We start from the raw sequence: 56,947 nt of genomic DNA, 5'->3' as shown, positions 1-56,947 counted from the left end.
GTGTGACGACGGCGCCGATGAAGAACGCGGTCAGCCCGACGGCCGCGGCGAGACCGATCGGTGGGAACGCCACCACGCCGATGAGCAATCCGGCCGCGCCCGCGCCTTTGAGCAGGCCCAGTGGCGACACCCAGGTCCGCGGCACGCCGACCTCCGCCGAGTTGGCCAGCACGAAACGGGCCCCGGCAAGGTCGGCGAGCGCCATTGCCGCATTGGCCGCGATGGTGATCGCAACGATCACGGTGGCGATCGGGCCGAGTTGTAGGGTCATTGTCGTCTCCTGTGTTCGGTGGTTGCGCGGTGGTGGTTCACCTTGATGACGCTTGCCGAGCCCGAAAGGTGACGCGATGAATGAGGGACATGCCCTGGAAGCCTTGGCCGACCGATTCCAAGCAGACCGCAGGCATCTGCGCGCGGTCGCCTTCCGCCTGCTCGGTTCGGTGCACGACGCTGACGACGCGGTGCAGGCCGCCTGGCTGAAGGTGAGCCGGCGCGGCATCGACGGGGTCGACAATCCGACCGCATGGTTCACCACGGTGACCGCGCGTGAGTGCCTCGATCGGCTCCGCGAGGGCAAGCGGCGTGCCGAGGTGCTCGGCGGCGATGCCCTGCTTGCGGAGGACACCGTGCCGGCGGCTGACGATCAGGTGGCGATGGCCGAGTCGGTGGGTCGGGCCATGCTCGTGGTGCTCGACCGACTCTCCCCCGCCCAGCGCGTGGCATTCGTCTTGCACGATGCCTTCGCCGTGCCTTTCGACGACATCGCCGTACTACTGGACCGCACTCCGGCCGCCGCCAAGAAGCTGGCGAGCCGGGCCCGGGAGCGCGTTCACGGTGCGCCGTCGTCCGCGCGGCCGACGGCGCAGCATCTCGAGATGGCGCGGGCATTCTTGGCCGCGTCACAACACGGTGACTTGGACACGCTGCTGAGAATCCTCGACCCCGACGTGGTGCGTCGCGTCGACCGCATTCTGGTCGGCGAGCACATTCCCACCGAACTGCGCGGCGCGCGCGCGTTCGTCGACGAGTCCAAGATGTTCGCCGCGGTCGCCCGTGGCGGCGAGGTCGCCGTGCTCGACGGGGCCGCCGGCATCGTGATCGCCCCGGCGGGCGAGCTGAAAACTCTACTGCGCCTTGGCATTACCGACGACCGGATACAGGTCATCGACATCATCGGCGATCCGGACCGATTGGCGGACGTCGAGGTGATGCTGGCCGGTGATCCGCACGCACCGTAGGCCAGAACAGATCGAACAACCGCTCTTCCCACCCCGCTTCGACAGCCCCGGTGCGGGCGTATTCGGCGATATAGGCGCCAACCACGGCGTCGATCAGCGTCGCGGCGTCGATGTCCTCGCGCATCGAACCGTCGGCCTTCGCGGCGTCGATCACGCCGGCCAGCGCCGCCCGTTGATCGACGAGGATCCGGCGAAACAACGTGGTGAATTCGGGGTCGTCGGCGGTGAGCAGCGCCGCCAGGCCCCCGAGACCGATCCCGTTTTCGATGGTCCCGACAGCCTGTGCGATGAGCCACCGGAGCCGGTCGGGCGCTGCCGCGTCGGCGTCCAGCGGGCTTGGTGCGGCCAGTCGCGACAGCGCCCCGGCCAACATGTCGCGCCGGTTGGGATGCCGGCGGTAGATCGTTGTCTTGGCGATCCCCGAGTGGGCGGCGACCGCCTCGACTGTCACCGCACGGGGACCGGCGGCCCGCAGTAAGTGCAACGTGGACTCAGCGATGCCGGCCTCCACCCGCCCTTGTGCCATTGCTCCCCTTCTCCTGCCTGACCTCGACCACCTTCAGGGAATATCCCAGCCGCGCCGTGCGCTACGCTATACGTAGCAGCGCTACGCTACGCGTATCGTTTCTCAATAGAAACCGTTTTTATTCACGAGGTGATGTCATGTTTCAGGTTTTCCGCCGCATTCCGGCCACATCCGTCGCGTACGTCCTACTGCTGTTCGCGTTTGCGTCACTCGGGACCTTCGTGGCGGCCCTGTCCCTCGGCAGCAGCCTGGCGACCGTCGCCGCCGCCGCGTTGATCGTGAGTGTCACCGGTGCCGTGGCCGGTTTCCGGGCCGGCGCCCGCCGCCTGGCTGACGGCCGTGAGCCTGGCGCCTCGGCCCATAACGTCAGCATCTTCTCCACCCCGTTGCGCCGCGACGAGGTGGACAGGTATCTGCAGAGCTACCGCGATGCCGCTACCGAGACGGCGCCCGCAGTTCGACAGATCACCGTGGTTCAGGGTGGACGCGCGGAGGATGTCGAGCATCGCGCCGCCTGATGTCGCATACCGGCGTCACGGCTCGATCAGCACCTTGAGTGCCTCGCGGTCGGCCATGGCGCGGTAGCCGGCCGGGGTCTCCTCGAGTCCGATCGTGTGGTCGAAGACGCGCCCCGGCTCGATGGTGCCGTCGAGGACGTCGGGCATGAGTTCCTCGATATAGGCGCGGGCGGGCGCGACACCGCCGGTGAGGGTGACGTTGCGGAAGAAGGTGCCGAAACCCATTGGCACCTGGGTGTATTGGGACACCCCCAACCGGCTGACCCGTCCGCCGTCCCGGACCACGTCCAGCGCGGTGGCGAGCGACGATTCGGTGCCGACGCATTCGATCACCGCCGGTGTGCCGTCGCCGCCGGTCAGTTCGCGGATCTTCGCGACGGCCTCGTCCCCGCGCTCGGCCACGACGTCGGTGGCACCGAACTCCCGCCCGAGATCGGTGCGGTCGGTGTGACGGCCGTTCAGGATGATCTGCTCGGCGCCCAGCCGCTTGGCGGCCAACACCGCACACAACCCCACCGCGCCGTCACCGATCACGGTGACCGCTGATCCGGGCCCGACATGAGCGGTCACCACGCCGTGGTGACCGGTGCAGAACACGTCGGACAAGGTCAGCAGTGACGGCATGAGCGCCGAATCCGCTGCCACGGGCAGCTTCACCAAAGTGCCCTGAGCCTGCGGGACACGCACGGCCTCCCCCTGCCCGGCGTCGACACCGGGGGCGCCCCATCCGCCGCCGTGCCGGCACGATGTCTGCAACCCCTCCTGGCAGAAGTCGCAAGTGTTGTCGGCCCAGACGAACGGTGCCACCACCAGGTCACCGCGGTTGAGGGACGACACGTCCGCACCGACATCTTCGACGATGCCGATGAACTCATGACCCATTCGTCGCCCGTGGTCGTTGTGGGGCATGGACTGATATGGCCACAGATCGCTGCCACAGATGCATGCACGCGTGACACGCACGACGGCGTCGGTGGGTTCCTTCAACGTCGGGTCGGGCACGTCCTCGACACGCACGTCGCCGGCCTCATACATCACGGTTGCTCGCATGCTGATCCTTCGCTAGTCCGTAGGCCCGGTAGACCTCTGCCGGATCTACGTCAAAAGTTTAGGCCTGAGAACATGATTCGCCCCGGATCGTATTTCTGCCGGGTGGCCGCCAACCGAGCAAGGTTGGCCCCGAAGTACCGTGACGCGGGCTGACCTGCTTCGAGATAGTTCACGTAGCCGCCGACGGAATACGGTGCCACGGCTTGGTGCGCGGTGTTCAGCCAGTTGGCAGCTGGTGCAGGCGAACCGGAAGTCTCCACATACCACTGCACCAGAGCGGATTGCCGCCGCCACGGAAAGGCGGAGTCCCCCGGCCCGATCGTGGCGAGCGCGCTGTCGAGCGTATGCATGATCACCAACGGCCGGCCGGCTCCCGCGGGAAAAGCGTTGAACGCCGCGGCGATTCCCTGTGCGACGGCCGGAGTGATCGAGCCGAACACGTCTGAGCCACCGACATAGCCGAGCGGTGACGGGTTGAGATTGTCGGCGGCCAGGAACTTCACCAGATCCAGGTAGTTGAACGTGCGGCGCTCGATCGAGGCCGGCTGCAGTCCCACCGATTTGACCACAGCGGCTGCGACGCTGTCACCGGCGCCCGCCGGGCAGGTGGCCAGGATGCGGCAGTGCGCGCCCTGCGGGTCAGTGACGGTGTCGGCCAGGGCCCAACTACTGCGGTCGGCGGTGCGCAGCCAGTTCTGCCACCCGACGAGCACCTGCGGAAAGTCCTGCAGCGGGAAATGCGCGCCGACGACGTCCACATCGCCGATCGGGAAGGTGGCGAAGGTCAACGCGGTCGTCACCCCGAAATTGCCACCTCCTCCCCCACGTAAGGCCCAGTACAGATCGGGGTTCTCGTGGGCCGAGGCCGTGAGGGCCCCGCCGCCGGGCAACACCACCGTCGCCGACACCAATTGGTCACACATCAAGCCCGCGTGCCGGGACTGAGCCCCCAACCCGCCGCCCAGCGCATGCCCGGCCGCGCCGACAGTCGGACAGGTCCCGGTCGGGATCCCCCGACCGGCGGCGGCCAGGGCCTGGTGGATGGCGTACAGATGCGTCGCCGGTGTCACCGTGACGTGGCCCGTCGACGCGTCGTACTGGATGTCACCGGGCAGTTGGCGCAGGTCCAGGACCATCGTGCCGTTCGCGGTCGAGGCACCCACATAGGAATGGCCGCCACCGCGCGGCGCGACCTTGAGGTTGTGGGCCGCAGCGAAGGCCATCGCCTTCTGGACGTCCACCGCGGACGTCGGGGTGACGACGGCCGCGGGCGCCAGTCCGTTGAAGTTGGTGTTGAAAACGCTCTTGGCCGAATCGAATTGGCCGCCGCTGTCCGGCAGGATCACCTGCCCGCTGATCGCGCGCGACAGCTCACCCCACCCGGACGTGGCGGGATCGGCGCGGGCGCGGCTGGTGCCGAAAACCATCCCGGCGGCCACCGCCCCGACCGCACCGCGCAGGAACGTCTGACGCGAGACCCCGCGCGGTTCCGTCATGTCCCAAATTGTGGGCGGCCGGGCGGGCCGAACCGCGGTGCCCGACGACGTGTCGCGGTATCGGTCGGGTATCGAATATGCACCGTGCAAGTGATCTTGACCCCTTTGACCAGGGAGAAAAACACTGCGCGGACTATTGACACGCTTCTGGCCCCGGCTCCAGAATTGAGCACCGCTGTTAGCTACATCACACTTGCTCTCCAGCTGTCAGTGGTCTACGTGAATGACGTCCACTGCGAGGAGACCGTGAGTTCCACACGTATTCACCTGATCGCGGGTGCGTGCCTGGTGTCAGCCGGACTCGTGGTGAGTACTGCGTGTGGTTCGGTGCCCATGGCGCGTGCGGACGGTGAATCGTCGTCGGAGTCCAGTCACAGCACCGGCAGTTCGAGCACTGAGAACGGCACCACGTCGAACACCGACAACACGGCCACGAACAGCTCCGCCACGAATTCCACCGCAACGACGTCGTCGGAGAGCTCTGCCACGGCCACCACCACGCAACACACGACGACGATGAGCACCTCCACCGGCGATGGGAACGTTCAGCCGCGCTCGACCGTGTCTGCTCAAACGAACACCGGGGTCAGCGGAGGCAACACCACTGGCACCACGTCGAGCACGTCCGGCGGATCGAACACGACTGAGATGTCGGGCAGCACGGCCGGCACGAGCGCCCCGCAGTCCCCGACCGCCTTGAATCTCGATACTCTCGCCGATCTCCCCACGCCCGTCACCACCAAGAGCACCTCGTCAGACACCGAGGGCAGCTCCAGCGGCTCGAACACCGTCGAATCCTCATCGTCGACCGCCACTCAGGAGACGACCGCACCAGCAACACACGTCGACGCGGGCACCACGTCGACCTCGGCGTCGACCTCCGCGTCGACCTCGGCGTCGAGCACTGCTGCCACCGGTACCGCGGCCGCCCCGGTTGCGGAAGCGACCACCGCCCCGGCGGCTGAAACCGAGCCGGCCGTGACGTCGGCCGCCGTCGAGGAGCCGGTTGCGCCGGCCGCAACACCAGAGATCCGGCTGGCCGTCGTCGAGTTCCTAAGGATGCTGGTGACGACGGCTGTCGACGTAGTCATTGAACTGGCGTCGCAGATCCACGCCATATTCAACTTCCCGTGGGCCACCGGCGCCGTGAGCGCCGTGCAATCGCTGACCGCGCTTCCGTACCACTCGATCGTCACTCTTCTGCAGAAGATCAAGTCGCATGCGCTGTTGCTGCCGGCGGTCGGATCACCGATCGCCGCCGCTGCCGCCGACGCCCTGAAATTCGATTTGAGCCTCGACGAGATCGTGTCGTTGAGCTCGGTGCTGCAACGCACCGCACCGGTGCTGGCCGACGTGAGTCACCCCGGCAACGCGAAGACCACGCCGCTCAAGAAGGCGGTCACCGCCCTGGTGGCGATCTCACTGTGGGCCTTGCTCTCGACGGCGCTGCCGGGGCTCGGTGGCGTGTTCGCCGCAGCGGTCACCGGTGTGCGGATCGGGTATCGCCAGGCGAAGTGGGGAGTCACGTTGCGCACAACGGAATTGGCTCGTTTTGCCCGGCAGGGTCCGATCGGGACGGTGCGGTCGGGCTCGCTGATCGCCGTTCATACCCGCACTGCGCGTCCGGGCCCAACAGCCCGACGCGAACAGCCGCAACTCGTCGCGTGAGACGGCCGGTAACTCCCGAGGCGAAAAACCCGAAATACATTTCGTGATCGACCGAATGCGTCCCCGCATCTGTGGAAGGGACGCCGCGACGCCGAATGACCGCCGTTGGGCAACGACAGTTGTCGGTGTCGCCGCGGTGCTACTTCCGGTTGCCGCCATGCTGAGCAGCGCGCCGGCCCGTTCGACTCCCCTGCCCACTTTCTGCGCTCAGCCCGAGGTCGTCGACAACGTCTGCACGGCGCGGCTGACATCGGTCACGGCCGATGTGGTGGACGGAACGATCACCGGGTCGCCGGTCGGTGGCGGGGCACCGATCACCCTTACCGGACAAGCGGATGCCTACCTGAAATCGCAAGGATTCGGCGACACTCCACCGGAACCGGTTCAGCAGTGGGACGAGTCGATCGAGACGGTCAGCGGCCTCGATACCTCGCCCTCCGACCCCAACTGGTACGGCAATGCCAAGGCCCGCGTGTTCCTGCCCAGAACGCTGAATGACCTGGCCACCAAGTTTCCTCCTGATGTTCTCCTCGTCCGCTTCACCTTTGACGCGGCCCGGCCCGACGCGTTCCGGTTGGTGTCGATTCAGCCGACGGCTACCCCTGATTCCCCGTAGCACTAGCGAGGCCGAAAACCCTTACCGCAGCTGACTTTCCTTTCAGCTCGTGAAAGCCCCGGTCGGTCAGTTCGGGCGGATGTGCGTCCAAGGTGTCGACGGTCGGCTGGGTCAGCAGGATCGAATCGCCGGTCCGCTTCGTGAGCTGCTCGACGCGGGCGGCCACGTTGACGGCGTCACCGATCAGCGTGAATTCCAGCTTGCCTCCGCCGCCGATGGTGCCGGCGATCACCACGCCGGTGTTGATGCCGATACCGATTCGCAGCGCACCCTCGAATCGCTCGACAACCAGGCGCTGCATCAGCATTGCCGCTCCGACGGCGGCATTGGCATGATTCGCAAGGTCATTGGGGGCGCCGAACACCGCCAGAGCTCCGTCGCCGAGGAACTTGTTGACGTGCCCACCGGCGTCGACCACGGCGGGCACCACGATCTCGAACAGCGCGTTGAGCCGGGCGACCGTGTCTTCGGCGGTGTTCGCCTCGGCGAAGGGCGTGAAGTCTCGGATGTCGACGAACATGACCGTCACTTCACGCCGTTCACCGGTGAACACGTCGTCGCCTTGCTCAAGGAGCCGCGCCGCCAAAGCCGGGTCCACGTATGTCCCAAACGCCGCCTGAAGTCGTTGGCGCTCAGCCAAACCCGATTGCATGCGGTTGAACGACGCCGACAGCGCACCCAGATCGTCGTCTTGGACCACCGGCAGGCGCCGGCCGTAGTCTCCGACGGCGACGCGTTCGGTTCCTTCGGCGAGGTCGCGGATCGGACGCAGGAAGGGGGCGATCGTCATGACGGCGATGGGTCCGGAGACCAGCGTCAGCGCGCACCCGATCGCCAACGAGACGATGGGATCCTCGCGGGCACGGTCGATTACCGAAGCCGTGATCGCGGCGCCGATGGAGAATCCAAACGCCAACGCCAGGATGGTGAGGTGTGACCAGGTGGCAAACGTGGGACGAGAGCGCGGCAGGGAGTCACCGATTCCCGTGTTGCCGGCGATGGCGGTCCGGGCCGGTCGCAGCGATCCCTCACTGAAGCTGTGCACGCCGAACACTCCGGTGGCCGCGCCGTATGCGGCGCCGACGATCCCGTACTGAACCAGTCGCCACCCGGTCGCGCCGTTGAGCGTGGCGACCGCCATCCCGACGCACGGCGTCCAGACGATGTCGGTTGCGAGCACGCGCGCAGTCGTCCTCCGCCCGTACACATAGGTGCCGCGCAGCGCCTCCATCGGATCGACGTCGCGGCCCGCTGCCCACTTCTCGATCAGACGCAACCGCTTCGAGCCGGGCAGGACCAGCAGGTAGGTCCGCACCAGCATGGCGACGCAGGTGATGACGGCCGCCTGCACGTAGCGATCGGATCTTTCGAAGGCGACGATGATCAACGGGTAGGCGAGATGGACCGAGAGCCCGGCCAGGTAGACGAGGGCACAGATGGCCCAGGAGTATCGCGGCCCGTGCCGGTCCCATACCCACTGGAAAATCCGGTCCATGTCGAAACAAAACACCCCCGGCCTGATGGCCGAGGGTGTTTCGGACTACTTCTAGCGCGCGTACTTCTAGTGCGCGTGCCCGTGGTGATGACCGGCGTGGTCATCTTCCTCGGCCGGCTTGTCCACGACGGCCGTCTCGGTCGTCAGGATCATCCGGGCCACCGAGGCGGCGTTGAGCACCGCGGACCGGGTCACCTTGGCCGGGTCCACGATGCCGTCGGCGACCAGGTCACCGTAGGCCAGCGTGGCGGCGTTGAAGCCCTGCCCGTTGGGAAGCTCGCTGACCTTGTTCACCACGACCGAGCCGTCCAGGCCGGCGTTGGTAGCGATCCAGTACAGCGGGGCCGACAGCGCGGAGGCGAACACGTTGACGCCGAGGGCCTCGTCGCCCTTGACCTCGCCGCGCAGCTTGTCCAGCGCCGCGCGGGCCTGCACGAGTGCAGCGCCACCACCGGTGACGATGCCCTCTTCGACGGCGGCCTTGGCGGCCGCGACGGCGTCCTCGACAGCTTCCTTGCGCTTCTTCAGGTCGGTCTCGGTGGCCGCGCCGACCTTGAGCACCGCGACGCCACCGGCCAGCTTGGCCAACCGTTCCTGCAGCTTCTCCCGATCCCAGTCGGAATCAGTGGTCTCGATCTCGGCCTTGAGCTGCTTCACCCGACCGTCGACAGCGTCCTTGGAGCCGCCGCCGTCGACGATCACGGTGCTGTCCTTGGACACCACGACGCGACGCGCCGAGCCCAGCACGTCCAGACCGACCTCGCGCAGGGCCAGGCCCACGTCGGGGTTGACCACCTGACCGCCGGTGACGATGGCCAGATCCTCCAGGAACGCCTTGCGGCGATCACCGAAGAATGGCGCCTTGACGGCAACGGCCTTGAGCGTCTTACGGATTGCGTTGACGACGAGCGTGGACAGCGCCTCGCCCTCGACGTCCTCGGCGATGATCAGCAGCGGCTTGCCGCTCTCGGCGACCTTCTCCAGCAGCGGCAGCAGATCGGGCAGCGAGCTGATCTTGTCGCGGTGCAGCAGCACCAGCGCGTCCTCGAGCACCGCTTCCTGGGTGTCGAAGTCGTTGACGAAGTAGGCCGAGATGAAGCCCTTGTCGAAGCCGACGCCCTCGGTGACCTCGAGCTCGGTGCTCAGCGTCGAGGACTCCTCGATGGTGACCACGCCGTCATGGCCCACCTTGGTCATGGCCTCACCGACGAGCGCACCGATCTGCTCGTCGCGCGAGGACACCGTGGCGACCTGGGCGATGGCGGTCTGGTCCGACACCGGGGTGGCCGCGGCCAGCAGCGCCTCGGACACCGCGTCGGCAGCCTTACCGATGCCCAGGCCCAGCGCGATCGGGTTGGCACCGGCGGCAACGTTGCGCAGGCCGGCCTTGACCAGGGCCTGCGCCAGCACGGTGGCGGTGGTGGTGCCGTCGCCGGCGACGTCGTTGGTCTTGGTGGCAACCGATTTGACCAGCTGGGCGCCGAGGTTCTCGAACGCGTCTTCCAGGTCGATCTCGCGGGCGATGGTGACACCGTCGTTGGTGACCTGCGGGCCACCGAAAGCCTTGGCCAGCACGACGTTGCGACCACGCGGGCCCAACGTCACCTTGACGGCGTCGGCGAGCTTGTCGACCCCGGCTTCCATGGCCCGGCGCGCAGTTTCGTTGAATTCAATCTGCTTGCTCATAAGTCTCTTTCTTGACTACCTGTCGAGCTTGACTACCTGTCGAGGCATCAACGCATACCGCCCCGGAAACCACCCGTGCGAACACGGGGATCTCCGGGGCGGGACACGGGTGCTTACTTAGCGACGACAGCCAGCACGTCGCGGGCCGACAGGATCAGGTACTCCTCGCCGTTGTACTTGATCTCGGTGCCGCCGTACTTGCTGTAGATGACGGTGTCGCCCTCGGCAACGTCCAGGGGGATCCGCTTCTCGCCGTCCTCATCCCAGCGGCCGGGGCCAACTGCGACGACGGTGCCTTCCTGCGGCTTTTCCTTGGCGGTGTCCGGGATGACCAGACCGGAAGCGGTCGTGGTCTCGGCCGCATTGGCCTGAACGAGGATCTTGTCCTCGAGTGGCTTGATGTTGACTGCCACGATGGAAGCCCTCCACTTGTTTGGGTATTGAGCTCCGGTGTGCGCCGGGGCCCTCGGGTTAACCAGGTGTTCGGCATGCGTCCGTCCCCTCGCTCCGTCGTCGCGGGTGCCGGCGCTGGAGTTGGCCGCGTGCCACCTAGCACTCTATACATGCGAGTGCTAGCACTCAAGGGTGGTCTCTGGTTATTGCGCCGACATCCAGACAGGCCTACTATCGAACATATGTTCGGATCGTATTTCACGATCGACTCCGACGCCACGGAAGAGGCGTTGGCCGATCAGCTGGCTGCGATGAACCGGGCCGCATCCAGCATCGCGGCCGGACAGGCTCGGGTGACGGCGATGCTCGAAGCCAAGCGCCAGGCACGCAGAGCTGCCGAGGGCGTGCCTGCGGCACAGCGCGGGCGAGGCCTGGCTTCCGAGGTCGGCCTGGCCCGCAAGGCCTCGCCATGGCATGGGGCCAAGTATCTGAAGATGTCCCGAATCCTCGTCGACGACATGCCCCACACCCTGGCGGCGCTGGAGTCCGGCGTCCTCACCGAGGTGCGGGCGATGATCATCACCGAACATGCCGACTGCCTGTCACCAGCAGATCGTCACGCGATGGACGTCGAACTGTGCGCCGACCCGGCAAAGCTGGACGGCCTCGGCGACCGGAAGGTCGATGCCGAAGCGGGCCGCATTGCGATCCGGCTCGACCACGACGCGGTGATGGAGCGCATCAGCCGGCACCAGTCTGATCGCACCGTCACGATGCGTCCCGCTCCGCATGGCATGGCGTATCTGACGGCCCTGCTGACTGCCGCCGAAGGCTGCGCGGCATACGAGGCGCTGCAAGTGGAGGCGGCCGCTGCCGCCGCGGCCTCAGTCGCCGCCGGAAACGGATGCGAGGGCCGGGGCCCGTTGATGGCTGACGCCTTCTACCGGCGTATCACCGGGCGTGAAGTCGGCGCCGCGGTCCCGCTCAACCTCAATCTGGTGGTCTCCGACGAGAGCCTGTTTGCCCACGGTCCCGAACCTGCGGTGCTGCAGGGATACGGCCCGATCCCGGCGGCGGTGGCCCGGAAGATGGCCTTGGCGGCGCTGTTGGACCCCGAGGTTGAGGCCGCGGTGCGCAAGCTCTATGCCGATCCGGCCACCGGCAACCTGGTCGCCCTTGATTCCACGTCGCGCACCTTCCCCAAGGGCCTGCGCTGGCTGATCGCCTTGCGCGACCAGCGCTGCCGCACCCCCTACTGCGACGCACCGGTACGCCACATCGATCACATCACCCGCCATGCCGACGGCGGTCCCACCTGCGCCGAGAACGGCCAAGGACTGTGCGAACGATGCAACTACATCAAGGAAACCGCCGGCTGGACCACCACCACGAGCTACGACCGATTCGGCCGGCACACCACCGAAGTCACCACACCGACGGGCCGGACCTATCGAAGTACCGCCCCACCATTGCCGACCGGAGCCCGCGTGTTGACCAGCGACATCCATGTCGTGCGGGTGCAGGCTGCCGCGTAGCGGATAGTCCTCCTACCCGTTCCCACGCCTATAGCGCGATGTTCAAATGCTCGGACACGTCTCCGACCATCTCCACATCGACTCTGCGCTCGGTGAAGTACCAGCCCTGCTCGTCACGGGCAAAGGCGTCGGCGTAGCGACCGACGACGATGGGTTGCAGTGGGACGGTCTCGGTGTTCTGCACCACCACAAACGTCGAGCGCGCCGTCGCCCGCGAACCGTCCACGTCGACGATCGGGTTGAGCACTAGGTGGCGGGTCCGGGTGCGGTTGCCGTGTTCGGGATACCGACGGGTGGTCGCGGCGAACAACTCCGCGATGGCCGACGCCCCGGTCACCTCCATGAACGTGCCCCGACCGAGCAGCTGCCCGACCCCATCGAAGTCGCCGGCGTCGATCAGCTCGGCATAGCGGTACAGCAGCTCGGTGATCTCCAGCCTGTCGGCCAGCTTTTCGGCCAGCTTGTCGGCCAGCTTTTCGGCCGCAGAACTCACGCCACCTGCCCCTTCACCACCGGCAGGCCGGGATCGCTGGCGGCATCCAACGGCGACGGCGCCGCTCCGGCGGCGATCAGGTGCGCCGCGAATGAGGCGATCATCGCGCCGTTGTCGGTACACAGCCTGGGCCGCGGTACCCGCAGCGTCAGACCCGCTGCCGCACAACGCTCTTCGGCAAGTTCGCGCAGCCGGGAGTTGGCCGCCACCCCACCGGCGATCAGCAGCGTGGACACCCCGAGATCGGTGGCTGCGCGGACGGCCTTGGCGGTCAGCACATCGGCGACCGCTTCCTGGAAACCGGCCGCCACATTCGCCTGCGAAGCTTCCGGGTGACCTTCCACGTAGCGGGCCACCGCGGTCTTCAGCCCGGAGAAGCTGAACACATACGGGTCATCCCGCGGACCGGTCATCCCGCGGGGAAAGACGATGGCGTCCCGGTCGCCGGTGCGCGCCAACTCGTCGAGCACCCGACCGCCGGGATAGCCCAGCCCGAGCAGCCGCGCCACCTTGTCGTAGGCCTCGCCGGCGGCGTCGTCGACGGTGCTGCCCAACTCGATGATCGGCTCGCCCAGTGACCGAACATGCAGCAGATGTGTGTGCCCACCCGAGACGAGTAGACCCACGCTCTCCGGCAGGGGGCCATGGTCGTAGACGTCCGCGGCCAGGTGCCCGCCCAGGTGGTTGACGCCGTAGAACGGGACGTTCCAGCCGGCGGCATACGCCTTGGCTGCGGCCACCCCGACCAGCAGGGCGCCGGCCAGGCCAGGCCCGATGGTGGCGGCCACGACGTCGGGCCGCTCGACACCGGCGGTGTCCAGGGCGCGGCGCATCGTCGGGCCGAGTGCCTCCAGATGTGCGCGCGAGGCGATCTCGGGCACGACGCCGCCATAGCGGGCGTGCTCGTCGACGCTGGAGGCGACCTCGTCGGCGAGGAGCTTTACCGTTGCCGGCCCGCCATCTTTCGGGAAGGCGAGGTCGGCGATGCCGACTCCGGTTTCGTCACACGAACTTTCGATGGCCAGGATGATCACGTCGGGCCCCCTTGGGGAAGGCGTTGCATGGTGTAGGCATCGGCTCCACTGACGCGGTAATACCGCTTGCGCAGACCGATGTTGACGAACCCAGCGCTCTCATACAGCGCGATGGCCGCTTCGTTGTCGGTGCGGACTTCCAGGAAAACTGTTCCACCGGAAGCGAATTCGAGCATGTCGTCGAGCAACCGGCGGCCGATGCCCTGTCCTTGGAAATCCGGGTCGACGCCGATGGTGTGGATTTCGTACTCATACGGTCGCATCCGGCCCAGCCGGGCGATGCCGGCATAGCCGACCAGCAGACCGTCGCTGCGGGCCGCGGTATAGCGGTTGTGTTTGGCGGCCAGCTCGGCCAAGAACGCCTGGGCCGGCCACGGATCATCACCGGGAAACAGCCGGGCCTCCAGCTCGGCACACCGCGTGGCGTCGGCGCGGGTCATTACGTCGAGATCGATCATTTCTTGACTGCCACAGACGGTTTGGCGTCGGGACGGCGCAGGTACAGCGGCACCAGCGGCTGCGGGTCATTCCAATCGGTGACGGCGCGCACCAGCCCGTCGGGCGTCGGGTACACCGCGTCGAGCCGAGGCAGCGCGAACAATGCCGCGTGATCGGGTGAGCCGGCCACCGCGGCCGAGGAATCCACCGCAACATCGGCGGGGGCGTTGACGGCCGGACCGTCGACGCGGACGCCGTCGCGGTAACGCGCCCAGTACACCTCGCGGCGGCGCGCGTCGGTGACCACCAGCACGTCACCGTCGGTGTGGACGCCGATGGCATCCAAGCTGCACACCCCGTGCACCGGAACGCCCAGGGCGTGACCGAACGCCGCGGCAGTGGCCATCCCCACCCGCAGCCCGGTGAACGGCCCGGGGCCACAACCGACGACGACGGCGCCGAGATCGGCCATGGTGATGCCGGCGTCGGACACCGCGGCCAGCACGTTGGGCGTGAGCTGCTCGGCGTGGGCGCGCGCATCCACGGTGACCTGCTCGGCCAGCGTGCGCACCGAACCGTCCTCGGCACGAAGGACCACACCGGCACTCACTGCCGGGGTCGCGGTATCGATGGTCAGCACGTTCATGGGGTGCTCCACTGCCAGATCACCGTGCGGGTCTCGGTCTCGGTGTCCCGTTCGATGCGAATGTCCAGATGATGGTCGGAGAGGCGTTCGGCCAGCCCCTCCCCCCATTCGACGACCACCACGGCGTCGTCCAGGTCGGTGTCGAGATCCAGCGCGTCGAGCTCTCCCAGCAGATCGACACCGGGATGGTCGAGCAACCGGTACACGTCCACGTGCACCATCGCCGGGCGGCCAGGCCGGCGGGCGCGATGCACCCTGGCCAGCACGAACGTCGGTGAGACCACCGGACCGTCCACATCCATGGCGGCCGCGATGCCCTTGGCCATCACGGTCTTGCCGGCACCCAGCGGGCCCGACAGCACCACGACGTCCCCGGCCTTCAAGCCGGCCCCCAGGGTGGCGCCCAGCGCGATCATGTCCTCGGCGGTGGCCGGCTGTGCCGTTCCGGCGCTGCGCTCAGCCACGGAACCGGACCCGATCGCGGACCCGCCGGCCCAGGGTGACCAGTTTGGACGGGGTGGCCCGCTCCACGAGACGGACCAGTGCGTCGTCGATCACCAGGGGCTCCTCCAGCTGGACCAGATGACCCGCTCCCCCGACGATCACCAGTTCGGAGCGGGGTAGCTGTGCGGCCATGGCCTTTGAGTATTCCATCGGGGTGAGCAGGTCACGGTCACCGCAGGCGATCAGTGTCGGCACCGTGGCCAGCACCGACAGCGCCGCAGCCTCGTCGTGAACCTCGAGGGCGTGCAGGAATTCGACGAGCGTGGTGATCGGGGTGCCGTGCATCATCCGCTGCGAGAACTCGACGACACTCGGGCTGACGGCCTCATCCCCGTAGGAGGCCGCGCGCAGGATCGGCCCGATCACCGAGCGGGCCGCACCACGGGTGTGATGCACGGCGCCCGGCGCGTACCGGGCCAAGAACCGCACCGCCTCCAACGCCGGGTTCCGCAGAATCTCGCCCAACGGCGAGCGGGCCACCCCTTCGGCCGCCGAGGAGATCACCGCGGCACCGACGATCTGCTTCGGATAGCGGTGACTGAACTGCCGGGCATGTGACAGCACCGTCATGCCGCCCATCGAATGACCGACGAGCACCGCCGGGCCGCGCGGAACCGTCACGGCCAGAACCGCTTCCAGATCCCGGCCGAGTTGGTCCACGGTGTAGGTCTCCGGCGGCGCGGTCCCCGACTGCCCGTGGCCCCGCTGGTCGTAGAACACCATTCGCACCTGCGAGCCCCACTGTTCGGCCAGTCGCGTGCGCTGAAAGTAGAAGGCGCCCATGCGGAGACAGAAACCGTGGGCGAACACCACGGTCAGCGGCGCGTCGTTCGGGCCGACTTCCCGCACCGCCAACGGCACGCCGTCCTCGGTCGTCACCACCGAACTGCGATCGGCATCAAGGCGTTCGAAATCCTCACCCCGGTAGGGATCTTCGCCCGCGCTGCGCCGCGTCAGCGACCGCGCCACCGACCTGCCGGCCACCGTTCCCACAGCCGTCATCCCGGCCACCCCGGCCAGCCACTGGGCATTGCGACTCAACGCTCGTGACCTGCCTGCAGATACGTGCGGGAGATGCGGCCGCGCGGGCTGGTGACCACCTCGTAGTTGATGGTGCCCAGCAGCTCGGCCCAGTCCTGGGCCGTCTGCTCGCCCTGGGTGCCGGGACCGAACAAGATCGCGTCATCGCCCGCCCGGACGTCGGTGGCATCCGGACCGAGGTCGACGACGAACTGGTCCATACAGATCCGGCCGACGGCCGGGCGGCGCCGACCCCCGATCAGCACCTCGATCCGCCCGCTGAGGGATCGGAAGATGCCGTCGGCGTAACCCACCGGCAGCAGCGCCAACGTCGTGTCACGCTGGGCGATCCAGCGATGCCCGTAGGACACACCGTCCCCGGCACGAACCGAACGGACCAGTGCAACAGGACATTTCAGGGTCATCGCCGGACGCAGCCCCATATCGCCGAGCTCCGGGATCGGGCTGAGGCCGTAGACCGCGATGCCGGGCCGCACCATGTCGAAAGCCAGATCCGGCCGGGTCAGCACCGCCGGCGAGTTGGCCAGATGAGCGATGTCGAACACCACACCCGCCGCGGCGGCCTGTTCCCGCATCGCGCTGAGGCGCTGGCCCTGCAGCGCGTTGAACGGATTGTCGGGGTCGTCACCGTGGGCCAGGTGACTCATGATCCCGCGGACCCGGATCGCGCCGTCGGCCTGGGCCCGGCCCAGCGCGGCGATCATCGCGGGGAAATCGGTTGGGCTCACCCCGTTGCGGCTCAGGCCCGTGTCGACCTTCACCGTCACCGTCGCGGTGCACCCGGTCTGGTGGACGGCCCGGACCACGTCGTCGACCTGGTCGACCGAGGACACCCCGATCTGGACGTCCGCGGCCACCGCGGGGGCAAAATCGCTGCCCGGAGGGTGCAGCCAGCACAGCACCGGCGCGGTGATCCCGCCGGCGCGTAACGCCAGCGCCTCGGCGATCGTCACCACCCCGAGCTCGGCGGCGCCCGCGGCCAGTGCGGCCCGGCCGACTTCGAGGGCGCCATGCCCGTAACCGTCGGCCTTGACCACCGCCATCACCTGGGCGTCGCCGGCGTGGTCGCGCAACAGGCGCACGTTGTGGTCGATCGCAGCGAGATCCACCATCGCCTGCGGCGATGGGTGTTCGGTCAGCGCTGAGGTGAATTCGGTCGTCTGCATGTCATGTCACCGTCGACCATTATCCCAGAGCGCGGTGACGGTGGTTTCGGTCATCCCTTCGTCAGAGGGGCCGCCTTGCGGAAACGCTAGCGCAGCGGCGGCACATTGCCCCATGGCCCGTAGGGGCCGTTACTACCGATACCCATACCGGGGGTGGTGCTCGGCGGCACCGAATACACCTCGGCATTTCCCGGCGTCTGACACACCACCGAGCCACCACCATGCGTGCAGTCCCCGGAGGGCGCTGCGAAAGCGCTTGGTGCAGCGACTATTCCTACTGCGATACCCACTGCAGCTCCAGCGCCGGTCAGCACCGCTGCAAGTGAAACCGGCTTCGTCGTCCTGTTCACCTGGCCCACACTCCTTCAGTTGTCCTGTACTTCCACGGTTGCCGCGCGCCGACGAAATATCATTGGGGCTAGCCCCCCTAACTGTTGAGGGGTAGCCGGGTCACCGGCGAAGCCAAACGTCGTGCGGCGGGTATCACTACGCCGACCGCCGACGATGACGCGGTCGGTGTGGAGACAGGCGATGGCAGATGCAAGCGGTGCTGACGTCGTGATCCGTGTCATCGTGGCCGCCGAGGACGTGCTGTCGCGCGAAGGGCTGGCGGGTTTGCTCGATCGCTGGGGCTTCGATGTGGTGGGACGGGCCGACGGTGCTCTCCGATTGCCGGAGCTGGTGCGCACACATGAGCCTGATCTCGTCCTGATCCACATCCCCGATCCGTCCGATCACCCGGCGGAATACGAGGCCGCGCGGTCGATCCGCACCGAGTTTCCGAATACGGGCGTGCTGGTGTTGTGTGCGCGCGTCGAGGTGCGGCATGCGATCGACGCGCTGGCCGGTGGCGGCGGCATCAGCTACCTGCTCACCAGTCGGATCACCGACATCGCCGATTTCGTCGACATTCTCAAGCGCATCGCCCGGGGTGCGTGCATCGTCGGCCCCGCGGTGGCTCAGGCGCTCGTGTCGGCACGCGAAGACCAGGATTCGCTGGCGACGCTCAGCGCGCGGGAGCACGACGTGCTCAGACTGATGGCCGAGGGCCGCTCGAACGACGGCATTGCCCGCCGGTTGTATCTGGCCGAGGGCACCATCGAGAAACACGTGCACAACATCTTCACCAAACTCGGGATCACCGAGACCAGAGACGATCACCGCCGGGTGCAGGCGGTGATCGCCTTTCTGCGTGGTGAGGGCAACTAGTGCGCGAAGGGTTGCTGATCGTCGAACTGCCCGCGCGGCTTGAGCTCGTCGAGTTGGTTGAGCACGGTGATGGTGTCGTCTTTGAGCGCCCGGGCCAGATCCGCCGAGAAGCCCTCACGCACCACCACCCGCAACACCACGACATCGGTGGCGTCGTCGGGCATGCTGTACGCCGGTACCTGCCAGCCGTAGGCGCGCAGCCCCTGGGACACGTCGAACTCGGTGTAACCGGGTTTGCCCTTGAGCCGGAAGCTGACCACCGGGATGGCCGATCCGTCGGAGATCAGCTCGAAATGCTCGCTTTCGCGTAGCTGATCGCCGAGCCAGCGGGCGGTCTGTGACAGGGATTTCATCACCTTGGTGTAACCGGCCCGGCCCAGCCGCAGGAAGTTGTAGTACTGGCCCACCACCTGGTTGCCGGGCCGGGAGAAGTTCAAGGTGAACGTCGGCATGTCGCCACCTAGATAGTTCACCCGGAACACCAGGTCCTCGGGCAGATGCTCGTGGCTGCGCCACACCACGAAGCCGATACCGGGGTAGGTCAGCCCATATTTGTGTCCGCTGACGTTGATCGACACCACCCGCGGGAGCCGGAAATCCCACTCCAGGTCGGGATGGATGAACGGGACGACGAATCCGCCGCTGGCCGCGTCGACGTGCACGGGCACGTCCAAACCCTTCTCTGAAGCGAGCTGGTCCAGTGCGGCACAGATCTCGGCGATCGGTTCCAGTTCACCGGTGTAGGTGGTGCCGAGGATCGCGACCACACCGATGGTGTCCTCATCGACCGCGTCGATCACCTGTTCCGGGGTGATGACGTAGCGACCCTCTTCCATCGGTAGGTAGCGAGGCTCGACGTCGAAGTAGCGGCAGAACTTCTCCCACACCACCTGGACGTTGGCGCCCATCACCAGGTTCGGGGTGCGTCCCTTCCAGTCCTTGCCCGCCTTCTCCAGGCTCTGGCGCCAACGCCACTTGAGGGCCAGCCCGCCCAACATGACTGCCTCGCTGGAGCCGATCGTCGAGACCCCGGTGGCGCTGGTCGGGTCGTCGTCGGTAAGGCCCTCGGCGTGGAACAGATCGGCGACCATGTTGACGCAGCGTCCCTCGATCGCGGCGGTGACCGGGTACTCGTCCTTGTCGATCATGTTTTTGTCGAACGTCTCGGCCATCAGCTTCTCGGCCTCGGGTTCCATCCACGTCGTGACGAACGTCGCCAGGTTCAGCCGGGAGCTGCCGTCGAGCATCAACTCGTCGTGGATGAACCGGTAGGCCGCGGTGGGGTCCATCGCGTCGTCGGGTAGACGCAACGACGGGACCGGCGCCATCGCCAATCTGCCGGTGTAGGCCGGCGCGATGTGTGGACTGCGATGGTGCTTGTGCGACATGGGTTGTCCTTTTCGTTTGGGCTTCGTAAGAACTCTGTCAGAGCGAGGCGATTGCGGCACGGACATGAGACAGGATGCGCGACGCCGACGTCGGCGCCGGGCGGGGCCCCGGATCGGCAGCCGAAAGGTTGGCGGCGCGGGCATGGACGAAAGCGGCCGCCGCGGCGGCTTCTCCTGCGGGCAGGCCCGCGGCCAGCAGGGCGCCGATGATCCCGGACAGCACATCCCCGGAACCTGCTGTGGCAGCCCAGGACTGGCCGGCCGGGTTGAGGTAGGCGCAGCCACGCCCCCGCCCCGACTCGGGCTCGGCGATGACGGTGACGTTGCCCTTGAGCAGAACCGTGGCACCCAGACGCTCGGCCAGGTCGCGCGCCGCGGCGACGCGGTCACTGCCGGGCGGATTGCCGGCCAGCCGCTCGAATTCACCGGCGTGCGGGGTCAGCACGGTCGGCGCACTGCGGCCGACGAGCAGGCCGGGGTCCTTGGCGAGCATGGTCAGCCCGTCCGCGTCGACGATCACCGGCAGGTCGGACTCCAGGGCGAAACGCAGTGCGGCCTTCGCCGTCTCGTCGGTGCCCAGCCCGGGTCCGACGGCCCAGGCCTGCACCCGGCCCGTCTCCTCGACGGTGGGTGCGGCGATCACCTCGGGCCATTGGGAAAGCACCTGTGGCGCAGCACTTCCCGCATAGCGAACCATGCCGGAGGTGGCAGCCACCGCGGCCCCGACGCTCAGCACAGCCGCTCCGGGATAGGTCGAGGAGCCCGACACCACGCCGGTGACACCCTGGCTGTATTTGTCGTCGTGCGGACCCGGGATCGGCCAACGGGCCCGGACATCGGCCGCCTCGAATCCGGCGAGGTCGGTGGGCGCCAAGTCCAGGCCGATGTCGACGAGTTCGACACGACCGCACTCACCCAGCGCGTGCACCGGTTTGAGGCCACCGAAGGTCACGGTCAGCGCGGCCTGCACGTGCGGACCGTCGGCGGCGCCGGTCTGCACGTCGATTCCGCTGGGGAGGTCGACGGCAACCACGGGCGCAGTGTTGGCGTCGAATACCGCAGCGGCGTCGGGACGTAACGAGCCGCGCCCGGAGATGCCGACGACACCGTCGATCACCAGATCGGTTCCGCCGGCGATCTCGGTGACCACCCGTCCCCCGGCGCGGCGGAACGCGGCCAGGCCCTTGGCGTGAGTTTTCTCCGGATTGAGTAGGACGGCGTCAGCGGCCGCTCCGCGGCCGCGCAGGAACGTCGCGGCCCACAGCGCATCGCCGCCATTGTCACCCGAACCCACCACGGCACAGATCCGCCGGCCGGCGACCCCGCCGGTGCGTCGCGTGAGCTCCGTGCCGATCGCGGTGGACAACCCATACGCGGCGCGGCGCATCAGCCCACCGTCGGGCAACGATGCCAACAATGGCGCCTCGGCGGCACGGATCGCATCAGCCGAGTAGTAGTACCGCATCAGCTCCCGCCCGCTCGAGGTGCCCGTGTGCCAACAGGTTACGCGGCTCCTCTTGGGAACGGCTGAATTCGGGCCGACGCGCCGTCCTGGTTAGTCCACCTAGTGCGGCGGATGGAAGACCCCGGTGAACCCGACGACATACAGGGCATGTTCGGACTGGTTGCCGATCGCGGGCCCTTGGCCGATCAACAGCGTCCCCCGCTCCTCCATGGAGACACTGAATGTCGCGTTGCCCCAACTGTGCAGCGTGAACTTGATCACCCGGGGAGCGAGCAGCAGGGAAATCGAAAAGCCCAACTTGTCAACGGCGTTCGCGGAAAACGGTTGCCGCGGGGTATGCCCGAATCCACCCTCACCGGCCGGCGGATCGATGTCCAGGGTCCGGTCGCTGAAATAGTACTTGAGCGGTTCGCCCCCGGACGTCGACAGTCGAGCCGGCCGGAAGATCGGCCCGACAAACGATCCGGGATGGTACGTCGCTTCGCCGGTGGCGTAGCTCGCGATTCCGCTGTCCTGGTTCGTCACGAGCGTGATGCCCACCCGTGAACCGTCCCCCACCTCTTCGAGGATTTGATTCAGACTCTTCCCCATGATCTTCCCCCTCAGTCGATTCGACTGTTCTGTTGTAACGAGACACCAGAACGTTATGGGGACGAAGGCTCCCGACAAACGAGTAGTCGACTACCTCAATTCGGCTTGCGGCGCGCTGCCGACGGAACTCGGACCAAAGCCCTTGGGCACCAAGGGCCTTGGGGGCGCGCCGACCTACTCGACGGTGACCGACTTGGCCAGGTTTCGCGGCTTGTCGACGTCGTAGCCGCGCGCCCGGGCCACCCCGGCGGCGAACACCTGCAACGGGATCGTCGACAGCAGCGGCTGGAAAAGCGTTGACACCGCCGGGATCTCGATCAGGTGATCGGCGTAGGGCCGCACCGTGTCGTCGCCCTCCTCGGCGATGACGATGGTGACCGCACCACGGGCCTGGATCTCCCGGATGTTGCTCAGCAGCTTGGCGTGCAGCATCGCCGCGTTCTTCGGTGAGGGCATCACCACGATGACCGGAAGATCGTCGTCGATCAGAGCGATCGGGCCGTGCTTGAGCTCGCCGGCGGCGAAACCCTCGGCGTGCATGTAGGCCAGCTCTTTGAGCTTGAGCGCACCCTCCAGCGCCACCGGGTACCCGACATGACGGCCCAGGAACAGCACCGTCGGCGATGTGGCGAATCGCTGGGCGAGTTGGAACACCGGCTCGATCCCGGCCAGCACCCGGCTGACCATGTCGGGCATCGCCTCGAGCTCCCGGTACTCGCGCTCGACCTCGTCGGGGTACTTGGTGCCGCGGGCCTGCGCCAGCGCCAGCCCCACCAGATAGTTGGCGGCGATCTGGGCCAGGAACGTCTTGGTGGCCGCGACACCGATCTCCGGCCCGGCGCGGGTGTAGAGCACCGCGTCGGCCTCACGCGGGATCTGGCTGCCGTTGGTGTTGCAGATCGCCAGCACCTTGGCCTTCTGCGTCTTGGCGTGCCGCACAGCCTCGAGGGTGTCGGCGGTCTCGCCGGACTGCGAGATGGCGATCACCAGCGTGCTGCGGTCCAGCACCGGATCGCGGTACCGGAACTCACTGGCCAGCTCGACCTCGACGGGCAACCGGGTCCAGTGCTCGATCGCGTACTTGGCCAGCAGACCCGAGTGGTAGGCGGTGCCGCAGGCGACGATGAAGACCTTGTCGATCTCGCGCAGTTCCTGATCGGAAAGCCGCTGCTCGTCGAGGACGATGCCGCTGTCGACGAAATGTCCCAGCAGCGTGTCGGCGACCGCGGCCGGCTGCTCGGCGATCTCCTTGAGCATGAAGTAGTCGTAGCCGCCTTTTTCGGCGGCATCGAGATTCCAGTCGATGTGGAATTCGCGGTAGTCGCGGCCGGCCTGCAGATCGTCGTTGCCGGAGAAGTCGGTGATCCGGTAGCCGTCGGCGGTCAGCACCACGGCCTGATCCTGACCGAGTTCCACGGCATGGCGGGTGTGCTCGATGAATGCCGCCACGTCGGAGCCGACGAACATCTCCCCGTCACCGATACCGACCACCAGCGGGGTGGACCGGCGGGCGGCCACGATCGTGCCCGGATCGTCGGCATTGGCGAACACCAGAGTGAAGTGGCCTTCCAGGCGCTGCAGGACGGCCAGCACCGAGGCCGGGAAGTCTCCGGCCGTGGCTCCCTGGCGGTACTGCCGCGACACGAGGTGCACGGCCACCTCGGAATCGGTGTCGCTGGCGAACTCGACGCCCTCGGCTTCGAGCTCGGCCCGCAGGACGGCGAAATTCTCGATGATCCCGTTGTGGACGACGGCGACCTGACCTGCGGCATCCCGATGCGGGTGGGCATTGCGGTCGGTGGGGCGGCCATGGGTGGCCCAGCGGGTGTGGCCGAGGCCGGTGGTGCCGGTCAGTACCGCGTCGTCGGTCTCGTCGAGGGCGGCCTCCAGGTTGGCCAGCCGGCCGGCGCGGCGACGCACCGTCATGCCGCCGTGGCCGTCGAGCAGGGCGATTCCAGAGGAGTCGTAACCCCGGTATTCCATCCGGCGCAGCGCGTCGACCACGATGCCGCGCGCCGGGCGCGTCCCGACGTAGCCGACGATTCCACACATAGGGTCCCAGGGTAGTGCAGGAGGCCGTCCCGACCCGATTCCGCGCGACGGCGGTTGACGTAAATCACCGTGCGCTCTGCGCTACGGTCAACCCGTGGCCAGCACAAAGAAGCTCTTCGCACGGTTGACCCGGCGCGGACCGCACAAGGTTCTGCGCGGCGACCTGGCGTTCGCCGGCATGCCCGGTGTGGTGTACACGCCCCAGGCCGGTTTGAACCTGCCCGGGGTGGTGTTGGGCCACGACTGGATGGCCCAGGCCGGAAACTACGCGCGCACGCTGGAACATCTGGCCTCATGGGGCATCGTCGCCGCCGCACCCGACACCGAGAAGGGGTTGGCACCGTCGGTGCTCAACTTCGCCTTCGATCTGGGCGCCGCGCTGGAGATCATCACCGGGGTGCGGCTGGGCCCGGGCAAGATCAGCGTGCACCCGGGCAAGCGGGGTGTGGTGGGGCACGGCTTTGGTGGGTCCGCCGCGGTGTTCGCGGCCGCCGGGATGGCCGGGGACCAGCACCGCCCTAAGGCCGTGGTGTCGTTGTTCCCGACGGTGACCACTCCGCGGGCCGAGGAACCGGCATCGACACTGCGGGTGCCCGGCCTGGTGTTGACCGCGCCAGGAGATCCGATGACGCTGCGCTCGAACGCGGTGGAGCTGGCCCGGGCCTGGGAGGGTGCGACTCTGCGCACCGTCAGCAAGGCCAAGGCGGGTGGTCTGGTCGAGGGTCGCCGGCTGGCGCGGTTCTTCGGGCTGCCCGGCGCCGACCGGCAGACCCAGAAGATCGTGCGCGCGATGCTCACGGGATATCTGCTGGCCACGCTGGCCGGGGACAAGACCTACCGCGATTTCGCCGATGCCGACGTGGTGCTCCCCCACACCGAGCCCGCCGATCCGAACGCCGACCCGGTGGCCCTTGAGGACAAAGTCGTTGCGCTGCTCAAGCCGTAGACCAGCTTCCCAACCAACCGGTTGATGGTGATATAACTCCCTGATGCGCACAGGCATCTTTCTGAGCTACGCCGGCGGCTTCAAGGAGGCGGCCGACCAGGTCGTCGAATTGGAGAAGGTCGGCATCGACATCGCCCTCGTGGCCGAGGCGTACTCCTACGACGCCATCAGCCAGCTGGGCTACCTGGCCGCCAAGACCTCGACCATGGAACTCGGCACCGGCGTGGTGCCGATCTACACCCGCACACCGTCACTGATGGCGATGACCGCAGCCGGAGTGGACTACGTGTCCGACGGCCGGTTCCGGCTCGGCATCGGCACCTCCGGTCCGCAGGTGATGGAGGGCTTCCACGGCGTGCCGTTCGACGCGCCGCTGGGCCGCACCCGCGAGGTGGTCGAGATCTGCCGCCAGGTGTGGCGGCGTGAGAACGTCGACTACCAGGGCAAGTACTACCAGCTGCCGCTGCCCAGCGAGGGTCCCGGGGCCCGCGGGACCGGGCTCGGGAAGTCCCTGCATCTGATCAATCACCCGGTGCGGGAACGTATCCCGATCACCATCGCCGCGCTGGGGCCGAAGAATGTCGAGCTGACCGCCGAGATCGCCGAAGGCTGGCAGCCCGTGTTCTACCTACCGGAGAAGGCCGACGACGTGTGGGGCGATGCGCTGCGGGCCGGAGCGGCCAAGCGCGATCCGGAGCTGGGACCGTTGGACGTCATGGTCAGCGCGAGCCTCGCCATCGGTGACGACGTGGACGACCGGCTGGCCTGGGCGAAACCCCAACTGGCGCTGTACATCGGCGGGATGGGCGCCCGCGGGCAGAACTTCTACCACAAACTGGCCACCCGGTACGGCTACGGCGAGGTGGCCGATCACATCCAGGACCTGTTCCTGGCCGGCAAGAAAGCCGAAGCGATCGCGGCCGTGCCCGACGACCTGGTGCGCAACGTGTCGCTCGTGGGGCCGAAGGGATTCGTCAAGGAACGCCTGGCCGCCTACGCCGAGGCCGGGGTGACCACCATGCTGGTTCACCCGCTGGCCACCGACACGGCCGAGACGGTGAAGTTCTGCGAGGAGCTGGTGTCACTGACCCGATAGCCGCACCTCGGGCTACCCACCGACCTGCGGCAGCTCGTCGGCCGCGATCGAACACGGGGTGTCCTCCGTCGAATCGGCCAATGGCTCGGTCGGCGGCGCCGTCGGATCAGTCGGCAGTTCGACCGGTGGCGCGGGCTGCGAATTTGGCTGTGCCTCAGGTTGTTCGACGACATCCTCGGTGGCGGCGTCGTCAACTCCCAGTTCCGCTTCCCCGTCGAGGGGCACGGTTTCCTCCTCACCGTCAGGATTCTCGCCGGGCTCGCCGGGGGCTTCTTCGTCGGTCTCTTCGTCGGTCTCGTCACCGGCTTCGTCCTCGGGGTCTTCTTCGAGATCTGATTCTTCGGACACCTCCTCACCCTCGTCGGCAAGTGGGTCTTCTGCGTCGAACGGGTCCACGTCGAACGGGTCCACGTCGAACGGGTCCACACTGTCGCCGCCCAGGGTGCTGCCGTCGGATCCGATCAACCCGCCGAACATGTCGGCCAGGCGCTGACCCAGATCCGCCAGAGGGCTGCCGACGCCGGAGCTGCCTGCACCGGGAAGCCCCGCACCCCAACCACCGGTTCCAGATCCGGTGGGCGGCATCGGTGCCGACGCCCCCGTCACCGCCGGATCGATCGCCGCTGCCGGATCGCCGGCCGCCGGCGCGACCGCGGGTGCTGGCATGGCCGCTGGTGCGGGCGCCGGCGCGGCAGCCGGTGCGGCATACGCAGGCGCGGAGGCGGGTACCGCCGAAACAGATTGTGCCGGTGGGTAATACGACGGAACGCCCGCAGTGTCGAGCCGCCCTCCGGGTGTCGGCCCCAGCTGCCCGGGCACCGCGAACACCGGCAGCGGCGCGGCCCGGATCGCGCTGAGCGCATCCTCGTACGCGTCGGCCACCGCTGCGGTTCCGGCGCGCATCGCGGTCAGCCAATCACCGCCGACATGCTCGGCAACAAACGGCCTGACCTGTTGGTCGACGAGTTCGGCGGCCGTATCGCGCTGCCCCACCCCGCTGCGTACCGTCCGGGCCGCAGCCAACCAGACGTCGCGGTGCGAGGCGCACCGTTGCTCTATCTCGATGGCAGCCGAGACCTTGTCATCGACCGCCCGCCACAATCGATCGCCGAGCGTGCCGAGCGCATCAGCGGCAGCCCGCAATGCTGTGACCAGCTGCTCGGACGCGGTGGCGTGGCCCGTCAAAAAACTGCGCGAGGCCGCTGCCCCGCCGCCCTGCCAGGCTGCGGTGAGCGCGTCGGCCTGGTCCCGTTGCAGCTGCAACGCTTGTTCGGCGACCGCCGCGGCCGCCAGCAGCGCGGCCCGGTCGGCCTCGAGTGCGCCGAGGTCGAGCCCCTCCTCGGCGCAGTACCGGTCGTACATCGCGGCGGGTTGCGCGGTCAGATCGGGGTGCTGATAGCCGAGCTGGTGTGCCGCCCAGACGTATTCGGCCAGTGTGTCCACGGCGGGCATCCCGTGGGCCAAAGTCGTTGTCACATCACGACTTCCGGACATCACTCAGCCCACCCGGCCGGCGGCCAGCTCATCGGTGATCACATAGCGGTCAGTGCAGAGCCGAAGCACCGCGGCGATCTCGCCGGCAGCTCGCGACCACTGCCGCACGGCGTCGGCCAGATCGTCGGTGGTGGATCGAACGGCTTCGCCATGGCCGACATGCTGCCGGCCGGCGGTGGCCCCGCCGAACACCGGACGACTGAGCCGGCTGCGCGCGCCGCCCTCCAACAGGTCGGCGATCGCGTCGTATTGCTGTGCGGCGCCAAGCACCGCTTCGACGTCGACACGGGCCAGGTCAACTTGTGCCATGCCGATTTAGACGCAGCCGGCCGGCACCTGGTTCCCTCAGGCTGAGTGACCGCTGACCGAATCGGCCACCCGCACGGCCAGCATCCGGGCCGTGTTCTCGTCGGCGGCCTCGACCATCACCCGAACCACCTGCTCGGTGCCCGACGGCCGCAACAGGATCCGGCCAGTGTCGCCGAGTTCGGCCTCGGCCTCGGCGACCGCCGACTGCACGGACGGCGCCTCGGCCACCGCTGCCTTGTCCGCCACGGCCACATTGATGAGGACCTGCGGCAAGGTGCGCATCGGCTCGGCGAGCGCGGCCAACGAGCTGCGGGTCTGAGCCATCCGCGACATCAGGCGCAGGCCGGTGACGATGCCGTCGCCGGTCGTGCCGAGGCCGGGCAGCACGATGTGGCCGGACTGCTCACCACCGAGCGAGTACTCGCCGGCCCGCAGTTCCTCCAGGACGTATCGGTCTCCGACGCCGGTGGTGCGGACCTCGATCCCGGCGGCCCGCATGGCCAGGTGCAACCCGAGATTGCTCATCACGGTGGCCACCAACGTGTCCGACGCCAGTTCCCCGGCCTCCTGCATCGCCAGCGCCAGCACCACCATGATCGCGTCGCCGTCGATCACCTGACCGGAGGCGTCCACGGCCAGGCACCGGTCGGCGTCGCCGTCGTGCGCGAGCCCCAGGTCGGCGCCGTGCTCGAGGACCGCGGCCTGCAGCGTCTCCATGTGGGTGGACCCGCAGCCGTCGTTGATGTTGAGGCCGTTGGGTTCGGCGTTGATTGCGACGACGTTCGCTCCGGCGGCCCGGTAAGCCCGCGGCGCGGCGGCCCATGCCGCGCCGTGCGCGCAATCCACCACGACGGTCAGCCCGTCAAGCCGCGTGGTCACGGCCTTGCCGGCGTGGCGCAGATAGCGGTCCAGCGCGTCTTCCGCGTCGAGCACCCGGCCGATGCTGGCCGCGATGGGCCGGCTGCCGGGGCCCGCGTGCACGAGCTCCTCGATCCGGTCCTCAGCGGCGTCGTCGAGCTTGTGTCCGCCCGGACCGAAGATCTTGATGCCGTTGTCGGGCATCGGGTTGTGCGACGCGGAGATCATCACCCCGAAGTCGGCGTCGTAGGCGCTGGTCAGATAGGCCACCGCCGGGGTCGGCAGCACCCCGACCCGTAGGGCGTCGACGCCCTCGCTGGTGATACCGGCGATCACCGCGGCTTCCAGCATCTCGCCGCTGGCCCGCGGATCGCGTCCGACGACCGCCACCGGGCGGCGGGTCCCGGAAGAGTTGGCGAGTCGCCGCGCCGCCGCCGAACCGAGCGCAACCGCCAGCTCGGCAGTCAGATCGCGGTTGGCGACCCCGCGCACCCCATCGGTGCCGAACAGTCGACCCATGCTCTCAAACTTCTCATAATCGACCGTCAGAAACACAACCGACGAGGTCAGCGACCATCTCGGGGCTCAATCGAGATGACCCCGTGACCCCAGACGCAGATCACCGCCCGCACCTGGATCAGATGCGGGCGGTGATTCAGCGGATCGGATCAGCCGATCGGGGCGTCAGTGTCCTCGCTCGGGGCGGAACCGGGCGCCGGCGTCGTCGTGGGCGACGTCGTGGTGGTCGGCGCGGTATCGCTCTCCTCGGGACCCGTGCCCTCGGTGTAGCTCGACGGCTCGGTGGCGGCCCCGCTATGGGCCGGGGCGGCCTCGTTCTGACGGAAGCTCACGGCTCCGATCGTGTTGTCGCAGACGCTCTGCTCGGTGCCGCTGGCATCGACCTTCTGCGCGGCCGACGTCACCGTGGCGGCATCGGTGTCGCACACCTTGGCCGCCAACTCCGCAGCCGAGGAGACCTCGACGTTCTCCAGCACCCCGGCCGAACCGACGGAGACGTCAACCCTGCCGTCCTGGGTATCGGCGTTGGCCAACCCCACACCGGCCGAGAAGAACAGCGCCCCTCCCAGAGCGGCCCCTACCGTCACTCGTTTGAGGGTGTCGTTCTTCATCGAAAGCATGCAGTACTCCTCTCAGTCGGGAAGCGGTTCGGTCTGTTCCAGGCGCCATACAGCGCCCCCACTTCGCCTCCACGGGTTGCACGCTTTCGGCCGTACTCAAACCAAAATTTAATAATTCGCCCCGGTCCCCGTCGCCGGTGCGGACCGCCTTGGGGGTTCGCCCTGTCCAGTTTCGGCACTGGTGACGAGTCTGGCGCCGCTTGCTGAGGCACCCCGGAAAAAGACCGAAAAAAACCGCCGGGCATGGGGGTTGTCCCCATGCCCGGCGGCCATGACTCGAACAGATCAGCGCTTGCTGTACTGAGGCGCCTTGCGGGCCTTCTTGAGGCCGTACTTCTTGCGCTCGATGGCACGCGGGTCACGCGTCAGGAAGCCGGCACGCTTGAGTGCGGGCCGGTCCTCCGGCTGCACCAGGATCAACGCACGGGCGATCGCCAGGCGCAGGGCGCCGGCCTGACCCGAGGGGCCGCCACCGTCGAGGTGGGCGTAGATGTCGAACTGCTCCAGGCGGTCGACGGTCACCAGCGGGGCCTTGATCAGCTGCTGGTGCACCTTGTTCGGGAAGTAGTTCTCCAGGCTGCGGCCGTCCAGGTTGAACTGGCCGGTGCCGGGCACCAGGCGCACCCGCACCACGGCCTCCTTGCGGCGGCCGACGGTCTGGATGGGACGGTCGATGATGACCGGCTCGCGCTGCTCCAGCTCCACGGTCTCGGTGACGGTTTCGACCACGTCACCGTTTTCAATCGTCTCGGTCACTGGGCCACCTGCTTGATCTCGTACGGAACCGGCTGCTGCGCGGCGTGCGGATGATCCGGGCCGGCGTAGACCTTGAGCTTCTTCTGGATCTGGCGACCGAGCTTGGTGTGCGGCAGCATGCCGATGATCGCGTTCTCGACGACGCGGGTCGGGTGCTTCTGCAGCAGCTCGCCGATGGTGCGCTTGCGCAGACCGCCCGGGTAACCCGAGTGGCTGTAAGCGAACTTGTTGGTCAGCTTGTTACCGCTGACGGAGATCTTGTCGGCGTTGATGACGATGACGAAGTCGCCACCGTCGACATTCGGCGTGAATGTCGGCTTGTGCTTGCCGCGCAGCAGATTGGCAGCTGCCGCGGCGAGCCGGCCGAGCACCACGTCTTGGGCGTCGATGACGTACCACTGACGCGTGGTGTCACCCGCCTTCGGCGTGTACGTAGGCACAGCGCTTACCTCTTCTTCTCGGGTTGAGTCCCAGGATGTCCCGGGTGCCGGTCAGGTCTGCGCTCTACGATGTCCCGGCGACCGACGTTGACCCGGGGACCGCGCCCCAAAGGGCAGCGCACACCAACAGAGCAGCTTACCGGTGGGCGTCCGCGCAGGTCAAAACGCGCCTGGCGGCGCCGGGAGTGCCCAACGTGAACAAGATCGCGAGATTGTCGAGAAATTTCGCGATCGTGTTCACGTTCGGCGCCACTAGGTGTAATTCAACTAGGACACCGAATCCTTTTGGTCAGGCACCACGCTGCCGTCCGGGCGGCGCAGCGGGGCTTGGCTGCCGCTGGGCTCGATGTAGCCCTCCGTCGCGCACTCGTACGCCTCGACCTGCTTCTTCTTCGGGTCGATGAACATCGGGTTCACCAGCCAACGACCGTCGGCGTTGTCGTAGGCCGAGCACATCAGCTCGGTCTTGTTGCGGTTGAGCACAAGGCGCAAGGCGGTGGCATCGGTGAGGAACGTGACGTCGGTGTCGGAGTCCCCGGCGCCGAACGCCGCCCGCTGGGCCTCGGCCTGCTGCTCGAACGCAGCGGGGCCCTTGATCCCGAAGACCTCCTCGTTGACCCGGCATCGCTTGCCCTCGATGTACGGGATGGCCACCTCACCGCCGCACGGCACCAGCTTCGATGTCAGCACGTCGCCGTCGCGCTCGGTGCGCACACCCATCACCTTGTCCGGGGTGAAGCCGAGATCGGCCGCCCACACCCGCACCACCGGCTCGGCCGAGGCGGAGATGATTCGAACGTCGAAACCGTTGGCCCGCAATGTTTTCACCAGATCGCGCATCTCTGGGTAGTACCGGACCCAGCCGGTCTCGTCACCGCTGCCGACCTTCTGCTCAGTGCCCTCGGGCGCGGCGAGGTTCTCCTTGCGGGCAGCCTCGACGAACCCGGTCAGTTCCGACTCGGGCCAGCCGGCCAGCATCTGGGCCGCCCACGCGTACGACGGCTCGAACCGGCGGGCGTTGAACCCGGCGAAGGCCGGTTCGTCGGCCCGCGTCTGCCCCTCGGTGTACACCGACACCAGTTCGTCGGCGCACCCGAGATCGGTGTCGGTCGGCATCGGCCGGCCCGGAGTGGTTGCGGCACAAGCCTTGCCGAGTGCCGCGGTGGCCTGCGGGGTGAGGTAGGGGCTGGTGGTCGACCAGTCGCCGCCGGCGGGCGCCCGCAACTTGCCGTTGCGCACCATCCAGAAGAAGGTGGCGTCACCGATGTCGTTCTTGACCACGGTGTTGTCCCAGTCGAAGAGCGCCAGCGGAGCACCGTCGGCCACTGAGCCATCCACGCCGCAGGTACCCAACTCCGCGAGCATCGCGTTGATCCGGTCCCGGTTGTCGCCGTACCAACCGGGGTTGTCGACCAGGGTGCGACACCCGGGCGCTTCGGCAGCGGACGACTCCCCCGAGTCCTCGCCGGTGCCGCAACCCGCCAAGGCGACCGTCGTCGCGGCGAGCAGAGACAGGACGGCACGTACGGTCATCGAGACTCCTGTTCAGTTGAGCTGGGTCATGCGGGTCGGGTCGAGCTCCGAGGTGCGTGAGGTGTCCTTCAGGTCGACGCCGGAGCGGCCCAGCGCCAGCGCGCCGTCGACCAGGCCGGCCGCCACCCGGGCGGCTTCGGCATATCCGAGGCCGTCGGGTGGGTGGATGTTGGAGATGCAGTTGCGATCGGCGTCGGTGCGGCCGGGCATCGGCAGGTGCGTGAGATAGATGCCCAGGCTGTCGGCGACGCTCAAGCCGGGGCGCTCCCCGATGATGACCAGCAGAGTCCGGACGTGCGCCTGGGCCCCGATGTGATCACCGAGGGCGACGCGGGCCTGGGTGGCGATCACCGGCGGAGCCAGGGTGTGACGGCCCTTGAGCTCGGCCACCAGGGCCGTCAGCAACGCCACACCGTGGCGGTCCAGCGCCGTCGGCGACAGCCCGTCGGCCAGCACGAAACCGATGTCGGCGCCGCTGTCGGGTACCGACATGCCCTCGGCGGGTTGGCGTCCCAAATCGGGCCGGCGCAGATACTCGTCGCGGGAGGTGGCCTTACTGGTCACCACGGTCGGCTCACCGATGCCCACATCGAGGAGAGCTTCCCGGAGTCGATCCACGTCCAGCGGCACGTGCACGGCATCGCGGGCCGCGGCATGTGCGGCGGACAGTTCCAGCACCCGTCGGGTCGGCAAGGCGTTACCGGCCCGGCCGAGACCGATCCGGGCCTGCGTGGTCTTGCGCAGCTCGTCCCAGAACTCTTGAACCGCAACCTCGTTCGAGCTCATCGCCCCTCCGCCGAGGTCAGCGACCGCAGCACCGACCGCTCCAGGTCGAACGGGGTTAGCTTGCCGGTGTCGTCGACCATGCCGACGCGGCGCAGCCACGCCTCGAACTCTGCGGCCGGCCGCAGGCCCAGCGTGCGCCGGGTGGTCAGCACATCGTGGAACGACAGGCTCTGATAGCCCAGCATCACGTCGTCGGCACCGGGCACGGTGATGACGAAGGCCACCCCCGCCGCCGCCAGCAGGGTCAGCAGCGTGTCCATGTCGTTCTGGTCGGCCTCGGCGTGGTTGGTGTAGCAGACGTCGACACCCATCGGCAGCCCGAGCAACTTGCCGCAGAAGTGGTCTTCCAGGCCGGCCCGGATGATCTGCTTGCCGTCGTAGAGGTACTCCGGCCCGATGAACCCGACGACGGTGTTGACCAGCAGGGGTTGCAGGTCGCGAGCCACCGCGTAGGCCCGGGCCTCCAGGGTCTGCTGGTCCACCGGCTTGCCGCCGACACCCAGGTGCGTCCCGGAGCTCAGTACCGAGCCCTGCCCCGTCTCCAGGTACATGACGTTGTCGCCGACGGTGCCGCGGTTCAGGCTGCGGGCCGCCTCGTTTCCCTCCCGCAACAGCTGCAGATTCACCCCGAACGCCGCGTTGGCCCCTTCGGTGCCCGCGATCGACTGGAAGATCAGGTCCACCGGGGCCCCGGCCTCGACCAGGCCGATCGTTGTGGTGACATGCGAGAGCACACAGGACTGCGCCGGGATGTCGTAGCGGGTGCGGATCGAGTCGAGCAGGTACAGCAGGTCGGCGGTGGCCTGTGGCGAGTCGGTGGCCGGATTGATCCCGATCACCGCGTCACCGCAGCCCAACAACAGCCCGTCGAGCACCGCCGCGGCGATGCCGCGCGGATCATCGGTCGGATGGTTGGGCTGCAACCGGGTGGCCAGTGTGCCGCGCGCGCCGACGGTGGTGCGGAACGCCGCGGTCACCTCCGCGGCGGCCGATACCGCGATCAGATCCTGGTTGCGCATGATCTTGCTGACCGCCGCCACCATCTCCGGGGTCAGTCCCGGCGCGACGGCGGAAAGCCGCTCGGCGCTGTGGTCGTGCGCGGTGACATCCATCAGCCAGTCGCGCAGACCACCGACGGTCAGGTGCGAGATCTCCGAAAAGGCTTGGCGGTCATGGCTGTCCATGATCAGCCGGGTCACCTCGTCGGTGTCGTAATCCACCAGCTCCTCGTTGAGGAAGATGTCGAGCGGGAGGTCGGCGAGCACCCAGGCGGCCGCGGCGCGTTCACCGTCATGCTCGGCCGCGCAGCCGGCGAGCTGATCGCCCGAGCGCAGCGGGGTGGCCTTGGCCATCACCTCGACGAGCCCGTCGAAGCTGTAGGTCACCCCCGAAACCTGCTGGTGGTACTTCATTTCAATTCGCTCTCCGCCTCCGCGAGCATCGCGAACTCCTCATCGGGCGAGTTGGCCACCAGGCGGTGGCGGCTGTACACGGCGAAGTACAGCATGAACGCCGCGAACACCGCGAGACACAGACCCGCGGCCAGCGGGTTGACCAGGAAGGTCGCGATGAGTGCGACGACCGCGACGATCAACGCGAAGCCGGTGGTGACGACGCCGCCCGGGGTGCGGTACGGCCGGTTCATCTCCGGCTCCCGGACCCGCAGCACGATGTGGCTGACCATCATCAACACGTAGCTGAGCGCGGCGCCGAACACCGCCATGTTGAGGATCAGGTCACCCTGGCCGGTCAGCGACAGCGCGAAGGCGACGACACCGGGGACGATCAGCGCCAGCGTCGGGGCCTTGCGCTTGTTGGTCACCGACAGCGAGGTGGGCAGGTAGCCGGCCCGCGACAACGCGAACGTCTGCCGGGAGTAGGCGTAGATGATCGAGAAGAAGCTGGCGATCAGACCGGCCAACCCGATGTAGTTGACCAGTTTGGCGGCCGTGCCGTCGCCACCGAGGGCCTGCACCAGCGGATCGTCCACGGTCGACATCGCCTCGGCGCCACCGGCTCCGGTGGTCAGGAACAGCACCGTCACGCAGGTGACGACCAGGACGGTCATCGCGGCGATGATGCCGCGCGGCACGTTGCGCTCGGGGTTGGCGGTTTCCTCGGCGGCCAGCGGGACCCCTTCGACGGCCAGGAAGAACCAGATGGCGAACGGGATGGCAGCCCAGATGCCGAGGTAGCCGTGCGGCAGGAAGGCCGATGATCCGAGCGCTGCCGCGTCGGGGGCCATGTCGGTCAGGTTGGCGACGTCGAAGCTGCCGATGGCGCTCACCGCGAAGATCACCAGGCCGAGGATCGCGATGGCGGTGATGACGAACATCAGTCGCAGCGCCTCGCCGACGCCGGCGAGGTGGATGCCGATGAAGATGATGAACGCCGCCAGGTAGACCCACCAGCCCTTGTGGATGCCGAAAAGCCCGAGGGATTCGACGTAGCCGCCGATGAACGTGGCGATGGCCGCCGGAGCGATCGAGTATTCGATCAGGATCGCAGTGCCGGTGGCGAAGCCGCCCCAGGGGCCGAGCGCTCGACGGGCGAAGGTGTAGCCGCCGCCGGCCGCGGGCAGCGCCGAGGACAGCTCGGCCAGCCCGAGCACCATGCAGAAGTACATCGCGGCGATGATCACCACGGCGATCAACAGACCGCCGAAGCCGCCCTGTTCGAGGCCGAAGTTCCAGCCCGAGAAGTCGCCGGAGATGACGTAGCTGACACCGAGGCCCGCCAGGAGCAGCCAGCCCGCACTTCCGGATTTGAGCTGACGTTTCTGCAAATAGTCAGCGCTCTCCAGGTGTTCTTCCACACCCGCCATGTCAAACTCCTTTTTGTACCGCGTGTTTCGCGTGGCCCGAGTGGGCGTGACCCAAAGGTAGAAAACTCAACCTTTAATGGAAGAGTATTGCCCGCCGCGGCGGCCCTGTCTACCCCAACCGGCGAATCTCGGTGTCAATCGTCGGGTTTGAGCGGAAGACCCACGACGATGCGGGCCGCATTGTGCCCCAGGATTCGCGCCGTCGTGGCGTCGATTCCGCTGCCAGAGCTCAACTCGGGCAACGGGTCTGCCAACTTTGCGTGCCGGACACTCACCTCGCCGACAGCGGTTACCCCCACCCCCACCTGCAAGGGCGACCGCTGGGCCGCGCGAAGCGCCAACTCGGGCGCAGACACTGCGTCAGCGCCCGGCAACACGGCGTACGGAACACCTTCTTCCTCGATGCCGGCCAGCACCTGCCGCTCGACTTCTCCCTCGCCCGAACTCATCACCACGATCACGGGAGGGTCGGGACGCCCACCACTACGCGTCAACGCCCGCCCCCACCGCTCGCGCGTGCGAGGCCACCAGGCCGGTGGCGACGGCATTGCGCGGCCCTTCGGTTCCGCGGACATTGCCGGTGCCGCAGACGATTCCGTACGGGGCCAAGGCGTCGGCGATGAGTTCGGGGATCTCGAAGTCCAGCGCGCACCCACCGAGCAGCACCACGAAGCCGATCTGGCGCAGATCCGCCCCGGGTGCGACGGACCGCAGGGCGCGCAACGCGTTGACGACGAAGACGCGTTCCTTGGCCGCGCGCCGCACCAGCCTGATCCGATCCATCGAGTGCCGGGTCGGGATCGCGGTCATGCCGAACTCGCCGAGGGTCACCACCCTGGCGAATGAGGCAGCGGGTAACGGCTTCTCGAAAAATGACACGGTGCCGTTCTCGAGCCGCACATGAAAGAAGCTCTCGGCCTTGCCCAGCGGGAACCGTTTGATGTCCTCGGCCAGTTCCAGGTTGTCCAACCCCAACTCGGCGTCGATCAGCTTGGTGACCAGGTCACCGGCGCCGGCCAGGTGCACGGTCTCGACCCGGGAGTCGGCCTCGATCAGCGCGGCATCGGTGGACCCGCCGCCCAGGTCCAACACCACGAGTGGCTTCTCGGTCCCGGGCGTCGTCAACGCACCGAGCACCGCCATCTCCGCCTCGACACCGCCGACCACCACCTGGACGCCGTCGGCCCCGGCCGCCTGCAACCGGTTGCGCACCTCCTCGGCCACCGCCCGCATGCCGCTTTCCCTGGTCCGCACCATCGCGGCCAGGGCCACCGCGTTCTCGAGCGCCACCTCACCGGCAACGCCACCGCGAACCTCCTGCGGCACAAAGGTATCCACCGCCAGCAGGTCCTGAATCCGGACGTCTGCGACAGCGTGGCCGGACAGCTCGGCCATGCTCTCGCGCACGTTGGCGATCATTCCCCCGGCGTTGGTTCCCGCTTCGCCGACGACATCCGTCAGCGGGGCGACCCGCTCCAGTGCGGTCATGATCTCCAGCGCGCCACGGGATACGTCGACCGATGCCCGCTTCTGTGCACCGGCCAACTCGAGCGATCCCGCCGGGATCGTGCGGTCCGCGACGTCGCCGGCCGGGGTGCGCACCACGACCGCCGAGCGGTTCCCCGTCAACGCCCGAGCCACCGGCGACACCACCTTGGTCGCCGGCGCGTCGAGGTCGAAGATCGTCGCCAGGCCATAGGCATTGGACAGCGTCCGGATCGACATCCCCGGAGCGGCCACCTCGACCGCCGCCAACATGCCCAGCGGTACCGCGTCGATGCGGGACACCTCGTCGATCACCGGGATCACCGAGTCGAGCCGGTTGGCCACCAGCACGGCGTCGTCGTTGGCCAGAATCGCGCCCGTCACCCGCGCACCGCGCGCCGAGGCCGCGTTGATCGTGCGCGCGGCCACCTCGAAGTCGACGTCGCGGGGCACCACCACGATCATGTCGGCGTCACAAGGGGTTTGGCCCAGATCCCCGAATGCGACGGTGACACCTACACCGAGGCCACGTCCCCCGGGCGTGCGCGGGTCGTGGCCGATCATGGTCGACTCGGTGATGATCGTCTCGGTGATGGTTTCCATCGCCATGCCGCTGATCACCGGGGTGGCCTCGTTCAGCAGGACGACGTCCAACTCGGCGAGCCGCGTGCCGGCCGCCTCCAACGCGCGCAGCACGGCCTGGGCCACCCCGTCGGCATTGCGTGGCGTGCCCTTGACACCCGTCGTGGGCGTCAGCGCGGCGCCGCAGAAGCGCACCGATCCGTCGGATGCGACGACCGCGGCGCTCGCCTCGGTCGTCGAGTTGCCGATGTCGACACCGACAACGGTCACCGCCATCAGGTCCCCAGTGCCTCGGAGGTGGGCTCGGCGAACTGCGGGGTCACCTCGACAGGCCGGGCCTGCTTACGGATCTGCTCGGTCTCCTTCAGGTGCAGCAGTGCCGCCTTGGCCTGCCAGCGTGGCCGGGCCATTTGATCGTTGAGCGTCGGAACCGGTTCGGGCGATTCACCTTTGGCGTACTGGGCGGCGTTCGACCCGATCTGGCGATAGGTCTCCAGAGTCATCAGCGGGCTCTGCGGAAACAGCTCCAGGCTCGACAACCGCGGCAGGTCACGCTGGTGGATCATCGACGTGCCGCGAGACAGGATCCCGATACCGATCCCCGACCCGCTCAGCCTGGCCGCCGCGTGCGCGATGACCGCGAGGTCACTGCTGTGCTGCACCCGGATACACCGGGCCGCCACCTCCTGCTCCTCGATGCCGGCCAAGATCTGCCGGATCACGTCGGCATGGGACAGGCCGATGATCGTCTGGCTGAAGAAGTCGGCAAAGGCCGGTGATATCGCCAGTACCACCTCGTCAGAGCGGGTTCCGGCAGTCGCGGGGCCCTCACCGGTGAAAGTGATTGTCCTGTCCGCCATGTCACTGGACCTCCTGCTCGGGGTTCTCGGCGCTGGTCACGTGCCGCAGCCGCTTCATCTCCTCCCAGCGATCGCCGGACGGTCGGTATCCGGTACCGGGACCCGCATAGTCGTTGCGGTCGTTGACTGCGGACAACGGTGTGAGGTCACGCGTCATGATCGCCGAGGTCTGCAGCAGATCACCGGAAACCCGTTGCCGCAGCACGGCCAACAGGTTTTCGGCGACATCGGAGAAGCCGGTGGATTCCAGCGCCTTGACCAGGTCCAGCCCGGTGATGTTGCGATCCATCACCTGCTGGGCGCCCTTGAGGTCTTCGAGGACGTCGCGCGGGATCAGCTCGCGGCTGCCATGGGCATACACGGCCGTCTCGATCTCGGCATCGGTGATGGCCGGCAGGTCGAGATAGGCGAACACCGCCTGCAGCGCCTTACCCGCGCGGCGGCGGGCCGCGAGGATCTCGGCCTCGTTCACGTGGCGCAGTCCGCCGTCGATCTGCAGGTCCCGCTGGATGGTGTTGAAGTCGTCGTAGTCTTCGGCGTCCAGGTTGGACCCGGCGAACATGTCGTCGTAGTTCGGCGGCGCCGAGTAGCCCGAGCAGATGAAGTCGGTGCCCGGCATCATCTGCGGCAACAACCGGGCGATCCGGCGCATCGGCGAATGCGAGAACGACTGGTCGTTACCCGAGGCGCATTCCAGGTCCAGCGCCGAGGCGATCAGGTTCTCGGCCGCGACGGCCCGGATGCCGGCCGGCACTGCGCCGGGCACACCGATGCACGAGATCGAACCGTTCTGCAATCCTTGTACGCCTGCACCTTTCGCGACCAGGATGCAGCGGATCTCCAGGTACAGCATGGACCGGCCTTCGGCATTGCCCATCTGTACCTCAGAGCCGGTGCCGGAGGTGAACCGCATCTTGATCCCGCGTGACGCATAGGCGGCGGCCAGAAACGCCTTCGACCATGGAGTGTCGTCGCCGTCGACGAACACCGATTCGGTGCCGTACACCGAGATGGTCTCGGCGTAGGCGGTGATGCCGCGCATACCCAGTTCCAGCTCGGTGGCCTCCTCCAGCGCGCACTGGGTCAGCCGGCCGCCGATGCCGACCTGGCTACCGATCTGCTGGGCCATCGCGACCAGCGGCGCGTAGCGCACGACGCCCAAAGTCGTTTCCACTTCCGAGAATCCGCGCAGCGATGCCTCGGCGGCCTCACAGGCGACCTGCAGTGGATTGTCCCGCGCACTCGTGCAGTGCGCCTGATTCGCCGGAGTGCGACGGGCCCGCATCTTCTGGATGCCCATCATGATCTCGACGATGTTGAGCGTCTTGGCGACTTCGAGCAGCTTGGCCGGGGTGAGGCCACCGGTCACCGCGATCACCTGTTCGCGGGTCACATGCGGGTCGACCAGCATCCGGGCGATCTCTGCCGCCGGGATCGCCATGGCCTGTTCGGTGGTCGCAATGTCGATGGCGTGATCGGCGATGAACTGGTCGATGAAGTCGAAATCGGCACGGGCCCGGCCGTCCATCTCCACGATGACGCCGTCGGCGACCCGCACGCTCGGCGCCGGATCGAAGGCGCTGTCCATGGCCACCATGCCGACCTCGGGCCATTCCTCGACGAAGCCGTCGAGGTTGACCGGCCGGTCTTCGAGGACCTTGGTGCGCTCGGACTGCCGGCGGTGGCCTGCCGCGGAATGCTGGGGCGATGCTGCTGTCACCGGTGTCTCCTATTCGTTGGTGGCCAGGATGTCGCGACGCTCGTATACGTCGGCGGCTTCACGGACGAGCTCGGCCAGCAATCCCGCGCCGTATTTCGTGTCCAACTCGTCGGCGATCGAGTCGAGCTCGGCCTTGGTCGAGGCGTTGGGCCGCAACGCGTTGTAGATCTGCAACACCCGCTCATCGCTGATTGCGGTCATCTCGGCGGCCCGGCGGAGGTTCGACCCCAGCTGGCGACGCCCCACCTTCTCGGCGATCTGCGCCTGCAGGCGCAATGTCTGCGGCGTGATGCGCAGGTCCGAGGCTTCGACCTCACCTGACATCACCGCCTCCATGGTGAGGTCGGTGATCGGCTTGCCGTTGGGGGTGAACAGCAAGTCCGTGCGATTGAGGCTCAGCGGGTAGTCCGCCGACGGATCGAGGGTCGGTTCTGTCATTCACTGCTCCAACTGATTCGGTGCGGTTCTCTCTCCGCGTGCAACACAACGCCCGACGATTGTGCGCTGCATCACGTTGCATGAAGGTTGCGCTGCAGGTCAGTGCGGCTAACCTGTCCCGACGATGCACGTTCCGGGATTCAGCTCGCTCGCCGCCCTCGGCGAGTTCTTTGCCCTGCCGACGGCTGAGGCGGCCACCTGGCGGCCCATCGGATCGCTGTGCGGCGACCCGGCGGTGTTACGCGAGTACACCATGCGCACCCGGGCCGCGACCGCATCCGGCTTCGGCGTCGACGAGGCCGACATCCCGGTCAAGGCAGCGGCCTCCTCGCTGCACCTGGCGATCACCGCGCGCCTGCTCTCCCCCGCCGTCGGCGCCGCGGTGTGCCTGGGCGCCGTTCCCGTGCTCACGCTGGATTCGCTCTTCTGGCAGGAGAATTCATCACATCGACCACTGCTGGGGTCCGACGGTGTCGAGTGGGTGCGTGAAACCGACCCACACCGCGGCGCAGCCATCATCGCCGATTCGCTGATCGGGCTCGTGTTGAACCTGCTGAACGACACGATGCGGCAGGCGGTTTCGCTGCCACCACAGGTGATGTGGGGCAACGTCGCATCGGCGGCCAACGGTGCCGTCACCGTGCTGGCCGGCTCCCGTCCCGACGCCGCCGCGCACGGCCGCGAACTGGTGAAGGCACTGCTCACGACCGAGCGGCTGCGTGGGACCGCAGACGTTGTGGGAGAACGGTTTCGGCGGCGCAACTGCTGCCTGTTCTACCAAGTGCCCGGCGGCGGCTACTGCGGTGACTGCGTGTTGGTGTGATGCCTACAGGGCAGCCACTCCGGCTTCTGTCAGATTGCCGCTGCCGCGGCGGTCGCCACCGCCACATCCTGCTCCACACTGCCCGCACTCACACCGACCGCACCGATGACGATGCCATCGGCCTCCAGTGGGATGCCACCGCCGAACACCACGAGCCCGCCGGCGGTCTGCTCCAGGCCGTACAACTCACCACCGGGCTGAACCAGGTCCATCAGCGCGCTGGTGGGCAGGTTCATCAGCACCGCCGTGCGCGCCTTGCGGATCGAGATGTCGATGCTGGCCTTGATCGCACCGTCCATCCGGACGAATGCCACCAGATGGCCTCCGTCATCGACCACCGCAATGTTCATCGGCTGGCCGATCTCGTTCGCCTTCGCGATGGCGGCGTCGATCACCTTCTGGGCCGTGGACAACGGCAGGGATGTCATATGTCCTCCAGGTAGACCGCGAACGTGAGCTTGTGTGCGAGATTTGCGGGGGGTTACGCACACAAGCTCACGTTCGGCGGTGGCTCGGTGTCAGAAAAAGCCTTGGGCCTTGTTCCCGTAGCTGACCAACAGGTTCTTGGTCTGCTGGTAGTGGTCGAGCATCATCTTGTGGTTCTCCCGGCCGATGCCCGACTGCTTGTAGCCACCGAACGCGGCATGCGCGGGGTACTGGTGGTAGCAGTTGGTCCACACCCGGCCGGCCTTGATGTCCCGGCCGGCCCGGTAGGCGGTGTTGCCGTTGCGGCTCCACACACCGGCGCCGAGGCCATAGAGGGTGTCGTTGGCGATCGAGATGGCCTCGTCGTAGTCCTTGAACGAGGTCACCGCGACGACGGGGCCGAAGATCTCCTCCTGGAACAGCCGCATCTTGTTGTTGCCGGTGAAGATCGTCGGCGCCACGTAGAAGCCGCCGCCCAGATCACCACCCAGATCGGCCCGCTCACCGCCGGTGATCAGTTGGGCGCCTTCGGATTTGCCGATCTCGATGTAGGACAGGATCTTTTCCAGCTGATCGTTGGAGGCCTGCGCACCGATCATCGTCTCGGTGTCCAGCGGGTCGCCCTGGCGCACGGCCTTGGTGCGGATCGCGGCCAGCTCGAGGAACTCGTCGTAGATGTCGGCCTGGATCAGCGACCGCGACGGGCACGTGCACACCTCGCCCTGGTTCAGGGCGAACATGGTGAAGCCTTCCAGCGCCTTGTCCTGGAAGTCGTCGGTGGCCGCCAGCACGTCGGAGAAGAAGATGTTGGGGCTCTTGCCGCCCAACTCGAGCGTCACCGGGATCAGGTTCTGGCTGGCGTACTGCATGATCAGCCGGCCCGTGGTGGTCTCACCGGTGAAGGCGATCTTGGCGATCCGGTTGCTGGAGGCCAGCGGCTTGCCGCACTCGACGCCGAAACCGTTGACCACGTTGACCACACCGGCGGGCAGCAGGTCACCGATCAACGACATCAGGTACAGCACCGAAACCGGAGTCTGCTCAGCGGGTTTGAGCACCACGGCGTTACCTGCGGCCAGCGCGGGCGCCAGCTTCCACACCGCCATCAGGATCGGGAAGTTCCACGGGATGATCTGGCCGACCACGCCGAGGGGCTCGTGGAAGTGGTAGGCGACGGTGTCCTCGTCGATCTGCGAGAGCGAACCCTCCTGGGCGCGCAGCACCCCGGCGAAGTACCGGAAGTGGTCGATTGCCAGCGGGATGTCGGCGTTCAGCGTCTCGCGAATCGGCTTACCGTTGTCCCACGACTCGGCCAGCGCCACGGATTCGAGGTTCTCCTCGATCCGGTCGGCGATCTTGTTGAGGATGACGGCGCGGGCGGCCGGCGACGTCTTGCCCCAGGCCGGTGCGGCGGCGTGCGCGGCGTCCAGCGCCTTCTCGACGTCGGCCTCGGAGGAGCGGGCCACCTCGCAGAACACCTGCCCCGTCACCGGCGTCGGGTTCTCGAAGTAACGGCCTTCTACGGGAGCAACCCACTCTCCGCCGATGTAGTTGTCATAGCGGGATTCGAAGGACATCAGAGCGCCGTCGGCACCCGGGCGGGCATATACAGTCATGGCAATCTCCTGCATTCGGACACGGTTGTGTGTCGGTCATCACTAAAGGTAGTCAGCAGTACGTTGCAGCACAGTTGCACACGTGAAATGCGTCGGCGGGCCGACAATTCAGCCCGTCGGCGGGCCGACGATTCAGGCCAGTTCTGAGTCGATTCCGGCCAGATGTCCACGAGCCTGCGCGCGGGCCACCGGGTCGGCGTCGGCGTGATCGTGCAGCACTCGCCAGCCGCGGCGATCGTCACGGCCGTCGGGCAGCTCCAACCACCGGCGCAGCAGTTGCAAGTTGCCGCCGGTCAGGACCGCTTCACGCAGGCTGGCGCTCAGCTCGGTACGCAGCCGGGCGATCGCCGGAGACACCGACTGCGGCAACAACGCCCCCGAGTATGCATCGAGGGCGGCCGCCACGTTCCCGGCCTGCAGCGCGTCGTACACGTCACCCATGTCGCTGGCCACCGGCGCGAGCAGTCGGTACGGCCGCGAGGCGATGTACTGGCCACCGATGACCCGGCGTAGCCGCGACACCTCGGCGCGCACCGTGACCACGTCGAGGTCTTTGTCGTCGAGCAGCAGCGCCAGATGATCCGCGCTCAAGCCCTCGGGGTGGCGGATCAGCAACACCAGGATGTCGGCGTGCCGCCCGGTCAGCACACTGTCTTGAGGCCGGCCGGTGGCATCGGGCACCCGCCAGCGCGGACGGTCGGCGCCCAGCACCCGCAGCCGCGCGCCCTCGTCCTTCGGGGCGACGACGGGTGCAGTGAGGCGCAGCAGGGCCAACTGGTTCTCCACTGCCGCCGCGGTCGCCCTGACCAGGGCCAACGTCTGCGGTGACGCCACCTTGGACCCGCCGGTCAGATCGATGGCACCCAGTAGTGCGCCGGTGGCCGGGTCGTGCACCGGAACCGCCGTACAACTCCACGGGTGCACGATGCGGGAGAAGTGCTCGGAGCCCAAGATCTGCAGTTCGCGGTCCAACGCCAGGGCGGTGCCCGGGGCGTTGGTCCCGGCCGTGCGCTCGCTCCAGTCCGATCCGGGCACGAAGTTCATCGCCTCGGCTTTGCGGCGCACGCCATGGTCGCCCTCGACCCAGAGCAGCGTGCCGTCGGCCGCGGTGATCGCCACCAGCACCCCGGCGTCGACGGCATCATCGACCAGGAGCCGCCGGATCAGCGGCAAGGTGGCAGCCAACGGATGGCTCTCGCGCAGTTCGGTCAGCGCCGTCGCGGCAGCCGCGGCCCTGGCCCCGAGGTCAGGATCCACACCGGTAGCCAGGCTGCGCTGCCAACTCTCGGCGATGATGCGGCGCACCGGGGCCGAATCCAGATAGTCGGCATCCACCCGCCCCTCGATGAACAGGTCATGGATGGCACGCACCTTCGCGGGCTGTGCCCGGGTTGACATCCGGCCTCCCGCGGTTCTCGATGCGGCCACCGCTATCACGCTCCCGGCATGGACATGGCATTGACGCGTGACCGCCAGGATAGTTGACCTGCCGGTTGCGTGTATGCCACCGCGTGGTCACACGCTGGCGAATCGGTGAATCGGTCGCCGGCCGGTATAGTGGTGTCACGGCGGCTTGCTCGTTCTGCCTTTGCCGCGATCTCGATCTCACCATCTCAGCGCCGCGGGAGTCACCCGCGCCGAGCAGAACGTCGCCTACTTTCTTCGGAGTTGTTTTTTGTCTGCCCAGACCACCTTTGCCGACCTCGGCCTGCCCACCGAACTTGTGGCGGCACTTGCCGCCAACGGCGTGACCACGCCGTTCCCCATCCAGGCCGCCACCCTGCCCGACTCGCTGACCGGCCGCGATGTGCTCGGCCGCGGCCGTACCGGCTCCGGTAAGACCTATGCGTTCCTGCTGCCGCTGGTGTCGCGCCTGGCCAAAAGCGGAACCCGGCGGGCTCCCAACCGCCCGCGCGCGCTGATCCTGGCGCCCACCCGCGAACTGGTCACTCAGATCGAGGCGTCGCTGGCCCCGCTGGCGGCGGCCACCGGGTTGCGGTCGGTCAACATCTTCGGCGGTGTGGGCCCCAACCCGCAGATCGCGGCGCTGCAGCGCGGGGTGGACATCGTGATCGCGTGCCCGGGACGGCTCGAGGACCACATGCGTTCGGGTCACGCCGATCTGTCCGCGGTGGAGATCACCGTGCTCGACGAGGCCGACCACATGGCCGATCTCGGTTTCCTGCCCGGCGTGAAGCGGCTGCTGGACCGCACGCCGAAGAACTGTCAGCGGCTGCTGTTCTCGGCCACCCTCGACGCCGGGGTGGACGTCCTGGTGGACCGCTACCTGCACGAGCCGGTGGTGCACAGCGTGGACTCCGCCCAGTCCCCGGTGACCGCGATGGTGCACCACGTGCTGCACGTGGACAATTCGACGCGGATCAATGTGGTCGCCGACCTGGCCGCCGCACCGGGCCGCACGATCGTGTTCGCCCGCACCAAGTACGGTGCGAAAAACCTCACCCGCCAACTGAATTCACGCGGCATCGCGGCAGTTGAGCTGCACGGCAACCTGTCCCAGAACGCCCGCACCCGTAACCTGACGGCGTTCTCCGACGGATCGGCGGGCGTGCTGGTGGCCACCGACATCGCCGCCCGCGGTATCCACGTCGACGACGTCAGCCTCGTCGTGCACGCCGACCCGCCGGTCGAGCACAAGGCCTACCTGCATCGGTCCGGCCGCACGGCCCGCGCCGGCAACGAGGGCACCGTCGTGACGATCATGCACGACGCCCAGGTTTCCGACGTGCGCAGCCTGACCCGCAAGGCCGGGGTCAAGCCCACCATCACCCGGGTGAAGGGCACCGACCATCCGGTGCTTCGTGAGATCGCGCCCGGCGACCGGGTTTTCGGTGATCCGATCCGCCCCGAGCCCGCTGCGCAGCCCGCGCAGGCGCCGCGCCGCCAGGGTGGCGGCAAGTCCGGTCAGCAGCAGCGGCGCAACCGTCCCAGCGGTGGCAACCGCAACGGCGGAGCGCCGGCCCGCTCCGGTACCGGTGGCCATCAGCGCGGTGGGCCGCGGCGCCCCCGGCGGGCAGGCGACGCCAGCTCCAGCCGGTAGAAACCGGCCGCCGGCACCTGAAGTGTGCGGTCCCGCTCGCCTCTCCATGTCGAACGGGACCGCACCGGCTTCAGCTGCCCCAGGCGTTGGCCGCGCTGCGGTCGGTTGCGGCCACGTCGTCCGCACCGTCGCGCACCGCGTTGCCCAGGGTGAACAGGATTTCGTTGAGTGCTGCGGCCGCCTGGTTCCATCGCGCTTGCTCGACGGCGTAGGCCTGCGCGGCCTCCCGCGTCCAGACCTGCTGCAGCGGCGCGATCTGGGCCCGCAATTCGTCCAGGGCGGCGTTGAACCGGCTGGAGGTGGTGTGGATCTCTTGGCGGACGGTGTATTCGATCTCACCGAAGTCGTATGACAACACGTTGCTCATCGCCGAACCCTCAGATGCCGTCGCCGACGGCACCGAGCCGCTGCGCGTGGGAGTCGACGGCCGCGCGCAACGTCCGTTCGTTGGCGCGGATGGTCTCGGCGATGCGGCCCAACGTGGTGTGCAATGTCAGTGATTCACTGTTCCAGCGGTCGACCACATCACGGAACCGCGCCGCCGCCACCCCGCCCCATACCGAAGGCGGCACACTGCTCATCCGCCCGATGAAGGTCGAAAGCATGGCGCGGACATCGTCGTTGAGCACGTCGATCCGGCCGGCCACGCTCGTCATCACGTCGAAGTCGGTGCCCAGCGGCCCGGTCAATCCTGGTGGCATGTGTCCTGCCCTTCCGGTCTTGTCTTGCGGGATATAACAATTCGACGCAGCGCAGCCCGGTTCGGTTCCATCCGATTTCTACCGCACCACATGGGCCGACCGGATCGCCGCTTCACATGCGGGCCGGACCACCTCACCGGCTCCCGAAGGGCTCTGGCAGCCGACCGCGATCCGGACCGGACCGTCCGCGAGCACACCCCATCGGATCTCGCGTCCGGAACGGACTTCCCGGTACCGGACCACCGGACGCCCGGCGACGACCGCCGCGCGATCGAAGTCGACGAAGACTCCCGACGGTTGGCCCGCAAGTGCCTCCTGGAGGGTGTCGGCGATCGCGCCGTCGCCGACGGCGGACTGCGTCAGGTGGAGCATCACCTGCGGGTCCGACGGCGAGACAATCTGCACCCGAGCCGATCCCGGCCCGTCGGTGACCCGCTGCACCGTCCACCCGGCCGGTATCTGGACGCCGACGCGACCCTCGACCAGAACGGTCATCGGCGGGGTGCGCCCGTGCCAGGCGGCAACGGCCAGTCCTCCCAGGATCAGGGCCACCGCGACGGCCACCCCGACGGCCGCGTTCATCATCGATCGACCCCGACGGGTCGGCGCATCCACAGGTGAGACCACCGGGGTAGCGGATGCGGTGGGCGCGGCGCGCCAGGCGCCGACGTCGGCCGACGTAACAGCCATCCCTGCGGCACGCAGTCCGGCCGCCACGGCAGCACCCAGTCCGGCGGCTGCGGTGACATCCAGTGGCGCATCGACGATCACCCCACCCGCGCCGCCTCCCATCGCGATCACCGCGCGCACGATCGCGGCCGGGTCCACATCGGGTTCGTCGCCGTCGGCATGGCGGGCCACGACCACCGGAACGGCGTCGGCCTCGCCACCCGAGATCACCACCAGCTCGTCGGCGATCTCCACCACCATCCGGGACACACCGCCGGCTGCCTGGTTCAGGGCTGGAACCCGCTGCATCACAACCACTTCAGCCCCTGACGACGTGGCCGCGGCGGCCAACCGCCGCCGTTGATCGACAGTCCACCACGTCGGGCAGACCAGCGTGAGGTGGTCCGCGCCCGCGCCCGCCGCGTCCAGAAGTTCGGCCCAAAGATCCGCTGCCGCCACCGGTTCGTCCTCGACCAGCACGGTCTCGTCGTCAATTCCGGCCACCGCGATTGCGGCCCGCGCAGCCGGCACCGGCCCCGGCCCGCGCACCGTCACCGGACCCACCTCGACGACCGTCGTCACCACGATTCGTCCGGCCCGGGTATCGCGACCTGCACCAGTTGATCCGGCGCACCGCGGGTGATCAATGTGCCGCGTCCGGGCGGAAGCCGTACCGGTCTCACCGATCCCCACAGCACGCCCTCGTCGGGGCTTGCGCTCATCACCAGACCCATCCCGCCGAGATCTTTGACCGCCGCCAGGACCGGATCGAACATGGCCCGGGCCGCACCGCCCGACCGGCGGGCCACCACCAGGTGCACACCGAGATCGCGCGCGTACGGCAGGACGTTCGACAACGGAGACAACGGATTCGCGCCGGCCGTGGCGACCAGATCGTAGTCGTCGACCACGACGTAGAACTCAGGGCCGGTCCACCAGGATCGGTCGCGAAGCGCCCGCTGCGTCACGTCGGGCCCGGGCATCCGGCTACGCAGAATATCGAGCACCGGCGGCAGCGCGGCCTCGAGTGCGCCGGGCGAGGCGGCATATCCGGCCAGATGCTCCGATTCCACTGCACCGAGCAACGCCCGGCGGAAGTCGACGATGAGCAGCTGCACGTCCGACGGGTCGTTGGTGGCCACCAGATCGGCGCACAGTGCACGCAACGCGGTGGATTTGCCGCAGCCGGTGTCACCGAGGATCACCAGATCGGGGTGGGCCGCGAAATCGACCAGCACCGGGGCGAGTTCGCGTTCACCCAGCCCCAGCAGCACCTCGGTGGCGCGACGCCGAGGCACCGGCGGCAGTTCGTCGCTGCACACCCGCGGTGGCAGCAGCCGGATACGCGGGGCCAGGTCACCACCGTGCTGAGCAGACAGCGTGTCGGCGACCCGGTTCAGCGCCGCGGTGATTCCGGTCGTGCTCGGTGTGCCGTCCAGCCGGGGTAGCGCGACGAGCAGCTCCCTGCCCTCACGGGTGAGCCCGGTGCCCGGCCGGCCGAGACCGAGCTCGCGGGCACGCTTGCGGTCTATCTCCGATTCGGCGGGATCACCGAGCCGCAGCTCGATCCGGGTGCCCAGCTGATCCTTGAGCGCCGGCCGGAAATCAGCCCACCGCGACGCGGTCACCACGATGTGCACACCGAGCGAAAGGCCCTGTACAGCAAGGGCGGTAATCGCCGGCTCCAGTGAATCGAATTCGCCACGGAAGCTCGACCAGCCGTCGATGATCAGGAACACGTCACCGAACGGATCGCCGACTTCCCCGGTGGCGCGCCGTGCCCGGTACTCGGCCATGGAGCTGATGCCCAGTGCGGTGAAGCGGTCCTCGCGGGCGCGTAACAGAGTCTGCAACTCGGCGATGGTGCGCCGAACCAGATCGGGATCACCGCGCCCGGCCACCGCCCCGACATGCGGCAGTGCCTGCAGCCCACCGAGTGCGCCGCTGCCGAAGTCCAGCCCGTAGATCTGTACGTCACGCGGAGCATGCGACGCTGCCAGAGCGAGCGCCACAGTCATTGCGGCGGTGGACTTCCCCGACTGCGGGCCACCGACGACCGCCACATTGCCCTGGCCGGCAGCCAATTCCAGCAACAGCCGGTCACGCCGTTGCTCGAAGGGGCGGTCGATCAGGCCGATCGCCACGGTGAGCGGCTCGTGATCGGTGAACAGCACATCGCTGAGCGGGATGGCCGCCGGCAGCGGCGGCAACCACACCTGGTGTGCCGGTGTCCCGTGACCGCTCAACCGATCGACGACACGCTGCAGCACGGTCGTCGTCGCTGCCGGCGGTGACGGCCGGGTTGATGCCGTCCAGGACAACGAGAAGCGCCGCGGGGCGGGGTCGTCGCTGTCCTTCGCGCGGAAAGCCGGCTGCCCCAGCGTATGTGGTGCCGAGGCGAACGCGGTCTGAAATTTGACGATCTCACCGGAGGGCGTCTTGAGGTAGGCCGCTCCCGGTGTGTTCGGCAGCTCGTAGGCGTCGGAGATTCCGAGTACCGAACGGGACTCGCTGGGCGAGAACGTCTTGAGGCACACCCGATAGGACAGGTGGCTGTCCAAGCCACGCAGCCGGCCTTCATCGAGCCGCTGACTGGCCAGCAACAGATGGATCCCCAGCGATCGTCCGAGCCGGCCGATCGCCACGAACAGCTCGGCGAAATCAGGGTGGTGCTGCAGCAGCTCGGAGAACTCGTCGACCACGATCAGCAGGGCCGGGAGGCCGGGCAGGTCGGTGCGACGCCGGTACTCGTCGAGGTTCGCGAGGTTTCCGGCAGTCCGCAGCAGTTCCTGCCGACGAGTCATCTCGCCGGCCAGAGCGTCGGCCATCCGCGCCACCAGGAGTGCTTCCTCGGACAGGTTGGTGATCAACGCGCTGACGTGGCGGGTTCGGTTCAGGCCGAGAAACGTTGCACCACCTTTGAAGTCGACCAGCACCAGGTTGAGCACCTCAGGCGGATGGGTGGCGATCAACCCGAGCACAAGGGTGCGGAGGAACTCCGACTTACCGGATCCGGTGGCGCCGACACACAGCCCATGTGGCCCCATCCCGTCGTGCGCCGCCTCTTTCAGGTCGAGATGCACCGCGCTGCCGTCCAGGGTTCGCCCGATGGGCACCCGAAGGAACCGCTGCAGTGGTGGTGGGTGCACCGGCGGCTCCATCCGTTCCACGTCGTCGACACCGATCAGCGCCGGCCAACCGGAGGTGTCCGGCACCGGTGCGGCACGGTGCCGCGCCAGCCGTCGGGCGCACGTGAGCGCTTCGGTGAGGGTCAGCTGATCGACGCGCACCGGCGTATCGCCGCATCGCGGAACTTCCGCGTCGAGGTCCAGATGTAGATCGGCGGTGCCGGTTTCGGTGGTCGCGGCCACGGTCAGCAGGGTGAGCGGGCCACCGGGCCCCGGATTCGCGACGCCGGCGGTGACCGAATCGACGATGACGACGGTGTGCACGGCCGGGTCAGCGCACGGCAGCTCGGTGAGCCTGCGGACCCGTAACGGGACGGGCTGCCCATCGGGAACGGAACTCCATTGGTGCGCAAGCCATTTCAGCCAGTCCCAGTGCTCGACCACCGCTGCGTCGAGGACCGCGGCGATCCGCACGTGTTGCGGGCTGTGGGCCGTCGCCAGCTGGCAGATCACCGCCCGCAGCAGAGCCCGAGACGCGTCCACCGCCCCGGCCACGGCGAGGTGGCCAAGCTCGCGGAGGTTCACAGTGACCGGTGCGTCGTCCACCATCGACCGGCGCCGGAGCAGTTGCCCCAGAGCCGATGCCGTCACCGGATCGGTTTCTTGCCCCACGGTGTCTTCGTGCCAGTTGTCTTCGTGCCAGTTCCCTTGGGCCACCACCAACCGCGTCCACAGCGGCTGCTGCCCGACCCCGATCCGCACCTCACAGAAGTCCGGCGCGTCCGGGCGACGATCCCATATCCGCTCCGCCGCAGCCAATGTCCACAATCGCCGGGGATCGGGATGCGCCGCATGCGCCTGGAGCCACTGGGAGCGGGCTGTTTCAGCTGCCACGGTGTCGACCCCGTCGAGGTAGCGGAGGTACGCGCAACGGTCCCGGTGCAGTTCGGTGGCTCCGCCGCCACCCCTGAGGCCGAAGACGACGGTGCCGATCGCCGACAGGGCCATCATGATCGGGAACATCATCGCCGTGGGTCCGCGCGTCGCCATGGCCCCCGACGACACGTACACCGCGATCATGCCCGCCATTGCCACCACAAGCACAATCGGGAACACCCTGGTCAGCGGGTTGACCGGGGCACGGCGAGGCAGCGCGGGCGGCGCGTCGACCACCATCTGCCCGGTGCCCGGCGAGCCCGCCGCGGCGGACCCGCGGGTCGCCGGTGGTGTGCAGGTAGGTTCCATCGACGTTTGGACGCATGCCAGCCCTGTCCGGTTCCCGTTTCATCCCAGAAAAATTCGTGCGTCGGAGTGCGCGCCGGGTCGGTTACCGTGACAGTGTCGGCGTCAACCGGGGGTGATGCGATGCCGGATTCGTTGTGCCACGTATCGATTCACTGCGGATCGTCGTGCGGATCGTCGAGCGCGGCCGATTCGAGGGATACGTTCGATCTGTCCCTGCCCAGGGCGTTGACCGTCGGCGAGCTGCTGCCCTGGATCGTCGATATCGTCAACGCAGGCGCTGGCACCCCGCACCGCTGGCGGCTGTCCCTTCTGGGCGGATATCACCTGGACGAGTCGGCCACGCTGACGCAGAACGGGATTCACGACGGTGATCTGCTCGTCCTGGAGGGTGTCGACGAGCACCCGTCGCCGGATCGGACGCTGATCACCGCCCTGACCGTGCACGCGCCCGATGAGCGAATACCCATCAGCGTGCGCGCGATGGGCTGCCTGTGGACCTGCGCGCTCGGTCTCCTCGCGGCGTTGTGGGCCGGTGTCGACGGCCACGGCTGGGGGCGCATCGCCGCAGCGGCGGTCATCGCTGTCGCCGTGGGTGGCGTGGCAATGGCCGCGCACCGGCTGGACCTCGAACCAGCACTGGCTACCGTGGCCGACGCCGTGGCCGTGGGGTGCGCCGCGATCCTGGGATTCCTCGTGGTTCCGGGCGGACCCGCTGCGGCGAACGTCTTTCTGGCTGCCGTGGCAGCCGGCTCGCTCGGTGCCGTCCTGCTCCGGTTGCCGGGGCGCGACAAGGAACTCCTGATTGCGGTGGTGACCGCTACCGGACTGATCGCCGTTGCCACCGCGGGCGCGGTGTTGTGGGCCTTGACGACGACCGCATCGGCTGCGCTGCTCAGCGCACTGGGCATCGGCTTGTTGCCACTGGCCCCGCGGTTGTCCATCGCACTTGCCGGCCTGACACCCCCGGTGCCTGACTGCGGGTCAGAAGGTGTCACTGTCAATGCTTCTGACGTGGATGCCCGGGCCCATGAGGGGCACCGCAACCTGGTCGGCCTGGTCCTCGGTTGTTCGGCCGCGGCCGCATTGGGCACCATCGCTCTCGTGGTCGCCGGCCTACGGCAGGTGAGCGCAATCGAGGTCGCGTTCGCGGTGTGTGTCGGCGTGGTACTGCTGCTGCGCACACGTACCTACGCGTCCGGCCGCTGCCGCATCGGATCCATGGTCACCGGATTCTGTTCGCTCACTGCCGCTTTCCTGCTCGTGGTGGCGTGGGCACCGGAGTATGGCGGATGGGCCGGCGTGATCGCCGTCGGCGCCGGACTCGCCGGGCTCTGGCCGGTCCGGTTCGAAAGCCCGCTGACGGCCCGGCTCGCCGATGCGGCGGAATACGGTGCCCTGGCGGCGATCGTCCCGCTGGCCTGCTGGCTCGGCGGGGCCTTCGATGTCGTACGCGCCGCGGGGTTGTGGTGAGCAGCGCGGGCCGGCTGGTTGTGGCGGTGATCGCCGGGTTGCCGTTGGTGGCGATCACCCCGGCCCAGGCTATCGGGCCTGCAATTGTCGTCCCGCCGGCGGTCGATTCCACCTTGCTACCCCGACCGGCGCCACCGGCACCGCCCCGGCCGACGCAACAACGCCAGCCCTGTTACCGATCCGCCGCGGCTCCCACCACGGCCGTCGGCACCCCGCTGGCGTTGGACTCGGTGTGGCCGCTGTCGCGGGGCGAGGGCCAGACGATCGCGGTGATCGACACCGGCGTCGCCCGGCACCGGCTCCTGCCGCACCTGGTCGGTGGTGGCGACTATGTGTCACACGGCGACGGCACCGCTGATTGCGACGGCCACGGCACCATCGTCGCCGGAATCGCCGGTGCCGCACCGGACAACGGCTTCAGTGGGGTGGCGCCCGATGCGACCATCCTGGCGATCCGGCAGTCGAGCACCAAGTTCGCCGAGGCCGCCGACGCGACGGGCGTGGGCGACGTCGAGTCCTTGGCGCAGGCGGTGCGCACGGCGGCCGATCTCGGCGCCACCGTCATCAACATCTCGTCTCCGGCCTGTGTGGCAGCAGACTCCGCACCCGATGATCGGGCACTCGGTGCGGCCCTGAAATATGCCGTCGAGGAACGCAACGTCGTGGTGGTCGCCGCGGCCGGCAATGTCGGCGCGGGCTGTTCCCAGCAGGACGCGCCAACCGGGCCGAACGGTCAAGCCGACTGGGACAGTGTGCGTTCGGTGTCGAGCCCAGGCTGGTACGACGATCTGGTGCTGTGCGTCGGATCGGTCGGACGCGACGGCACGGCATCGGATTTCAGCCTGGCCGGGCCCTGGGTCGACGTGGCCGCAGCGGGTGAAAATCTGACCTCCCTGCATCCCGACGGCGAGCACCTGATCGACACCATCGGTCGGCACACCGCGATCTCGGGCACCAATTACGCCGCACCCGTGGTGGCCGGGATCGTGGCACTGGTGCGCGCCCGCTTCCCCCGGCTCAACGCCCGCGAGGTGATGCGTCGGATCGAAGACACCGCGCGCACTCCCGCCGGTGGCTGGAATCCCGTTGTCGGACATGGTGTTGTCGACGCGTTGGCCGCGGTCAGCGGCTCGGCACCGTCGGGTCCGGCGGCACCGTTGGTGCGGGCATCGGTGACGCCATCCATTCCGGCCCCGATCGATTCGCGGGCGCGGCGTATCGCCTTCGGTGGCGGCGGGGTGTGTGTCGGCCTCACGGTCCTGATCGCACTGGCGTTGTCGACCAGCGGGTTACGCCGGCGCCGCGGGTAGCCCGGACAGCGAATCCCGCGTAACCGAGGCCGCTTCGCGGCTCAGCTCCGGTCCCCGCGGCAGCATCGCCAGCATCGGCCACGGTGCAGGTACCGGCGTGGCGCCGAGACCCAACAGCTCAGCAGTTGCCCGGTCGCGGATTCCGAACAGCACGCCGAGGTCGTCGAGGAGATACAGCGGGCCACTGAAGCCGCCCGCGCCCTCGACCCCGGTGGCCTGCAGCAGCACGCTGCGCCCGGCCGGGATGTGGGTGCGGTCGACGTTCGGCCCGGCCCCGTCGGCCTGAGCCAGTTGCACGCTGCCGTCGGGAAGTGAATCGTCCACGACCACTGCGGTATTCGCGGATGGTTCGGACGGTTGCGTATTCCACCGGGCACAGATCACCGCTCGCGCACCGGTCAGCACCCGCTCCGGGAACCGGCCCACGGCAAGGCTGTGGGCGATGGGAACCGCGGCGAGGTCGTCGGCGGCGATGACCGGTGGTTCGGCGCCGGGCTGCGCCACGCTGAACCGGATGACGTCAGCGGCCACCCGGCCGATACGTTGAAGCCCGTCGGCAAGCACCACATAGAACTCGGCCGGGCCGGTGCGCACCACGCGCACCACGGTGCCGACGGGCAGCCCGCCCAGCGCAGCCGGCCCGGGCGTACCCACGCCGGCGATCGAGGGTGCGCGCAGGGCGGGGACCTCGGGGACGGAGTCCAGCAGGGCTTGCGAAACCGGCTGAGCGGCAACCTGATCGAGATGAAGTGCGCGTACCACCGCGATATCGCGCAGGTCGACGCGAGCCCGGCGGCCCTCGGTCAGCAGGTAAGTGGGCGCTCCCGCGGTGCGTGCCGATACCAACAACCCCTGCCCCTCGGGTACCGGCGCCATTGCCCGCCCAGCCAGAAGCACTGTCTCGGCAGGCTGCCCGACATCGCAGATGGCCCAATCCGTTTCGTCGAGGCGCAGCGGTGGGCCGAGATGGGACGGCGCGCCCGG

At 68.0% G+C, this 56,947-nt stretch carries 56 protein-coding genes (1 of these 56 cut by a window edge); 12 read left to right on the top strand and 44 right to left on the bottom strand.

Annotation, left to right across the window (positions count from 1 at the left end; genetic code table 11):
• Window positions 1-271, bottom strand: partial view of a DoxX family protein gene (locus tag A5733_RS12080; RefSeq protein ID WP_076240286.1) — the 5' portion only. It extends 92 nt beyond the left edge of the window; 271 of the gene's 363 nt are visible here — the first part of the coding sequence; it begins with the start codon at window positions 269-271; its stop codon lies beyond the left edge, outside the window.
• 76 nt (window positions 272-347) lie between these two features.
• Here A5733_RS12080 and A5733_RS12075 point away from each other — a divergent pair, with 76 nt between their 5' ends.
• Window positions 348-1,238, top strand: coding sequence for a sigma-70 family RNA polymerase sigma factor (locus A5733_RS12075; protein WP_076240285.1), 891 nt, complete (start codon window positions 348-350; stop codon window positions 1,236-1,238).
• Here the strand turns inward: A5733_RS12075 and A5733_RS12070 are convergent.
• The gene (locus A5733_RS12070; protein WP_076240284.1) at window positions 1,171-1,764 is read right to left on the bottom strand and encodes a TetR/AcrR family transcriptional regulator; all 594 of its coding nucleotides are present in this window, start codon (window positions 1,762-1,764) and stop codon (window positions 1,171-1,173) included. The two genes, A5733_RS12075 and A5733_RS12070, sit on opposite strands and share 68 nt — an antisense overlap.
• Before the next feature lie 137 nt (window positions 1,765-1,901).
• Here A5733_RS12070 and A5733_RS12065 point away from each other — a divergent pair, with 137 nt between their 5' ends.
• Window positions 1,902-2,282 carry a hypothetical protein gene (locus A5733_RS12065; protein ID WP_076240283.1) on the top strand — a complete coding sequence of 127 codons (381 nt, stop codon included), beginning with the start codon at window positions 1,902-1,904 and terminating at the stop codon, window positions 2,280-2,282.
• Between the two features lie 15 nt (window positions 2,283-2,297).
• Here the strand turns inward: A5733_RS12065 and A5733_RS12060 are convergent, their stop codons facing one another.
• The 5 genes from A5733_RS12060 to A5733_RS28095 form a co-directional block, all read right to left on the bottom strand.
• A complete protein-coding gene (locus A5733_RS12060; protein WP_076240282.1) occupies window positions 2,298-3,332 on the bottom strand; it encodes a zinc-dependent alcohol dehydrogenase family protein in 1,035 nt (344 codons plus the stop codon).
• 50 nt (window positions 3,333-3,382) lie between these two features.
• Window positions 3,383-4,828 (bottom strand): FAD-binding oxidoreductase, encoded by a 1,446-nt coding sequence (locus A5733_RS12055; protein WP_076240281.1) that lies wholly within the window; start codon window positions 4,826-4,828, stop codon window positions 3,383-3,385.
• A gap of 371 nt (window positions 4,829-5,199) precedes the next feature.
• Window positions 5,200-5,358 (bottom strand): hypothetical protein, encoded by a 159-nt coding sequence (locus A5733_RS27495; RefSeq protein ID WP_158070607.1) that lies wholly within the window; start codon window positions 5,356-5,358, stop codon window positions 5,200-5,202.
• Window positions 5,359-5,397: 39 nt separating this feature from the next.
• On the bottom strand, window positions 5,398-5,643 hold the full coding sequence (locus tag A5733_RS27095) for a hypothetical protein (RefSeq protein ID WP_142253952.1): 246 nt from the start codon (window positions 5,641-5,643) through the stop codon (window positions 5,398-5,400).
• Complete coding sequence (locus A5733_RS28095) at window positions 5,644-5,778, bottom strand: hypothetical protein (protein WP_255376483.1); 135 nt, start codon at window positions 5,776-5,778, stop codon at window positions 5,644-5,646.
• Window positions 5,779-5,806: 28 nt separating this feature from the next.
• On the opposite strand from A5733_RS28095, the gene A5733_RS12050 reads away from it, so the two are divergent.
• A complete protein-coding gene (locus A5733_RS12050) occupies window positions 5,807-6,496 on the top strand; it encodes a hypothetical protein (RefSeq protein WP_142253951.1) in 690 nt (229 codons plus the stop codon).
• A 157-nt stretch (window positions 6,497-6,653) separates the two neighbouring features.
• On the top strand, window positions 6,654-7,112 hold the full coding sequence (locus A5733_RS12045) for a hypothetical protein (protein ID WP_076240279.1): 459 nt from the start codon (window positions 6,654-6,656) through the stop codon (window positions 7,110-7,112).
• Here A5733_RS12045 and A5733_RS12040 read toward each other — a convergent pair.
• The 3 genes from A5733_RS12040 to groES form a co-directional block, all read right to left on the bottom strand.
• Window positions 7,093-8,607: an adenylate/guanylate cyclase domain-containing protein gene (locus A5733_RS12040; protein WP_076240278.1), complete on the bottom strand. Its 1,515-nt coding sequence runs from the start codon at window positions 8,605-8,607 to the stop codon at window positions 7,093-7,095. The genes A5733_RS12045 and A5733_RS12040 overlap by 20 nt on opposite strands.
• A gap of 66 nt (window positions 8,608-8,673) precedes the next feature.
• Entirely contained in the window at window positions 8,674-10,293 is a 1,620-nt protein-coding gene (gene groL, locus A5733_RS12035) for a chaperonin GroEL (RefSeq protein WP_076240277.1), read from the bottom strand.
• A 113-nt stretch (window positions 10,294-10,406) separates the two neighbouring features.
• Complete coding sequence (gene groES / locus A5733_RS12030; protein WP_036390082.1) at window positions 10,407-10,709, bottom strand: co-chaperone GroES; 303 nt, start codon at window positions 10,707-10,709, stop codon at window positions 10,407-10,409.
• Window positions 10,710-10,928: 219 nt separating this feature from the next.
• On the opposite strand from groES, the gene A5733_RS12025 reads away from it, so the two are divergent.
• A complete protein-coding gene (locus tag A5733_RS12025) occupies window positions 10,929-12,221 on the top strand; it encodes an HNH endonuclease signature motif containing protein (RefSeq protein ID WP_076240276.1) in 1,293 nt (430 codons plus the stop codon).
• Window positions 12,222-12,249: 28 nt separating this feature from the next.
• Here A5733_RS12025 and A5733_RS12020 read toward each other — a convergent pair whose 3' ends face one another.
• The 7 genes from A5733_RS12020 to alr are packed head-to-tail and all read right to left on the bottom strand — an operon-like array spanning window position 12,250 to window position 17,543.
• Window positions 12,250-12,681 carry a nuclear transport factor 2 family protein gene (locus A5733_RS12020; RefSeq protein ID WP_076240299.1) on the bottom strand — a complete coding sequence of 144 codons (432 nt, stop codon included), beginning with the start codon at window positions 12,679-12,681 and terminating at the stop codon, window positions 12,250-12,252.
• A 29-nt stretch (window positions 12,682-12,710) separates the two neighbouring features.
• Window positions 12,711-13,748 (bottom strand): tRNA (adenosine(37)-N6)-threonylcarbamoyltransferase complex transferase subunit TsaD, encoded by a 1,038-nt coding sequence (gene tsaD, locus A5733_RS12015; RefSeq protein ID WP_076240275.1) that lies wholly within the window; start codon window positions 13,746-13,748, stop codon window positions 12,711-12,713.
• Window positions 13,745-14,206 carry a ribosomal protein S18-alanine N-acetyltransferase gene (rimI, locus tag A5733_RS12010; protein ID WP_067770514.1) on the bottom strand — a complete coding sequence of 154 codons (462 nt, stop codon included), beginning with the start codon at window positions 14,204-14,206 and terminating at the stop codon, window positions 13,745-13,747. The genes tsaD and rimI overlap by 4 nt, the downstream gene beginning before the upstream one ends.
• Complete coding sequence (tsaB, locus tag A5733_RS12005) at window positions 14,203-14,832, bottom strand: tRNA (adenosine(37)-N6)-threonylcarbamoyltransferase complex dimerization subunit type 1 TsaB (RefSeq protein WP_076240274.1); 630 nt, start codon at window positions 14,830-14,832, stop codon at window positions 14,203-14,205. The genes rimI and tsaB overlap by 4 nt, the downstream gene beginning before the upstream one ends.
• A complete protein-coding gene (tsaE, locus tag A5733_RS12000) occupies window positions 14,829-15,296 on the bottom strand; it encodes a tRNA (adenosine(37)-N6)-threonylcarbamoyltransferase complex ATPase subunit type 1 TsaE (protein ID WP_076240273.1) in 468 nt (155 codons plus the stop codon). The genes tsaB and tsaE overlap by 4 nt, the downstream gene beginning before the upstream one ends.
• A complete protein-coding gene (locus A5733_RS11995; RefSeq protein ID WP_076240272.1) occupies window positions 15,289-16,338 on the bottom strand; it encodes an alpha/beta fold hydrolase in 1,050 nt (349 codons plus the stop codon). Before A5733_RS11995 ends, tsaE begins: the two co-directional genes overlap by 8 nt.
• A 35-nt stretch (window positions 16,339-16,373) precedes the next feature.
• Window positions 16,374-17,543, bottom strand: a complete 1,170-nt coding sequence (gene alr, locus A5733_RS11990; protein ID WP_076240271.1) for an alanine racemase — start codon at window positions 17,541-17,543, stop codon at window positions 16,374-16,376.
• Window positions 17,544-18,074: 531 nt separating this feature from the next.
• Here alr and A5733_RS11985 point away from each other — a divergent pair.
• Window positions 18,075-18,752 carry a response regulator transcription factor gene (locus A5733_RS11985; RefSeq protein ID WP_076240270.1) on the top strand — a complete coding sequence of 226 codons (678 nt, stop codon included), beginning with the start codon at window positions 18,075-18,077 and terminating at the stop codon, window positions 18,750-18,752.
• Here the strand turns inward: A5733_RS11985 and A5733_RS11980 are convergent.
• The 4 genes from A5733_RS11980 to glmS form a co-directional block, all read right to left on the bottom strand.
• Window positions 18,749-20,140, bottom strand: a complete 1,392-nt coding sequence (locus tag A5733_RS11980; RefSeq protein ID WP_067770502.1) for a glutamate decarboxylase — start codon at window positions 20,138-20,140, stop codon at window positions 18,749-18,751. The genes A5733_RS11985 and A5733_RS11980 overlap by 4 nt on opposite strands.
• A gap of 37 nt (window positions 20,141-20,177) precedes the next feature.
• On the bottom strand, window positions 20,178-21,605 hold the full coding sequence (locus A5733_RS11975; RefSeq protein WP_076240269.1) for an NAD(P)H-hydrate dehydratase: 1,428 nt from the start codon (window positions 21,603-21,605) through the stop codon (window positions 20,178-20,180).
• Window positions 21,606-21,704: 99 nt separating this feature from the next.
• The gene (locus tag A5733_RS11970; protein WP_067770498.1) at window positions 21,705-22,196 is read right to left on the bottom strand and encodes a hypothetical protein; all 492 of its coding nucleotides are present in this window, start codon (window positions 22,194-22,196) and stop codon (window positions 21,705-21,707) included.
• Window positions 22,197-22,370: 174 nt separating this feature from the next.
• Window positions 22,371-24,248: a glutamine--fructose-6-phosphate transaminase (isomerizing) gene (gene glmS / locus A5733_RS11965; RefSeq protein WP_076240268.1), complete on the bottom strand. Its 1,878-nt coding sequence runs from the start codon at window positions 24,246-24,248 to the stop codon at window positions 22,371-22,373.
• A gap of 94 nt (window positions 24,249-24,342) precedes the next feature.
• On the opposite strand from glmS, the gene A5733_RS11960 reads away from it, so the two are divergent.
• Together A5733_RS11960 and A5733_RS11955 are read left to right on the top strand one after the other, a co-directional pair.
• A complete protein-coding gene (locus A5733_RS11960; RefSeq protein ID WP_076240267.1) occupies window positions 24,343-25,194 on the top strand; it encodes a dienelactone hydrolase family protein in 852 nt (283 codons plus the stop codon).
• 43 nt (window positions 25,195-25,237) lie between these two features.
• A complete protein-coding gene (locus A5733_RS11955; protein ID WP_076240266.1) occupies window positions 25,238-26,290 on the top strand; it encodes an LLM class F420-dependent oxidoreductase in 1,053 nt (350 codons plus the stop codon).
• Between the two features lie 12 nt (window positions 26,291-26,302).
• Here A5733_RS11955 and A5733_RS27490 read toward each other — a convergent pair whose 3' ends face one another.
• From A5733_RS27490 to A5733_RS11880, 15 genes are all read right to left on the bottom strand, one after another.
• Window positions 26,303-27,766 (bottom strand): hypothetical protein, encoded by a 1,464-nt coding sequence (locus A5733_RS27490; RefSeq protein ID WP_158070606.1) that lies wholly within the window; start codon window positions 27,764-27,766, stop codon window positions 26,303-26,305.
• Window positions 27,767-27,787: 21 nt separating this feature from the next.
• Window positions 27,788-28,093, bottom strand: a complete 306-nt coding sequence (locus A5733_RS11945) for a type VII secretion target (protein WP_076240265.1) — start codon at window positions 28,091-28,093, stop codon at window positions 27,788-27,790.
• A gap of 36 nt (window positions 28,094-28,129) precedes the next feature.
• Entirely contained in the window at window positions 28,130-29,470 is a 1,341-nt protein-coding gene (gene glmM / locus A5733_RS11940) for a phosphoglucosamine mutase (protein ID WP_076240297.1), read from the bottom strand.
• Between the two features lie 149 nt (window positions 29,471-29,619).
• Window positions 29,620-30,090 (bottom strand): hypothetical protein, encoded by a 471-nt coding sequence (locus A5733_RS11935; protein WP_142253949.1) that lies wholly within the window; start codon window positions 30,088-30,090, stop codon window positions 29,620-29,622.
• A gap of 285 nt (window positions 30,091-30,375) precedes the next feature.
• The gene (gene rpsI, locus A5733_RS11930; RefSeq protein ID WP_142253955.1) at window positions 30,376-30,819 is read right to left on the bottom strand and encodes a 30S ribosomal protein S9; all 444 of its coding nucleotides are present in this window, start codon (window positions 30,817-30,819) and stop codon (window positions 30,376-30,378) included.
• A 23-nt stretch (window positions 30,820-30,842) separates the two neighbouring features.
• Window positions 30,843-31,286: a 50S ribosomal protein L13 gene (rplM, locus tag A5733_RS11925; RefSeq protein WP_067775134.1), complete on the bottom strand. Its 444-nt coding sequence runs from the start codon at window positions 31,284-31,286 to the stop codon at window positions 30,843-30,845.
• A 267-nt stretch (window positions 31,287-31,553) separates the two neighbouring features.
• Window positions 31,554-32,819: an HAD family phosphatase gene (locus tag A5733_RS11920; RefSeq protein ID WP_076240263.1), complete on the bottom strand. Its 1,266-nt coding sequence runs from the start codon at window positions 32,817-32,819 to the stop codon at window positions 31,554-31,556.
• 12 nt (window positions 32,820-32,831) lie between these two features.
• A complete protein-coding gene (eutC, locus tag A5733_RS11915) occupies window positions 32,832-33,605 on the bottom strand; it encodes an ethanolamine ammonia-lyase subunit EutC (RefSeq protein ID WP_067775139.1) in 774 nt (257 codons plus the stop codon).
• Entirely contained in the window at window positions 33,602-35,017 is a 1,416-nt protein-coding gene (locus A5733_RS11910; RefSeq protein WP_076240262.1) for an ethanolamine ammonia-lyase subunit EutB, read from the bottom strand. Before A5733_RS11910 ends, eutC begins: the two co-directional genes overlap by 4 nt.
• Window positions 35,014-36,429 (bottom strand): ethanolamine permease, encoded by a 1,416-nt coding sequence (eat, locus tag A5733_RS11905; protein ID WP_076240261.1) that lies wholly within the window; start codon window positions 36,427-36,429, stop codon window positions 35,014-35,016. Before eat ends, A5733_RS11910 begins: the two co-directional genes overlap by 4 nt.
• Window positions 36,430-36,563: 134 nt before the next feature.
• A complete protein-coding gene (locus A5733_RS11900) occupies window positions 36,564-36,878 on the bottom strand; it encodes a glycerol dehydratase reactivase beta/small subunit family protein (protein ID WP_076240295.1) in 315 nt (104 codons plus the stop codon).
• A gap of 34 nt (window positions 36,879-36,912) precedes the next feature.
• Complete coding sequence (locus A5733_RS11895; protein ID WP_076240260.1) at window positions 36,913-38,772, bottom strand: diol dehydratase reactivase subunit alpha; 1,860 nt, start codon at window positions 38,770-38,772, stop codon at window positions 36,913-36,915.
• A complete protein-coding gene (locus A5733_RS11890) occupies window positions 38,772-39,356 on the bottom strand; it encodes a propanediol/glycerol family dehydratase medium subunit (RefSeq protein WP_067775150.1) in 585 nt (194 codons plus the stop codon). Before A5733_RS11890 ends, A5733_RS11895 begins: the two co-directional genes overlap by 1 nt.
• A 1-nt stretch (window position 39,357) precedes the next feature.
• Entirely contained in the window at window positions 39,358-41,076 is a 1,719-nt protein-coding gene (locus A5733_RS11885; protein WP_067775153.1) for a propanediol/glycerol family dehydratase large subunit, read from the bottom strand.
• Window positions 41,077-41,085: 9 nt separating this feature from the next.
• Window positions 41,086-41,514, bottom strand: coding sequence for a diol dehydratase small subunit (locus A5733_RS11880; protein WP_076240259.1), 429 nt, complete (start codon window positions 41,512-41,514; stop codon window positions 41,086-41,088).
• A gap of 124 nt (window positions 41,515-41,638) precedes the next feature.
• On the opposite strand from A5733_RS11880, the gene A5733_RS11875 reads away from it, so the two are divergent.
• The gene (locus A5733_RS11875) at window positions 41,639-42,337 is read left to right on the top strand and encodes a (2Fe-2S)-binding protein (RefSeq protein WP_076240258.1); all 699 of its coding nucleotides are present in this window, start codon (window positions 41,639-41,641) and stop codon (window positions 42,335-42,337) included.
• 29 nt (window positions 42,338-42,366) lie between these two features.
• Here A5733_RS11875 and A5733_RS11870 read toward each other — a convergent pair whose 3' ends face one another.
• The 3 genes from A5733_RS11870 to A5733_RS11860 all read right to left on the bottom strand — a co-directional run bounded on the left by A5733_RS11870 (window position 42,367) and on the right by A5733_RS11860 (window position 45,777).
• Complete coding sequence (locus A5733_RS11870; protein WP_067775163.1) at window positions 42,367-42,765, bottom strand: heme-binding protein; 399 nt, start codon at window positions 42,763-42,765, stop codon at window positions 42,367-42,369.
• Between the two features lie 90 nt (window positions 42,766-42,855).
• Complete coding sequence (adh, locus tag A5733_RS11865; RefSeq protein ID WP_067775327.1) at window positions 42,856-44,379, bottom strand: aldehyde dehydrogenase; 1,524 nt, start codon at window positions 44,377-44,379, stop codon at window positions 42,856-42,858.
• 132 nt (window positions 44,380-44,511) lie between these two features.
• A complete protein-coding gene (locus A5733_RS11860; protein WP_076240257.1) occupies window positions 44,512-45,777 on the bottom strand; it encodes a GAF domain-containing protein in 1,266 nt (421 codons plus the stop codon).
• Between the two features lie 277 nt (window positions 45,778-46,054).
• On the opposite strand from A5733_RS11860, the gene A5733_RS11855 reads away from it, so the two are divergent.
• On the top strand, window positions 46,055-47,440 hold the full coding sequence (locus A5733_RS11855) for a DEAD/DEAH box helicase (protein ID WP_076240256.1): 1,386 nt from the start codon (window positions 46,055-46,057) through the stop codon (window positions 47,438-47,440).
• Between the two features lie 70 nt (window positions 47,441-47,510).
• Here A5733_RS11855 and A5733_RS11850 read toward each other — a convergent pair whose 3' ends face one another.
• The 4 genes from A5733_RS11850 to eccCb form a co-directional block, all read right to left on the bottom strand.
• Complete coding sequence (locus A5733_RS11850) at window positions 47,511-47,807, bottom strand: WXG100 family type VII secretion target (protein WP_067775171.1); 297 nt, start codon at window positions 47,805-47,807, stop codon at window positions 47,511-47,513.
• 10 nt (window positions 47,808-47,817) lie between these two features.
• Window positions 47,818-48,141 carry a WXG100 family type VII secretion target gene (locus tag A5733_RS11845; RefSeq protein ID WP_076240255.1) on the bottom strand — a complete coding sequence of 108 codons (324 nt, stop codon included), beginning with the start codon at window positions 48,139-48,141 and terminating at the stop codon, window positions 47,818-47,820.
• Between the two features lie 78 nt (window positions 48,142-48,219).
• Window positions 48,220-49,392: a type VII secretion-associated protein gene (locus A5733_RS11840; RefSeq protein WP_233152675.1), complete on the bottom strand. Its 1,173-nt coding sequence runs from the start codon at window positions 49,390-49,392 to the stop codon at window positions 48,220-48,222.
• Entirely contained in the window at window positions 49,389-53,183 is a 3,795-nt protein-coding gene (gene eccCb, locus A5733_RS11835; RefSeq protein WP_076240254.1) for a type VII secretion protein EccCb, read from the bottom strand. The genes A5733_RS11840 and eccCb overlap by 4 nt, the downstream gene beginning before the upstream one ends.
• Window positions 53,184-53,303: 120 nt before the next feature.
• On the opposite strand from eccCb, the gene eccD reads away from it, so the two are divergent.
• Together eccD and mycP are read left to right on the top strand one after the other, a co-directional pair.
• Entirely contained in the window at window positions 53,304-54,653 is a 1,350-nt protein-coding gene (eccD, locus tag A5733_RS27905; protein WP_076240253.1) for a type VII secretion integral membrane protein EccD, read from the top strand.
• Entirely contained in the window at window positions 54,650-55,963 is a 1,314-nt protein-coding gene (mycP, locus tag A5733_RS11825; RefSeq protein ID WP_076240293.1) for a type VII secretion-associated serine protease mycosin, read from the top strand. The genes eccD and mycP overlap by 4 nt, the downstream gene beginning before the upstream one ends.
• Here the strand turns inward: mycP and eccB are convergent.
• Window positions 55,943-56,947, bottom strand: a 1,005-nt coding sequence (gene eccB, locus A5733_RS11820; protein ID WP_076240252.1) for a type VII secretion protein EccB, incomplete at its 5' end; no start/stop codon positions are given. The genes mycP and eccB overlap by 21 nt on opposite strands.

The organism is Mycobacterium sp. NS-7484 (assembly GCF_001953975.1).
GTDB lineage: Bacteria > Actinomycetota > Actinomycetes > Mycobacteriales > Mycobacteriaceae > Mycobacterium.
This window is presented reverse-complemented; position numbering and strand designations above follow the sequence as displayed.

Coding starts and splice junctions, on each gene's coding strand:
- A5733_RS11890 (WP_067775150.1), bottom strand. CDS start 39,356: ATGGCGGACAGGACAATCACTTTCACCGGTGAGGGCCCCGCGACTGCC.
- alr (WP_076240271.1), bottom strand. CDS start 17,543: ATGCAGACGACCGAATTCACCTCAGCGCTGACCGAACACCCATCGCCG.
- A5733_RS11945 (WP_076240265.1), bottom strand. CDS start 28,093: ATGGCACAAGTTGACCTGGCCCGTGTCGACGTCGAAGCGGTGCTTGGC.
- A5733_RS11920 (WP_076240263.1), bottom strand. CDS start 32,819: ATGACCGTACGTGCCGTCCTGTCTCTGCTCGCCGCGACGACGGTCGCC.
- A5733_RS11910 (WP_076240262.1), bottom strand. CDS start 35,017: ATGAAGTACCACCAGCAGGTTTCGGGGGTGACCTACAGCTTCGACGGG.
- groL (WP_076240277.1), bottom strand. CDS start 10,293: ATGAGCAAGCAGATTGAATTCAACGAAACTGCGCGCCGGGCCATGGAA.
- A5733_RS11970 (WP_067770498.1), bottom strand. CDS start 22,196: ATGGGGAAGAGTCTGAATCAAATCCTCGAAGAGGTGGGGGACGGTTCA.
- eat (WP_076240261.1), bottom strand. CDS start 36,429: ATGGCGGGTGTGGAAGAACACCTGGAGAGCGCTGACTATTTGCAGAAA.
- adh (WP_067775327.1), bottom strand. CDS start 44,379: ATGACTGTATATGCCCGCCCGGGTGCCGACGGCGCTCTGATGTCCTTC.
- A5733_RS12065 (WP_076240283.1), top strand. CDS start 1,902: ATGTTTCAGGTTTTCCGCCGCATTCCGGCCACATCCGTCGCGTACGTC.
- A5733_RS11860 (WP_076240257.1), bottom strand. CDS start 45,777: ATGTCAACCCGGGCACAGCCCGCGAAGGTGCGTGCCATCCATGACCTG.
- rimI (WP_067770514.1), bottom strand. CDS start 14,206: ATGATCGATCTCGACGTAATGACCCGCGCCGACGCCACGCGGTGTGCC.
- A5733_RS11850 (WP_067775171.1), bottom strand. CDS start 47,807: ATGAGCAACGTGTTGTCATACGACTTCGGTGAGATCGAATACACCGTC.
- eccCb (WP_076240254.1), bottom strand. CDS start 53,183: ATGGAACCTACCTGCACACCACCGGCGACCCGCGGGTCCGCCGCGGCG.
- tsaB (WP_076240274.1), bottom strand. CDS start 14,832: ATGAACGTGCTGACCATCGATACCGCGACCCCGGCAGTGAGTGCCGGT.
- A5733_RS11980 (WP_067770502.1), bottom strand. CDS start 20,140: ATGTCGCACAAGCACCATCGCAGTCCACACATCGCGCCGGCCTACACC.
- A5733_RS11845 (WP_076240255.1), bottom strand. CDS start 48,141: ATGCCACCAGGATTGACCGGGCCGCTGGGCACCGACTTCGACGTGATG.
- A5733_RS11895 (WP_076240260.1), bottom strand. CDS start 38,772: ATGGCGGTGACCGTTGTCGGTGTCGACATCGGCAACTCGACGACCGAG.
- A5733_RS11995 (WP_076240272.1), bottom strand. CDS start 16,338: ATGACGGCTGTGGGAACGGTGGCCGGCAGGTCGGTGGCGCGGTCGCTG.
- A5733_RS11985 (WP_076240270.1), top strand. CDS start 18,075: ATGGCAGATGCAAGCGGTGCTGACGTCGTGATCCGTGTCATCGTGGCC.
- A5733_RS11900 (WP_076240295.1), bottom strand. CDS start 36,878: ATGAGTTCGGGCGAGGGAGAAGTCGAGCGGCAGGTGCTGGCCGGCATC.
- A5733_RS12060 (WP_076240282.1), bottom strand. CDS start 3,332: ATGCGAGCAACCGTGATGTATGAGGCCGGCGACGTGCGTGTCGAGGAC.
- A5733_RS12055 (WP_076240281.1), bottom strand. CDS start 4,828: ATGACGGAACCGCGCGGGGTCTCGCGTCAGACGTTCCTGCGCGGTGCG.
- glmS (WP_076240268.1), bottom strand. CDS start 24,248: ATGTGTGGAATCGTCGGCTACGTCGGGACGCGCCCGGCGCGCGGCATC.
- A5733_RS12045 (WP_076240279.1), top strand. CDS start 6,654: ATGCTGAGCAGCGCGCCGGCCCGTTCGACTCCCCTGCCCACTTTCTGC.
- eccD (WP_076240253.1), top strand. CDS start 53,304: ATGCCGGATTCGTTGTGCCACGTATCGATTCACTGCGGATCGTCGTGC.
- A5733_RS12025 (WP_076240276.1), top strand. CDS start 10,929: ATGTTCGGATCGTATTTCACGATCGACTCCGACGCCACGGAAGAGGCG.
- A5733_RS11875 (WP_076240258.1), top strand. CDS start 41,639: ATGCACGTTCCGGGATTCAGCTCGCTCGCCGCCCTCGGCGAGTTCTTT.
- A5733_RS11870 (WP_067775163.1), bottom strand. CDS start 42,765: ATGACATCCCTGCCGTTGTCCACGGCCCAGAAGGTGATCGACGCCGCC.
- A5733_RS11955 (WP_076240266.1), top strand. CDS start 25,238: ATGCGCACAGGCATCTTTCTGAGCTACGCCGGCGGCTTCAAGGAGGCG.
- A5733_RS11975 (WP_076240269.1), bottom strand. CDS start 21,605: ATGCGGTACTACTACTCGGCTGATGCGATCCGTGCCGCCGAGGCGCCA.
- A5733_RS11935 (WP_142253949.1), bottom strand. CDS start 30,090: ATGCTTTCGATGAAGAACGACACCCTCAAACGAGTGACGGTAGGGGCC.
- A5733_RS12040 (WP_076240278.1), bottom strand. CDS start 8,607: ATGGACCGGATTTTCCAGTGGGTATGGGACCGGCACGGGCCGCGATAC.
- A5733_RS12075 (WP_076240285.1), top strand. CDS start 348: ATGAATGAGGGACATGCCCTGGAAGCCTTGGCCGACCGATTCCAAGCA.
- A5733_RS11880 (WP_076240259.1), bottom strand. CDS start 41,514: ATGACAGAACCGACCCTCGATCCGTCGGCGGACTACCCGCTGAGCCTC.
- A5733_RS12070 (WP_076240284.1), bottom strand. CDS start 1,764: ATGGCACAAGGGCGGGTGGAGGCCGGCATCGCTGAGTCCACGTTGCAC.
- eutC (WP_067775139.1), bottom strand. CDS start 33,605: ATGAGCTCGAACGAGGTTGCGGTTCAAGAGTTCTGGGACGAGCTGCGC.
- glmM (WP_076240297.1), bottom strand. CDS start 29,470: ATGGGTCGACTGTTCGGCACCGATGGGGTGCGCGGGGTCGCCAACCGC.